Below are 57,671 nucleotides of genomic sequence, written 5' to 3' on the forward strand. Positions count from 1 at the left end.
CATTTCCTTGCTAGTTGAGTAAATCCTTTTCATGCAGGGAGGGGTGTTTAGCATTAAGGTATGGGGGTGACCTTAATAATGACTCCGATCAATCATATCAATTATTGAATTTTGTTGCAATAGTTTTTGTCAAAAATTCTTTATTAATTAAGTGAGAATCCCTTTATTATGAATTAACGATGTGAAGCTATGATGAATATGGAAATTGAAACTTTAATTGAATTGATGGCTATATCAAGTGATTTACATCGCGAAGTTGGAAAATTTTTGAATTTTCAACTCCATAATATCTTCAAATGGTTACGACCTAGGCTAGGAACCAAATAAGCAATGTGACAAAAAAATCTCAGACTTTAATAGGCATTATGCCTAATTTTTTTTATCATAAAACTACTTTATTTTAAAATATCAGGAACACAAATGAATATCATTCTTTTAGGACCTCCAGGAGCGGGAAAAGGCACGCAAGCAAAACGCATAGAAGCCCAGTTTCACATTCCACAAATTTCAACTGGAGACATGTTAAGAGCTGCAATTAAATCTGGCTCTGACATAGGTGTAAAACTTAAGAAAATTCTAGATATAGGCGAGCTAGTCTCGGATGATTTTATCATGCAAATTGTTAAAGAGCGACTAATTCAAAACGACTGTAAAAATGGTTTCATGCTTGATGGTGTTCCACGCACAATTGGTCAAGCAGAAGCGTTTAAAAAACTTGGCATCAACATCGATTACATCATTGAAATCAGTTTGGATGACGAATTGATTATCAAACGGATCTCAGGACGTAGAATTCATGAACCATCTGGACGCACTTATCACATTGAGAACAATCCACCAAAAACTAAAGGCAAAGATGACGTGACAGGTGAATGCTTGATTCAACGCGAAGATGATAAAGCAGAGACAGTGAAAAAACGCTTAAACGTTTATCATGCACAAACTGCACCATTGGTTGCATATTATCAAAATTTTAAGCCTGATGACATAAACACTAAAAAAACTACTTACGTAAAAATTGATGGCAAACAACCAGCAGACATCATCACAGATAAAATTTTTGCCATTTTGACTGAAAAGAAGAATAAATAACTACAAAAAAGCCGCAAAATTGCGGCTTAAATAATAAAAGCGTTTTATATATCTTTTTTATTCAGCTTTAATAATTAACTGAATATCCGCATCTACATCTGTATGCAAATGAACCAATAAACTATACTCACCCAACGAACGAATAATACCTTCTGGCATGCGCACATGGCGTTTCTCAACTTCAACACCAACGGTTTTGGCGATCACTTCAGCTACTTCTTTCGTACCCACCGAACCAAATAGCTTACCACCATCTCCGGCAGGAGCAACAATTGTGAACACTTGACCTATAATTTTTTCTGCTTTTGCTTTAGCATCTGCCAAACGGACAGCTTCTGCTTGTTGCAATTCTGCTTTTTGCTTCTCAAATGTAGCAATGTTTTGCTCAGTTGCTTGAACCGCTTTACCATAAGGTACTAAATAGTTACGCGCATAGCCAGGCTTAACATTTACCACATCACCCAAAGCACCTAGGTTTTCTACTTTTTCCTTTAAAATAACTTGCATTGTGAAAGACCTCTTAGCTGGTATTAATTAAAGTGACGATCACAGTATGGAATTAACGCCAAGAATCTTGCTCTTTTAATTGCAGTAGCAAGTTGGCGCTGATACTTAGTTGAAGTACCTGTAATACGACTTGGAACGATTTTACCGGTTTCCGTAATATATCCTTTTAAAGTGTTTAAATCTTTGTAATCGATTTCTTTTACGCCTTCAACACTAAAACGACACACTTTACGACGACGATTTACACGCATAGTTCTCTCCTTACTCAGTATCAACTGTTTCTTTAACTTCTTTTTTCTCATCTTTAGCCATCATCACTGAGGGTTCAATTATTGAACCTTTAGTACTCAAAACTAAACGACGAAGAATTGCATCATTATATCTAAATGAATCATTTAGCTCATTCAATGCTTCAGTATTACATTCAATATTCATCAAGATGTAATGTGCTTTATGAAGTTTTGCAATTGGATAAGCAAGTTGACGACGCCCCCAATCTTCTAGACGATGAATCTTACCGCCAGTTGACTCAATGATTTCACGATATTTTTGCAACATCTGTTGTAACTGATCGCTTTGATCAGGATGAACCATAAACACAATTTCATAATGTTTCATATTTTTACTCCTTTCGGTTTATCGTACTTACTCTCGATAAGCTAGTGCTTTATTAAATATAAAACAATAGCAAAGAGTCGCGTTATTGTTACAAACAAGTGCCCAAAACACAAGCAAATACACTTTATAACGCAAACAAAAAAGGCTTCCACTTAGAAGCCTTTTAAAATCTCTGGTGGGTGCTGAGGGGTTCGAACCCCCGACCCTCGCCTTGTAAGGGCGATGCTCTCCCAGCTGAGCTAAGCACCCGAGAACGAAACCAAATTATAGAGCCAAAAAAAACAAAGTCAATCACTAAAATTATTATTTTTGAACTTTCTAATATTCTTGCTGTGCTCGTAATTCTGACTTAGATATCTTGCCACCAGCAATTTCACGTAAAGCAACAACTGTTGCTTTATCATTGTCCCATTCGACACGCGGTTCTTGACCACTTAACATTAAATTACGTGCCCTTTTTGCTGCTAATACAATCAACTCAAAACGGCTATCTATTTTTTCTAAACAATCTTCTACTGTTACACGAGCCATAGCATTCTCCAAGGTTTTAAAGCTGGTCAATTCTATAAAAGTTTTGTTATTTTGCCAAGGTTTTTAACAACTCCATATGTTCATCACTATCATTTAAGCATGGCATAACTGCATAATGCGTACCCCCTGCCTGAAGAAAAGTTTTACGCTCGGTTTCATTAAGCTCCTCTAATGTTTCTAAACAATCTGCCGCAAACCCTGGAGTAACAAGTAAAATTTTATTTTTATTTTCAGTTGGAAGGATCTTTAAAACATCTGTTGTATAAGGGCTTAACCATTTTTTAGGTCCAAAACGCGACTGAAAAGACATCCTAAGCTCAATATTAAGATTAGAAAGCGCATTTTTAACTAAACGATAAGTTTCTTGACACTGCCAATAGTAGGGGTCACCCTTATCCACGCATTGTTTAGGTATGCCATGAAAAGAGAATAAAATAATATCTGGGGCAAAATTAAGCTTAGGTATATAGGTTAAAACACTCTTTTTTAATGCCTCAATATACTGTGGATGAGCGTAATATGGTTTAACTCCAATAATGTTAGGCTGATTACGCATTTTTTTGAGCACACGAAACACTTCGTCATAAACAGAAGCTGTCGTTGTAGCAGAATACTGTGGGTATAAAGGAAATACTTTAATTGTTGTTACGCCTTGTGCTTGTAAGCTATGGATTTTTGCTTCTATTGAAGGCTCACCATAACGCATGGCGAAGTCAACGATGACATCGTTATCTATTGCTTGTGCTAGCCTCTTAGTTTGCATTTGAGTGTAATACATAAGCGGTGAAAGGTTTTTTTCTTTCAACCAAACTTTTTGATAAAGCTTTGCAGTTTTAGGAGAACGAAATGGCAGAACTAATAATCTTAAAATCAATTGCCAAATTAAAGGGGTTAATTCAATAACTCGTCTATCCGATAAGAATTGTTTTAAATACTGTTTTACGTCTTTTACTGTGTACGAGTCTGGAGTGCCTAGATTAACTAATAAGACTGCGTGTTTATCATATTCTCTATATTGTGACGTTACTGTTTTCACATATCACCTACTTACTTCTCTTTCTCCTGTATCAATTAATAATGCAAATTTTACAGGATAACTAATTAAGTCAATTTGAACCAATTCTCGAGTTTAAGTTTGGGTCTCTTTTACAATACTTTCTAATGCTAATTCAATGGTTGGATATATAAACTTAAATTCTAAATTTTGTAACCGTTTAGGTTCGATACAATGCGAAGCTAATAGCAACTCATTTCCCATTTGTCCAAACATGAGTTTGACCATAAATTTTGGGATAACAAACCATTGACGCTTATTCATTTTTTGGCAAAGTATTCGCATAAATTTAGCTTGTGTACAGGCATTAGGTGCGACGATATTAAAAGTTGTATTAACAGCATCTATCGTTAGTAAAAATAGCAGCGCACGGCATAAGTCATTGATATGCACCCAAGACATCAACTGCTGACCATCACCAATTCTTGCACCCATGCCCATTTTAACACTAGATAATAACTGATTAAGCATACCACCTTTCCCCAAGACTATTCCAAAGCGCAAGATAGTCTTGCGTCTTAGTCTTGAACCTATAACTACTGCCTCCCATTGCTTTGCAATATATTGACAGAAGCCTGTATTATGCTTTGATAATACCTCAATATTATCTTCATTTTGGAGCTTAAAAGAAAAAGGGTAAAAGCCAATTGCACTGGCATTAATAAGCCATATATCATTATCCCCAATCAGTTTAATTAAGTATTCTGTCGTCTCAACTCGACTATTAACAATCTTATTTTTAATTTGTGGTGACCACCTTTTTTCACTGATGCCGTAACCACACAAATTAATCACAACATCAAATGTCGCTATTTGTTCAGGTATAATTTCGTCCCAAGTTATCACTTGATCATACCCATTAATCAACCTTGGTGTACGACTTAAAAGTATTACAGAATAACCCTCTTTTTTTAGATGATGTACTAAATTTCTACCAATAAAACCTGAACCACCAGCAATTAATATTCTCTTCATCCAGTTATCTTCATGATTACACCTAAATAATTTGAATAAGCCTGAGACTGAACTTAGTCAATGTCAAGAGAATTAGAAATAAAAAAGCCCACTTAAGTGGGCTTAATATTTTAGTAAGCTTATATTGATTATGCTTCTACAAAATTTTCAATTTCTGATTGAGGACGATCAACAAGCTCAATAAATGCCATTGGCGCCTTATCACCAAAACGATAACCACACTTAAGCACACGTGTATAACCACCTGGACGTGCTTCATAACGCTGAGCGATTTCTTCAAACAACTTTTTGACTGCCTCTTTGTTACGCAAAAAGCTAAACGCTTGACGTCTTAAAGCAACAACTTGTGCTTTAAACTCATTGCTGTCCAGGTCAATATCGCTCTTGCGCAATTCAACTTCACGCTTAGCTAGAGTAATTAAAGGCTCAACAAAACCCCTTAGCTCTTTTGCTTTAGGAAGCGTAGTTTTAATCAGCTCGTGCTTTAATAGAGACGCTGACATGTTTCTAAACATCGCTTTGCGATGGCTGCTTGTTCTATTAAACTTACGACCACTCTTACGATGACGCATAGTAATTTCCTTCTAGTTAAAATTATATTACTTATTACTCAATTGTTCTGGCGGCCAGTTGTCAATTCTAACACCCAAAGAAAGGCCACGTTCTGCCAGCACAGATTTAATTTCATTCAAAGACTTACGCCCTAAATTAGGGATACGCATTAAGTCAGATTCAGGGAATTGCACTAAATCACCCAAATAGCGGATATTTTGTGCTTTTAAGCAATTAGCTGATCTAACCGTTAACTCCAAATCTTCAACCGGTCTAAGTAGTAAAGGGTCGATTTCAGGCGTATCCTGAGTCATCTTACGACCCAAAGGTGCTTTTAAATCTACAAAAACAGCAATTTGCTCATAGAAATAAGTCATCGCCGTCTCGATTGCCACCTCTGGCTTAATCGTACCTTTAGTACGCATAAAAATTTCGAGCTTTTCACTACTGTTATCTAAAGCCTTAACAGTAAAAGAAACATCTAACACTGGATTAAAAGAAGCGTCTAATGGGATGTGACCAACCAAAAGTTCTTCTTCAGGTGATTGACTATATACCGTTGAAGGTACAAATCCACGACCTTGCGCTACTTTGACCAACATATTGATATGTCCACCTTCGTTTAAATGCGCAATCACATAATCAGGATCAGCCACATCCACATTACCGCTTGCTCCTAAATCTGCAGCAGTAACTTTTGCAGATCCTTTTTTCTCCAGAGTTAAATAGGCTTCTTCAACGTCATTTTCCAAACTAACAGCAAGCTTTTTTAAATTAAGTAGAATCTCAACAACGTCTTCTTGAACACCTTCCAGTGTGCAGTACTCATGTAAAGCCCTTTCAATTTGAACTTCAGTAATAGCAGCACCTGGAATGGAAGATAGTAAAATTCTTCTGAGAGCATTCCCCATTACATGACCAAAACCAACAGCAAATGGTTCAAGCACAATGCTAAAGCAGTTGCGCTTAACTTCAGTAATACTGCTAATTTGTGGTTTGTAAACTTCAGTTGGACAAGTATGCATTAACTGCTCTCCGTTTATCTATTATTTAGAATATAGCTCGACGATAAGTTGCTCGTTGATGTCTGCAGGTAATTCAGCACGTTCAGGTTTAGATTTAAATACACCTTCAAGCTTGGCTTCATTTACTTCAATCCAAGAAACAGATCCACGTTGCTTAGATAACTCTAACGCACTTTGAATGCGCAGTTGCTTCTTAGATTTTTCACGCACAGCAATCGTATCACCTGCGCTTAAATTAAAAGAAGGAATGTTACAAGTCTTACCATTTACTAAAACACCTTTGTGAGTCACCAACTGACGTGCCTCTGCACGCGTTGATCCAAAGCCCATTCTATAAACAACGTTATCCAAACGACCTTCTAAAAGCTCTAACAAGTTAGCACCTGTATTACCTTTACGCCTTGCTGCTTCTGTATAATATTTTTTAAATTGGTTCTCAAGTATGCCATAAATACGACGCACTTTTTGTTTCTCACGCAATTGCAAACCATAATCAGAAAGACGCGCTCTTTTTGCACCATGCTGACCAGGTTGCGTATTAATTTTGCATTTCTCTTCAATTGATCTCACACCGCTTTTTAGCTGAAGATCCGTGCCTTCTCGACGAGAAAGCTTACACTTAGGTCCTAAGTATCTAGCCATTTTACTTACCTTAAATCTTACACACGACGTTTTTTCGGAGGACGACAACCATTATGTGGTAATGGTGTTACGTCTGTAATACTTGTTACCTTAAAGCCTTTCGCGTTTAAAGCACGTACTGCAGATTCACGTCCAGGACCCGGACCCTTCACCAATACATCAACATTTTTTACACCATATTCAAGCGCTAGTTCACCTGCACGCTCAGCAGCAACCTGTGCTGCAAAAGGTGTACTTTTACGAGAACCTCTAAAACCACTACCGCCAGAAGTTGCCCAAGATAAGGCATTACCTTGACGATCTGTAATAGTAATAATCGTGTTGTTAAAAGAAGCATGAATGTGTGCAATTGCATCAGGCACGCTCTTTTTGACTTTTTTCTTAGGCTTTACAGCTTTTGCCATAAGTTCGATTCCTATTTGTTTTGTTATAATTGTACTTATGCCTTAATTGGCTTTCTTGGTCCCTTGCGTGTACGAGCATTTGTCTTCGTACGTTGACCTCTTACAGGCAGATTGCGACGATGTCTACGACCACGATATGTACCTAAGTCCATTAAACGCTTAATGTTCATTGATACTTCACGACGTAGATCACCTTCTACTGTAAACTTAGCAATCTCAGTTCTCAATAACTCGATCTGCTCTTCTGTCAAGTCTTTGACTTTTTTGCTTGGTTCAATGTTGCATGCTGCACAAATTTTAAGTGCACGCGGACGTCCAATACCATAGATTGCTGTTAAGGCAATATCAGCATGTTTATGATCAGGAACGTTAATCCCAGCTATACGAGCCATTCACAATACTCCGTTTTACTTTATTAATATCTTAAAATTGTTAGTAAAATTCTCACGGCGGACAAAGATACCTTTTTTCAGTTGAAAAAGCAAGTCGCCATGTTTAATTATTAACCTTGACGCTGTTTATGTCTTGGATCAGTACAAATCACACGAACCACACGATTGCGCTTTATCACTTTACAGTTTCTGCACATCTTCTTTACGGAAGCTCTGACTTTCATTGTATTACCTCATTTTTGTTAAAACTATAATTTACCGTAATTACTTAAATTTGCCTTTTTCAATAATGAATCATATTGCGTTGACATCATATGAGATTGAACTTGTGCCATAAAATCCATGATTACCACAACCACGATCAATAATGAAGTTCCACCAAATGTAAATGACAACCCATGACCAAAAAAATTCATAATGAAAATTGGTAGCAAACAAATTGCAGTAATATAAATTGAACCAATCAAAGTCAATTTACTCATCACTGAATCAATGTATTTTGCTGTTTGCTCACCTGGACGCACGCCAGTAATAAAGGCACCGGATCTTTTAAGGTTATCTGCCGTTTCTTTTGGATTAAAAACAAGCGCTGTATAAAAAAAGCAGAAAAATATAATCGCTGCTGCAAAAATTAAAGTATACAGCAAGCTACCTGGTTGTAGTGCTTCGCCTATTTCTGCTAACCATCCCAATGATGGTGAAGAAGCAAACCAATTAGAAAGCATGCCAGGAACCATCAAAATAGATGAAGCAAAAATTGGTGGGATCACACCTGCCATATTTAGTTTTAATGGTAAATGACTTGTTTGTGGCGCCATCATTTTACGACCTTGCTGACGTTTAGCATAATTTACCGTAATACGACGCTGCGCACGTTCCACAAACACGACAAAAGCAACAACAGCCAACAAAATAATTAACAACACCCAAACAGTCAGGTACGAAATCATTCCTTGGTTTGCTTGTGAAATTGTTGTACTCACCTCAAATGGTAAATTGGCAACGATCCCTGAGAAAATCAGTAATGAAATACCATTACCAATTCCTCGCTCAGTCATCTGTTCACCCAACCACATCAAGAACATACTACCTGTAGTCATTGAGACAATAGCAGCAAAATAGAACAAAAATCTTGAATCAATATCCACTAATCCAGGCTGATTAAAAGTATACACTGCAATACCAAATGACTGTATTAGCGCCAAAACAAAAGTTGCATATCTGGTATATTGCGTTATTTTCTTTTGTCCCGACTCGCCTTCCTTTTTAAGCTCCATCAACTTTGGCGATACAGCACTCATCATTTGGAAGATAATCGATGCAGAAATATAGGGCATTACACCCAACGCGAATATACTCAACTTTTCAAGCGCACCACCTGAGAACATATTAAACATACTCAGTAAGCCATTACCACCTGCTGATTGTGCTGACATAAGCTTAGCCAGCTGATCTGCATCAATGTACGGAATAGGGATATAGACACCTAGTCTAAAGACAATAATGCCTAATAAGACAAAAAGAAGGCGTTGTCTTAATTCGCGAAGACCACCACCTCTTTTAAGATTTTTTGTTGCCATAGCAATATTACTCTACCTTTCCACCAGCTGTTTCAATAGCAGCCTTCGCACCTTTAGTACAGTGTAGACCATTAATGGTTACTGCCTTGTTGATTTCACCACTTGCAATAATACGTGCTGCAAGCATATCCTTACGAACTATACCTGCGTCTTTTAACGCATCCAAATTAATTACATCTGCTTCAATTGCATTTAATTCATGTAACCTAATTTCAGCAACGTATTTTGCCTTACGTGAAGTAAAACCAAACTTAGGCAATCGTCTTTGAAGTGGCATCTGACCACCTTCAAAACCAACTTTATGGTAGCCACCAGCGCGTGCTTTTTGACCTTTGTGACCACGACCAGCAGTCTTACCAAAACCACTGCCAATTCCACGACCAAGGCGTTTAGCTGCAGATTTTGAACCTTCAGCTGGAGAAATCGTATTTAATCTCATTGAAATCACCCCTCTATTTTCACCATGTAGTAGATTTTATTCGCCATGCCACGATTAGCAAGTGTATCAATCACTTCTACAGATTGGTGAACTTTACGTAAACCCAAGCCGTTTGCACATGCCTTGTGCTTTTCGTGACGACCTATTAAGCTTTTAATAAGGGTTACTTTAAATGTTTTGTTATCAGTCATAGTCCTTACCCTTGAATTTCTTCAATAGACAAACCACGCTTTTCAGCAATCTCTTCTGGAGATTTAAGCTTAGTCATACCATTGATTGTTGCACGAACAACGTTAATTGGGTTGGTTGAACCATAGGTTTTAGCTAAAACGTTATGAACACCCACTACTTCAAATACTGCACGCATAGCTCCTCCTGCAATGATACCTGTACCAGGGGAAGCTGGCTGCATAAATACTTTAGAAGCACCATGACTTGCAGTTGTTGGATACCATAGTGTATCACCATTTAAGTTCACTGTTACCATATTACGACGCGCATTTTCCATCGCTTTTTGAATAGCAACCGGTACTTCACGGGACTTACCACGCCCAATACCCACTCGACCACTTCCATCACCAACAACAACTAAGGCAGCAAAGCTCATGATTCTACCACCTTTTACTGTTTTGGCATGTCTTTTAACACTGACTAACTTTTCAATCAAGCCGTCAGTTTTTTGCATATTATCTGCCATTATCAGTCGCCTTTAATTAAAATTTCAAACCATTTTCTCTAGCTGAATCAGCCAATGCTTTAACACGCCCATGATATCTAAAACCTGAACGGTCAAAAGCAATTTGCTCAATACCTTTTTCAATAGCGCGCTGTGCAATGAATTTACCAACAACCGTTGCAGAAGCAACGTTACCAGTATAAGCACAATCTTTTTTCACAGCTTCCTCAAGTGTTGACGCCTGCACCAAAACCTGTGAACCATCACCAGAAATAATTTGTGCATACATATGTCTTGGAGTCCTATGTATACATAGACGAACTTGATTTAGTTCTTTTAGTTTGATTCGCGTACGCTTCGCACGACGTAAACGAGCATTTTTTTTATCCATAGCTCTCTACTCACTTATTTTTTCTTAGCTTCTTTGGTTATGACTTTTTCATTCGCATAACGAACACCTTTGCCTTTATAAACCTCAGGTTCACGATATGAACGAATGTCTGCTGCAACTTTACCAAGTAGCTCTTTATTTGCACTCTTCAAAACAATTTCAGTTTGAGAAGGCGTCTCAACTGTTACACCTTTAGGTAATTCGTGATCAACCGGATGGGAAAAGCCAAGCGTTAAGTTGACACTATTACCTTGGGCTTTAGCACGGTATCCCACACCAACCAATTGTAATTTCCTCTCGAAGCCTTGGCTCACACCAACAATCATATTGTTAATCAAGGCGCGCGCTGTACCTGATTGCATGTTTGCACTTTTAGAGTCGTCATTCGCTTTAACGTTAACCACCTTATCTGCAACTTCAATTGTTACCGCATTATTAATTTTTTTAACTAACTCGCCTTTAGCACCTTTTACAGTCACAAAATTATCTCTTGCCACTGCAACCGTTACACCACTAGGAATAGCAACAGGCTTTTTACCAATTCTAGACATCGAATATCTCCTGCTTTATGCTACGTAGCAAATCACTTCACCGCCAACACCTTGAGCGCGTGCTTGTCTATCGCTCATTAAGCCACGAGAAGTAGAAATCACTGCCACACCGAAACCACCATATATTTTTGGAAGTTCAGCAGCCGTTTTGTATATACGAAGGCCAGGGCGACTTATACGTTTTAGCATTTCAATCACAGGTTGACCTTGATGATACTTAAGTTCAATATTTAGTGTGCCATTATTCTCTTCTGACACATTAACATTTTCGATATAACCTTCACTTACAAGAAGATCAGCAATAGCCTTCTTCTTATTAGACAAAGGCATAGAAACCGTTGTCTTATGTGCAGACAAACCATTTCTAATTCTTGTTAACATATCTGCAATAGGATCTTGCATACTCATAAAAATTAATCCTTCTATTACCAACTAGCTTTTTTCAAGCCAGGAACATCACCAACCATTGCGTGTTCACGCAATTTATTACGACATAGCCCAAATTTCTTGTATACAGCATGTGCTCTGCCTGTAATACGACAACGTGTCTGAAGGCGTGAAGGCGATGAGTTAACTGGAAGTTTTTGCAATTTAATTTGTGCATCCCATTTTTGATCATCAGAGGCAGTTGAGCTTAAAATAATTGCTTTAAGCTCAACTCTTTTTTGAGCATACTTTTCAACCAACCTCTGTCTTTTCAATTCTCTTTGGATCATTCCAAGTTTTGCCATTGTCTAGTAACTCCTTAAGATTTCAATGGGAAGTTAAATGCGTTTAACAATGCTTTGCCTTGCTCGTCATTTTTTGCAGTTGTTGTAATAGTGATATCTAAACCACGAATACTATCAACTTTATCATATTCGATTTCAGGAAAAGCAATTTGCTCACGCATACCCATGCTATAGTTACCACGACCATCAAACGATTTAGGATTCAAACCACGAAAGTCACGGATACGAGGGATTGCAATTGTAATCAAACGATCTAAAAATTCATACATACGGTTACCACGTAAAGTCACTTTGCAACCAATTGGCCAACCATCACGAATCTTAAAGCCTGCAATCGATTTTCTAGTTTTAGTAATCACTGCTTTTTGACCTGCGATTGCTTCTAGATCCTTAACTGCATTCTCGATCGCTTTTTTATCTTTTGCAGCTTCACCAACACCCATATTTAGCGTGATTTTGGTAATGCGTGGAATCTCCATCACATTAGCAATACCAAGCTCATTCTTAAGCTGTGCAACTACTTTTTCTTGATAGAAAGCTTTTAGCCTTGCCATATTTTACTACCTATAGATCTACTAATTCGCCATTTGACTTGAAATAGCGAACCTTTTTCTTACCATCTTCCACAAATTTAATACCAACACGGTCAGCTTTCTTTGTAGCAGGGTTATATAAAGCAACATTAGATGCGTGGATAGATGCTTCTTTCTCAACGATGCCACCCTCAACCCCTCTATTTGGATTAGGCTTCACATGACGTTTTACTAGATTCACACCTTCCACTACTACGCGATCTTCATCAGAAAGCACAGTAACTATCGTTCCTCTACGACCTTTGTCTTTACCAGCAATAATGATTACATCATCGCCTTTCTTCAGTCTATTCATTACTGTTATACTCCAACTTATAACACTTCTGGGGCAAGTGAAACAATTTTCATAAACTTTTCACTACGTAGCTCGCGTGTCACAGGACCAAATATACGTGTGCCAATCGGTTGGTTTTGGTTATTCAAAAGAACAACTGCATTACCATCAAAGCGCAAAACAGATCCATCACGGCGACGAACACCTTTAGCTGTTCTAACCACTACTGCACTGTAAACACTACCCTTTTTCACCTTACCGCGTGGGTTAGCTTCTTTAACAGAAACTTTAATCACATCACCTATACTTGCGTATCTACGATGGGAGCCACCCAACACTTTGATACATTCTACCCGACGAGCGCCACTATTATCAGCAACTTGAAGTTCAGTTTGCATCTGAATCATTTTATACCTCACTTACGTCAATTTCTAAGTAGTGGCGTCAAAAAGACGCACTATTATAACAACAAAAATCAAAAATGCAATTTAAGCAGTTTCTAACTTTGCTTTAACACACATTTCGCGCTTTTCACAACGAAAGAAATCTGCACATAAAATGCAAATTTCCTTATTTTGCACGCTCTACGATTGAAACCAAACGCCACTTTTTAGTCTTTGAGTAAGGTCTTGTTTCAGTAATTTCTACTGTATCGCCTTCTTTACACTCATTACCTTCATCATGCGCATGATACTTAGTCGTCTTAGTGACAAACTTACCATATAATGGATGCTTAACTTTACGATCAACTACAACCGTGATAGTTTTGTCCATTTTGTCGCTGGTTACTCTTCCAAGTAACGTTCTAATTTTATCACTCATTTCTAAGCACCTACTTTTTGTTTTTCAGACAAAATTGTATTAATACGAGCAATATCACGACGAATGTTTTTGAATATATGATTTTTCGTTAACTGCCCAGCGCCCTTTTGCATACGCAAATTAAACTGTTCTTTTAACAAATCAATTTTTTGCGCTTTTAGCTCTTGAGCAGACTTTGCTTTCAATTCTTTAATTTTTTCACTTGCCTTCATTACATCACCGTCTTTTCTGTGAATGTGGTTGCAATTGGAAGTTTAGCAGCAGCACGCGCAAACGCAGCTCTTGCGATTTCTTCACTCACACCTTGGATTTCATAAAGCATTTTTCCTGGCTGAATTTGGGCCACCCAGTACTCAACGTTACCTTTACCTTTACCCATACGAACTTCTAATGGTTTTTCAGTAATTGGTTTATCTGGGAATACACGGATCCAAACCTTACCACCACGGCGTACGTGGCGATTAATTGCACGACGACCGGCTTCAATTTGGCGAGCAGTTAAGCGACCACGACCAATCGCTTGTAAACCGAAATCACCAAAACTTACTTTATTACCACGCAGAGCAAGACCACGATTACGTAACTTTTGCTGTTTACGGAATTTAGTACGCTTAGGCTGTAACATTATTTAGCCCCTCTTCTTTTTGCTTTTTTAGGCGCTTTATCTTCTGCTTCAGGCTTACGCTCTTGACCAGGAAGAATTTCGCCTTTGAATATCCACACTTTAACACCTAGAATACCATAAGTTGTTAAAGCCTCAGATGTTGCATAATCAATATCAGCACGGAAAGTATGAAGTGGAATACGACCTTCTTTTGCCCACTCAGTGCGTGCAATCTCAGCACCACCCAAGCGACCAGCAATCGATACCTTAATCCCCTCAGCACCCATTTTCATCGCTGTTTGAATCGCACGCTTCATCGCACGACGAAACATTACACGCTTCTCAAGCTGTTGTGAAATGCCATCTGCAACTAACTGCGCATCTAGTTCAGGCTTACGAACTTCTTCAATATTGATTTGAACGGGAATACCCATTTTTTTAGTTAATTCATTACGCAATATTTCTACATCTTCACCTTTTTTACCAATCACGATACCAGGACGCGCAGTGAAAATAGTGACCTTAGCATTTTGCGCTGGTCTTTCGATCTTAATACGACTAACGGAAGCATTTTCCAATTTCTTATGAAGATAAGTACGCACTTCGATATCTGTGTTTAACTTATCTGCATAGTCCTTGGAACCTGCATACCATACTGAACGCCAGTCTTTGATAAAACCTAAGCGTATACCGGTAGGATGTACCTTCTGACCCATTTAGTGCCCCTTAATTTTTTTCTGCTACTTTCACGGTTACGTGAGAAGTGCGTTTTAAAATACGATTACCACGACCTTTAGCGCGAGCTTCAAAACGTTTCATAGTTGGACCTTCATCGACATGAACTGTAGAAACATACAATTCGTCAATATCCAACCCATCATTATGCTCAGCGTTAGCGATAGCAGACGTTAAGACACCTTTGATCAGACTAGCAGCTTTTTTATTGCTAAAAGAAAGAAGATTTAACGCTTTTTCAACTGGCAAACCGCGAATTTGATCAGCAACCAAACGCGCTTTTTGAGCTGAAATTCGCGCATGTTTTAATTTAGCTTGAACTTCCATTGAAAACCTCAATTATTTTTTCTTAGCTTTTTTATCTGCTGCGTGACCTCGGTAATTACGAGTCACAGCAAATTCGCCTAACTTGTGTCCAATCATGTTTTCAGTGACAAGCACTGGCACATGTTGATGCCCATTATGCACAGCAATTGTTAAACCAATCATATCCGGCACAATCATGGATCTTCTCGACCAAGTTTTAATTGGCTTTTTTGAATTAGCCTCTTGCGCATCAAACACTTTCTTTAATAAGTGATGATCAACAAAAGGTCCTTTCTTTAATGAACGAGCCACAATATTCTCCCTTTAATTATTTACGTCTTTGTACAATCAGCTTATTGGAGCGCTTGTTTGTACGTGTCTTTTTACCCTTAGTCTTCACACCCCACGGCGTCACAGGATGACGCCCAGCAGATGTACGACCCTCACCACCACCATGTGGGTGATCAACAGGGTTCATTGCAACACCACGTACGGTCGGGCGAATACCACGCCAACGATTTGCTCCAGCTTTACCGATTGATCTTAAGTTGTGCTCAGAATTAGACACTGTACCAATTACTGCACGACAACTTAACAACACTTTGCGCATCTCACCTGAACGCAAGCGCACGATCGCATAAGCATTGTCTTTACCAACGATTTGCATTGAAGCTCCCGCTGAACGTGCTAATTGAGCACCTTTACCTGGCTTCAACTCAACGTTGTGAACAACCGCACCCAAAGGAATGTTACGAATTGGCATACAGTTACCTGGTTTGATCGAGACATGCTCACCAGATATTACCTCCATACCTTCAACCAAACCCTTTGGTGCAATCATGTATCTTCTTTCTCCGTCTTTATACAACACCAAGGCAATGTATGCTGTACGGTTAGGATCATATTCGATACGCTCAACTTTAGCAGGAATATCATCTTTGACTCGTTTAAAGTCAATAACGCGGTAATTTTGCTTGTGACCACCACCTTGGTGACGAACTGTAATACGACCCTGGTTATTACGACCTGAGTTTTTAGATTTTTTCTCAACTAATCCAGCAAAAGGTTTACCTTTGTATAAGTCAGGGTTTTTAACCTGAATAACAAAGCGACGACCAGGAGAGGTTGGTTTTGCTTTAACTACTTTCATTTATTTATCCTCACCTCTAACTTATTCAGCACCAATAAAATTGATGTCATGACCTTCAGCAAGTCTAATATAAGCTTTCTTCCAGTCCTTAGTTCTACCTTCAATACGACCAAAACGGCGCGCTTTACCTTTCACGTTGACAGTTTTCACATCTTCAACTTTTACTTCAAAAAGCATTTCAACCGCTTTTTTAATTTCTATTTTAGTTGCATTAGTTGCGACTTTAAATACAACATAAGAAGAGCGCTCAGCTACCTCATATGCCTTATTAGTCACATGCGGACTTAGCAACACTTTAAGCAATCTTTCTTGATTCATACTAAACGCTCCTCAACTTGCTTAACTGCTTCTTGAGTCATAATTACTTTATCAAAACACATTAAAGCAACTGGATTGATTTCTTGTGAATCAACAACGGCTACGTTTTTAATGTTTCTTGAAGCTAGATAAAGCTCTTCGGTAAACTCTTCAGGACTTACAACGATTAATGCTTCTTTTATATCTAATTGTTTTAAAGCTTGAACAAATTCTTTTGTTTTTGGCGTCTCAACTTTAAAGCCTTCAATCACTAACAAACGCTCCGCTCTTAACAGCTCAGATAAAATAGATTGAATGGCAGCTCGATACATCTTACGGTTGACTTTTTGCTCATAATTTCTTGGTTTAGCAGCGAATATCACACCGCCCTTACGCCATAAAGGTGAACGAATTGTCCCCGCACGAGCACGCCCTGTACCTTTTTGTCTCCAAGGCTTAGAGCCACCACCTGAAACCTCGGCACGTGTTTTTTGCGCTTTTGTACCTTGACGACTACCTGCCATATAGGCAACAACAACTTGATGAATGAGCGCTTCGTTATAGTCTCTAGAGAACACGCTATCTGCAACATTCAATACCGAATGATTGTCGCCCGCTAATGTTTTAATATTTAAATCCACGTAACTTCTCCCTCTTAAGCTTTAACTTTAATAGCAGGTGTTACAATAACATCACCGCCTGTTGCGCCTGGGATGCCACCTTTTAGCAGCAATAAACCATTTTCAACATCTACTTTAACGACTTCAAGAGTTTGAATAGTGGTTTTAACATTACCTAAGTGACCAGCCATTTTCTTGTTCTTGAAAACACGGCCTGGTGTTTGGTTTTGACCTGTTGAACCAGGTACACGATGCGAAAGAGAGTTACCATGAGTTGCATCTTGCGTTCTGAAATTATGACGCTTAACACCACCTTGGAAACCTTTACCTTTTGATGTGCCTGTCACATCTACTTTTTGACCAGCCTCAAACATTGAAACGTCAATTGTTTTACCAGCTTCAAATTCGATAACTTGCTCAGCACCTAGACAAAACTCCCACAAACCACGACCTGGCTCAACATTTGCCTTAGCAAAATGACCCGCTTCTGGTTTAGTTACGCGAGAGCGCTTTTTAACACCTGTTGTCACCTGAATAGAACTATATCCATCTGTTTTAGTAGTTTTTACTTGCGTTACCGTATTTGGCTCCACATGAATAACTGTTACAGGGATAGATGTGCCATCTTCAGTGAATACACGAGTCATGCCGCATTTGCGACCTACGATACCTAAAGACATCTTTTATCCTCACTTTATTATTATTTACTTTCACGATTACAATTGACCGTGAAACGCTTTTAATCTGCACAAAACTCATGCAGCTCAACTAAAGCAATTACTTTTAACAAAAAATATGCTTTAGCAAGTTCTTTGCAATTTAGGCAAATGCAAAGACACAACTCACAAAAAAGTGAACTGTTTTATATGACATTTATTACAAACGCCATATAAAACAGCTCAAAATTTACCTTAAAACATGCGCCAATAAAAGAGTAACCTCCTAATTAACAAGGAGCCACCCACATTACAACAACATCTTTAAGGCTTTGACACAGTTAAATGGTAGCGCATTCTAACGCAAACTGATTCAAACATCAACAGTTGTACACAAATTTGCTCTGTACACGAAGATTTCTTCATTTGACTAGCACCTTAGAATGGATCTTGTAGAGTTTTCAAACGTAACTTAAAGTCCTTAACTGTAATAACCGATTGAAATGCTTTTTTATATATTGCAAATCTACAAATCAAGAAAAAATAATGCTTGTCGGTATTTTGTAATTTTTTCTTCGTGTACAGAAATAAATTTGAATTGGAGTGAAGCTATGCCTCATTTTTTAATCAAACTTGAAGGCAGAATTTAGAATTATGAAAAATTTACACAGTTAGATGAACAGACTCTCAAGCACACCTGTCAACACTGCTAAATTTACTCCAAATTAGTGTTACTCAACACCATTTGTGTCTGTTGTTTACGATAGGTCTTTATCGCCTTATTGTATTTTTCATGCTGATTAGCCAATATACTACAAGCAAAGAGTGCGGCATTAATTGCGCCTGCTTTTCCAATTGCAAAAGTTGCCACAGGCACCCCTGCTGGCATTTGCACAATTGACAACAATGAATCTTGACCTGATAAAGCTTTGGATTGCACAGGCACACCCAACACCGGAATATGTGTTTTAGCAGCAAGCATCCCAGGTAGATGTGCAGCTCCTCCAGCACCGGCAATAATGACTTTTAAGCCTTTTACTTCGGCCGATTCAGCATATTCAAATAAAAGATCAGGCGTTCTATGAGCAGACACTACTTGCGCTTCATAAGGAATACCTAAAACTCTCAGCGTTTCTGTTGCATTTCTCATTGTTTCCCAATCAGACTTGGAACCCATTACAACACCAACAAGAGCATTCTCCATCACTTCCTCTCCTTTTGAATTAAACGCACGACCTGAGCACAAATCCATTCATAAACAAAATTAAGACTATGTTTGCCTTTATTACTAAAACGCACATGTAACTCTTGCTCAAATTCACGCTTATCGACATGATCCTCAACTTTAACAAGTAGTGACAGATCATCCACTGGAGCATCCGTTTTCTGCCAAAATATTGTCATACCATTCGTTTGCAATTGAATAGATAACCTAGGTTGCGATTCACAGACAGGCATCATTTCTGCTAAATGACTATAGACGTATCCCTTGGTGACGTCTTTTTGCATAGTCAATACAACCTCTCCTGAACGTAAATAGCTCTTTAATAACTTGCTGGCAGACTGTTTGTTTCTACTTACCACAAATGGTTCAATAAGCGCATCTATTTCGTTTACCAATTGTATTGTACCTTCACTTGTACTTGCTAAATGTAGCTTAACTTCAAGGTAAGGATAAGCTGCTCTATATCCAAGCTCAACTTGATACTTATCTGCCAAGGGCTTTAATTGATATGCAATATGCGCTTCAGAAACTCCTATCAACTGCCAATTAAAATGTGCTGGCTTTTGTTTGTTTTGTAATTGACTCAAAATGAGTAATACTAGTTTTTCAAACATTGGCAAACATTCATGAGGTGGTCCTGGCAGCATAAATAGGTGCTTATCCCCCTGATGAATATAACAACCATCTGCTGTACCGACTTCATTGATCAAAACTTGAGCACCTTGCGGGAAATAAGCTTGTTTTTTATTATTTTCAGGAACACTACCAAAACGCTTTGCCACACGTTCATATATTCGCTGCCACGATGCTTCATTAAACACCAACTGCTGTTCAAAAACTTCTGCAATTGCTTCTACTGTCTTATCATCCTCTGTTGGTCCTAAGCCACCTACTGTGATCACAATAGCATGCTCGTTAAGCAAGAATTTCAAACTAGTTTTTAGCTTATCTTTATTATCAAAACAAGCCAAATGTATGCCTACTTCAAATCCTTCTGAATATAACCTTTGGGCAAGCTCAGGAGTGTTAGTATTAAGTACATCGCCAGTTGTAATTTCATCTCCTGTTGCTAAAAAACCTATATTTTTTGTAATATTGTATGTTTTTTCTACTAGGTTTAAGTCATCAATAAAAACACCATCTATACCTTCTTTTAGCATTTGTAAAACAACCTCATCTGTAAGTTTGCTATTTGAGTAAGTCAATAACTTGCCAAAGCTTGCTTTAAGCTCCACTATCCGCTCTAGAGTTAAAACAGCATTATTAATGCCAAGCGCAACACAATTCCAAAGACCATATAATTGTTTGATGCGGTCAAACACATCACGATGAGCAACCTGCCAATCTTCTATTTCTAATAAAAACTCACGTGCTATTCCTAATTTACTACCTGCTAACAGTCCCAATACGTATTCTGAAAAACTCGACAATAAAATCCTATCATGTAGTTGAGGATATTCTGCTAATAGTTTTAACAATGCTTGAACCAAACGCACTTCATAAACTTCATCAAAACTCTGCCTTACTTTCACTTCAATATTAGTATGCAAATCAGTGATTTCAGCCATCCAATCAAGATATGTCTTAAGCATTGGAATACGATTTAATCCTTGAACATGTATGTCATAAAATGTATCGCTTAACACCGATAAACTTTCAATCTTATGCCACTGCCAAGTAGTAATATCTGCATCTATGCCTGTTAATTTTTTGGCATTGTTGTCATGAAAAATAAATAAAACGTCATCTGCACTTAGCTGTACATCTAACTCAATCCATTTACATCCCGCATCATAAGCTTTTTTAAATGCAAGCATCGTATTTTCAGGTGCAATCTGATTAGCACCTCGATGTGCAATAAAGCTATTTATCTTCATTATTAGGTTCTACTTCTGCTTGATCCAATATATCTTGAGGCAACGTTTTTCTCATTTGAACACCCATGTTTTCTAGTTGTAGTGCCTGAGAAATCAAATTTCCTCGTCCTTTGCTGAGTTTATTGAGTGCACCCTCATAACATTCCTTTGACTTATCAATTTGCTTACCTAAAGACTCAATATCCTCAACAAATCCTCTAAATTTATCAAGCATCTTAGTAGCACGTTCTGTAATTTCACTTGCATTTTTATTTAATCTTTCATAGTTCCAAGTATTCCTAATCGTACCTAATGTCGCAAGCAAAGTTGTGGGTGTCACAATGATAATCCGTTTTTTAAATGCTTCGTGGAAAAGCGCATCATCATGCTGAAATGCAACAACAAAAGCTGCTTCAATTGGCATAAACATCAAAATAAAATCAAGAGAGTTAACCCCTGACAATGCTTCATAACCTTTACCTGACAATAGATTAATATGCTGTCGAATCGCCTCAATATGTTTTTTCAAACACTCTAAACGCGTTGCTTCTGACTCTGAACGCGTGTACGCTTCATAACTAACAAGTGATACTTTAGCATCAACAATTACATCTTTGCCATCTGGTAAATGAACAATGACGTCAGGTCGCAAACGCACATCTTTATCCTCTTCATCTTGTGCTTTATAGCTATTTTGGACTTCATATTCGTAACCTTTACGTAAACCTGATGATTCAAGTACACGTTCCAATATCACCTCACCCCAATCACCTTGCAGTTTTTTATCTCCCTTTAAAGCTTTGGTGAGGTTCTTCGCTTCTTTGTTCATTTCTTGATTAAGTTCAAATAGTTTATTGACTTCTTTTTGCAGTGAAGCACGCTCTTTTGCTTCATGCACATATACATCATCAACTTTCTTTTTAAAGTCAGTTATATCGTTTTTGAAAGGTTGTAGTATCTCCGCAAGGTTAAGCTTATTCTGATTGACAAACTTCTCTCCTTTTTCTTCAAAAATGCGATTAGCTAAATTTTCAAACTGCTCGGTTAAGCTTATCTTAGCATTTTCCAATAGTGCTATTTTCTCTTGTGCACTTTGGCTTTGTGCTTCTATATGTTTACCAAGCTTAGATACTTCTGCTTGCAAATTTGACTTTTCTGCCCCGAGTGCTTCTAGTTTATTATTTGCACGTTCAATCGTTTCTTGATATTGTTTTTTAAGCTCAACTAATTCTTGTTTTAAACGTAAAACTTCTGAATTTAAAGCATCTGCCTTAGCATCATCAGTGGCTGATTTATTTTGTAGTTTTATGACTTCATCATTTCTAATTTCAAATTTTTGCTTAAATAAGCTTAACTCTTGAATGAGTTTTTGTTGGTATTCTTGATAATGCTTATGCTCGGTATTTAGTATTAAGTTTTGTTCTTTTTTTTGCTGAAGCTCTACTGCTGTTTCCAGATTTGTTCTGGTTAAATCATCAATTGAAACTTCAAGTATTTTAAGTTTGTTCTTAAGCTCTTTTGAACTTAGTCTTATGACAATGATCCCGACTGTCAAACCGATTATAAATGCAAGAATTAAGAAGATACTGAACATAATTGTCCCTTTTAGCGAATTTGCTCGCTATGATGCCATAAAAGACGATATATGGGGATAAGATTTAAATATTTTGTAAAACAGGAAACCCTAATTCTTCACGTGATCTATAATACACTTCGGCTACAGCTCTTGATAAAGCACGCACACGCAAGATATAGCGCTGTCGCTCAGTAGCTGAAATGGCATGGCGAGCATCAAGCATATTAAATGCATGTGAGGCCTTTAACATCATCTCATAGGCAGGTAATGCTAAACCTTTTTCCAAAAGACGCGCACTTTCCTTTTCCAAAAACTCAAACTCATTAAACAAATGTTCTACATCTGCTTCTTCGAAGTTATATTGTGACATTTCTCGCTCATTTTGCTGGAATACATCACGATAATAAACCGGTTCCATTGCAGTGTTTGCCCATAATAAATCATACATGCTATCAACGTTTTGCAAATACATTGCCAAACGCTCAAGACCATAAGTGATCTCGCCGGTTATGGGTTTACACTCCAACCCCCCAACTTGCTGAAAATAAGTAAATTGCGTCACTTCCATACCGTTTGCCCATACCTCCCAACCTAAACCCCAAGCACCGAGAGTTGGAGACTCCCAATTGTCTTCTACAAAACGAATATCATGTTCTAGAGGATCAATTCCCAACACACACAACGACCCCAAATACAACTCCTGAAAATCTTTTGGTGAAGGCTTCATTACTACTTGAAATTGATAATAATGCTGCCCACGATTTGGATTGTCACCATAACGACCATCTGTTGGTCTGCGTGATGGCTGAACATAAGCTGCATTCCAGCTCTCAGGACCAATTGCACGCAAAAAAGTCGACGGGTGAAAGGTGCCTGCACCGACCTCCATATCTAAAGGCTGAACAATCATACAACCTTTTGCAGCCCAATATTGTTGAAGTTTAAATATAATTTCTTGAAACGTAAGCACAGCTTATAAATCCATATAAACGAATGTAGCAAGAGTATATCAGTTATGAATGATTTGACAATGTCGGCTACAATGAGTTTTGTACACGATGATAAACAAACTACCTTGTTAGCTGTGGCTATGAGTGTCCCGTTCTCGTGAACACAGTAAGCTTATCTGGCAGAAGCACGAAATATGTAAAAGCAGTTAAGATGATGCTTTCACATGTTTAAACCAACGCATCGCTTTTGGTTGGTATAAGATATAAAACGCAGCAATGATCAAGATGATTTCTATAAACGCCAACCAAAAATTAAGCGGATGACCATAATGTTCAGGCAAGTAGAAGATAAGAGCTAAATACCACATCAGAGCGAGAATAATATAAACGACTTTAGCAGCTTTTACTCCTAAACTAATCACAAAAGCGGCTCCCATCATTACAAGATAAGCGATGACATCAAGCCAGATCAAATTCTCAGGCTGAATAATTAAAGTTGATGAAGTCAACAAATCTAAAAGCCCAAGAATACTTGCTGCATAGAGCATCCAAATGGCTGCATACACTCGTTTTGGTCTTATCACTGTGGTCATATAAACTCCTTTTTGCTTCTCCTGTTATTTACAGAAGGCTTCATTAAACTTTTCCAACTAAAAGTTTAATGCAAAAATAAGGGGGCTGACTAGTGTGTTATCACAAAAAATATTACTCAAAGCTCATTTCAAGGATTTTACGACTATCTTCGAGCGTAATATCTTGACGTTCACCAAGTTGAAATCTGCCATTTTGCCTTAAATTTTCTATAATGGCATCAAATTTACCTTTACTTAAGCTGTATGCACTGATCGTAGTAGGATTGCCCATCTTCTCAAAAAAAGCTCGCGTTTTCTCTATTCCCAAATTGATTTTTTGTTCACTTGATAATGCTTTATCAACACCCCAAACACGCTCAGCATATTGGACAAGTTTATCAGCTTTCTTATCACGCTTATACTTCATTACACTCGGCAAAATAATGGCTAAGGTTTGTGCGTGATCCAAACCATAAATCGCTGTTAATTCATGACCAATCATATGCGTTGCCCAATCTGTTTTAACACCCTTTTCAATAAGTGTGTTTAAGGCCAGAGCTGCTGCCCACATAATGTTAGCGCGCACATCGTAATTATGTGGGTTAATAAGTACTTTTTGCCCTTCTTCAATTAACGTTTGCAAGATTCCTTCAGCAAATCTATCTTGCAAAGGTGCATTCTGTGGGTAGGTTAAATATTGTTCCATTACATGAACAAAAGCATCGACTATTCCATTTGCTACTTGTCTTGATGGCAAGGTATATGTTGTCTCTGGATCAAGGATTGAGAATACGGGATAAACTTTATCATGTGAGAAAAAAAGTTTTTTATTGAACGCACGACGAGAAATGACTGAATTATTATTCATCTCAGAACCAGTTGCAGGTAAGGTTAATACTGAACCAAAAGGCAAGGCTTCAGTGATATCTGCATTTTTAGCTAAAATATCCCAAGGATCTCCTTTAAATTTTGCAGCTGCAACGATAAATTTGACTGCGTCAATTACCGAACCACCGCCAACAGCCAAAATAAAATCAACGTTATTGACATGAATATATTCCACTACCTTCATACAAGTTTCGTATTCAGGATTTGGTTCAATCCCTGAAAACTCGAAAACTTGATGTGCTTTTAACGCATTCATGACTTGGTCATAAACGCGATTAACTTTAATGCTGCCACCACCATAGACAAGCAACACCTTAAGTTTTCGATCAATTGCTGTTGCCAGTTGTTTAATTTCACCCTTTCCAAAAAAAATGCACGTTGGATTGTAATAAATAAAGTTATCCATGTTATTTCCTCCTTTTTGTCAAACTTTAGTAAGCAAGTATATACCTATGCACTGCTATTTCAAAGCCTCGGTAAACTATTATTCTTTGTTAAAAACAATTATTTCAATCATTCCAAAATGCTACACTGGAAAATGCGAAATCCAGCTTGCGTTTAAACTTTATAAGGAATATTCATGTTCATATACAATCCGTTAAAAAATAAAAAAACTTATATTCAATCTCGAATTTAACCTCAATAATTCCGATCTTCAACGAGCTCTTAAACTTCAAATTTTTTATGTTTTTTTTGAAACTCACCTGTTGACTTATATTCTGAAATCTATAGAATGCCATCTTGTTGCCGACATGGCTCAACTGGTAGAGCAGCCGACTTGTAATCGGCAGGTTCCGGGTTCAAGTCCTGGTGTCGGCACCATAAAATCGCGGAGTGGTAGTTCAGTTGGTTAGAATACCTGCCTGTCACGCAGGGGGTCGCGGGTTCGAGTCCCGTCCATTCCGCCATATATTAAAGAAAAAATATCCCCATATACAGCATTACAACTATTAACCAACTTTTTTAAGCTCTCTTCGTAGAAGTGAATCACTCCAATCCCTTCCATCAATTGAAATATCGACCTCATTGTTAGATTTTGAATAGCCCTCTTAACCTGATTTGGAATATAGATTCTACGCTTTTGATAACTTATTTTGAAAAGTTCTTGTAAGCGAATAAGTAAAGGCTGTAAAGTATCAAACGCTGAACTAAACCTGATTTTTTTAGCAACCCTACAATGCCGGGATAATCTACGCATCGATAGCAAATTTCTATACAATTGGAGTAAGGGTGATTTTATGAAAGTTGACATCGTTGTGGTAGGTGGAGGGCATCTATCCCTTTTGAAAGGGCAAAAGAGATTATTCGTTACGTAAGAAGGACAAAGCAAGCACCTATGCTTGGCAAACAGGAGTTCCTTCTGTCGCATTACAACAATAGGAAAATTGCATTAAGCCATACTACGCAAGATAGCCCTCATAAAGAATCTTTATTTTTAAGAGATTCTGTAGCATTTACGGAGTAGAAAGAAATAACAAAAATTACGCATGGAACATAAAAAGTACCTTATCAGATAATGTTCTGTGATCGGCATTAAAACAGATATTTTAAAATTAACATTAGGAGGCGCTATGTTGCAGAATATTTATGTGGGATTTGATCGTGATGGAACACTTGAAATGCCTGGATACCCAATTCCAGAAAAATTAATGCAACAATTTGTGGCATTAGAAGAAATGGGCGTGAAATTATTTCTTGCCTCTGGAAAGGATTATCCCTTGCTAAAGGAAATTGCTGCTGATATTCAACTTAATACGTGGATGATTTGTGCGGAAAATGGCGGACATATTGTTATACCCTCTGACGAAGTTGATTACGTACAGCCTGCCAACGCAGATTTATCAGCTTTTCAAGCAAAAATTGGTCAATTAAATTTACCTCCCTACAGAGAAGAACCAAAGCGATCTATTTGGTCTAAAAAATTCGGTTCTCAAGTCTTGATAGCTGAAAAAAAAATCAAAGACTTCATTAGTGAAGAAGGATGGGACCTTTGTGTTTATTCCTACCCAGATGGCGATGGTGGTTTAGATATCGTGCCACCAAGAATAGATAAAGTTAACTTGCTCCAATATTTGCCGCAAGATGCTGAAATCTACTATGTGGGGGATGGTGAAAATGATATAGGACTCCTCGCTGACAGTCGAATTATACCTTGTACCGTTTCAAATGCGAAAACTGACGTACAAAAAGTAGTGTACGATAGAAAGGGGCACGTCTCTTCAAAACCCGCAGGGTACGGGGTGTCTGAGATTCTTTATCAATTATTCTCGGTATAAAAAATGCTAATTTTAAACTTACTTATTCCTGTATTGGCTGGTCTTCTGGGATTTTTATCTTGCAGGCGTTCATGGGCTTCTGAACGATTTTTGAAATGGATTAGTCAAAGTATTTCTTTCCTACTATTGCCATGTATGATTATATCAGCAATGGCAAACATTAAAATCTCACCGTCTTTAATATTACTACCTCTTGCTACTGTTTGCGTTGTATTGGGTTTATTTGTGGTATCAATAGTCTATATTAGGATTAGAAAAATTCAGCCTATAGAAGCTGGTTCTTTTGTGGCAGCTTTCTCGTCTTTAGAGGGAGGGAGTATTGGTTTGGCATTGGTGTTATTGTTGTATGGATCTCCAGCGCTACCGACTTTCTTCGTTTTTGATATCACACATGCAATTATTCTTTTTACCTTCAATTATTTTATTACTTGTTATTATGGCACGAAGCAGCACATGTCCTTTAAATTTATTCGAAGCTTCTTTTTAGGTCCAATACCCCTTTCAGTAGTTTGTGGTCTGCTTATACATTTTATCTTTGGAGGTATGAATTATTACCTGAGCGAAGGACTAAATGGCGTTGGTTATCTAATTTTACCTGCGGTTATGTTTGTCCTAGGATATCGTTTCATATATTTCCCTAAACATGTGCTTCCGTCTATAGTGACACTATTTGTAAAAATGCTAGTGGGGTATGGAATTGCTTTTGCTTTTGTTTCACTTTTTGATGTTTCCGGTTATGCAAAAATGGTAATTTTGATTAGTGCATGCTTACCACCAAGTTTTTTGGTAATTATTTTTGCAGAAGAGCAAGGCTTGGATAAAGATTTTCTGGTCACGTTTCTGCCAATTGCTGGCTTTGTGAGTTTTTTCGCACTCTATTTCATTTTTTCTTTGTTTGGTTCCTACATTCCGAACTCTGTAAGCATATAAAAATTTGATATTACTTCAATATCTGGGGCAGAGTTTCTTGACATAAACTTATATCTTCCAGTGGAAATTGATATGTTGCCACGTTACAGCTGAGATTCAATTCATCATTTGCTTTGCTCTTTCCTCTTTATATTTTTCCCCCATTTTAAGATATACGTTTGGTAGCAAAATAGCATTACAAGCGATAACACAATTGGCAATCGATCTTGATAGAGTGATCCTTTAAAGGATCGCGATGGGGAAATTTATAAGCCTGCGTTTGCAGGCTTATAAATTTAAGTTAAGGGAATTAAAAAAGATTTATTAGATTAGAAATACACAGAAATATCTAGCGTATAGGCATTAGCATGCTGATTGTTGTACATGTGCATGTAAGCGTACTCCAAACCAAGCAATACATTTTCAGTAAAGAATGGACGTTGCGCAGATGCTACAACCATTTTATTTACACCCGTGCCTGCTACAACATTAGTTGGCTTATACCCGTTAATCGCACTACCGCTTAGCGTGACTGGAATATCGTTTGTGTTATAAGAACCGTTATAAGAGATATTAAAGTTAGTTGAGCGACCATAGATCTCTGGAGAAAACCCTGCCTGCACATACCATGCACCAGCATAACCGTTGTTTGTTATACTAGATTTATTCGTCGTTTGAGCCCAACCAGCCCCCACACCATAGACATCATAACTTAGACTTGCATCAAAGTTTACTGCACCGATGCGTGTTTTAGTTGTTCCAGGGTTTGTAGCGCCTGTAAATGAACTATTGCCTGTACCATTTACATTATAAACATAACCACCATTGATACCATAGCCCCATTCACCTGCCGTACCACCATAGAAGGCAGAATAGGAAACATCACTAGTGTGATCATCGGTTTGGAAGAATGTTACATTAGTGCTTAAACCATATTGATAGTATGCTAATGACGCATTAGCGACACGACCTGGTCTAAACAACATTTGTGTTAATGAACCTGTCCATGGACCCCCACCTGAGAAAGACCCTAATGGAATGCGGTTCTTACCAACAGTGGCATAGAGTGGGTAGTCATCTAAATTACCAAATATTACAAGTGCATCGTTAACACTTGGTGAACTATCCTGATCACCACTTAAAGTCAACTCGGTAGTCACATAACGACCAAGGTTTGCAGCAGTATAAAGGTTTGCAGTTGTCATATAGATACCTTTTCCCGACTGATAATCAGTAACAGTAGGAGTTTTAGTATTTTTAGCAGGTATTGTACTACCATTCCAAGTTTGAGCATCAATTTCCAAATATCCACCAAAGATCAAGCCATAGTCACTGTACTTGTTACGCTGTTTCAGAAGTCCTAGTGCAAATTGAGAAGAGCTTAACATTCCCATAGGAACAACACCTTGTTTCACATCTGAGAATAAGAAGTTCTGAATCTGCCCCTGATTTGTAGGGACAGTTACATGTTCACTATCCTCGCCAACACTTGTCACAGATGAGCCCGTTTGCTTACCGCTTGACAAAGCTTCTTGGTTAGCCTGTAATGCGGCGATTTCTTTTTTGAGTTCAGCAATTTGTGCTTGTACCGATTGATTATCGGTTGATTGACTGCTACTAACATCTTGAGCATAAACAACCGTCGATCCAGAAGCAGCAAGCACAGCTAAAGTTAGTTTTTTCAACATAGTTCTCTCATCCCTTACTGTTTTTTTATTAAATTGGGTATTATTTTCGATACAAGCAAGAGCCTGCAAGAAGCAAGATAACTGATGACAAAAAAAAAGAAAAGTATAAAAGTATTCTTTTTACGAAATAATTATAGATCAATACTTTCTTATCCGTTACATTAACTTCACTTATCCAAAATGCTCTTAACATATGCACTTAACTTTCTATGATGTAATTATTATTGGCGCAGGTCCCTCAGGTACGGTTGCTGCATCTATTTTAGCGCAAAAAGGCTATCGTGTAGCCATTATCGAATCCTCACAATTTCCACGCTTTTCAATTGGTGAAAGCCTATTACCACAAGCAATGGAATTCCTACAAAGTGCTAATCTCCTAGGCGTGGTTGAAAATGCTGGGTTCCAGTTTAAAAATGGTGCAGCATTTTGTCATAAAGATACATATACTGATTTTGATTTTAGTCAAAAATCATGCCCTGGATTTAATACTACATTTCAAGTTGAGCGGGCTACTTTTGATAAACTATTGGCTGACGAAGCTCAAAATTATGGTGTAGAAATTCACTACCAACAACGTGTAACTGAAGTTGCTTTTGGTGACAATATTCATCAACTTAAAGCTGTTGATACCAATTATAACAGCCATACCTATCAAACAAGGTTTATCCTTGACGCTAGCGGCTTTTCGCGCATTCTTCCTAACCTTTTAAATCTTAATCGACCAAGTGAATTTCCACCGCGCAAATCTATTTTTACACATATCCACACCTCTGTTGATCAATCACTGTTCGATCAAAATAAAATTTTAATCACCACCCACCCACAACAGCAAGACATCTGGTTTTGGTTAATTCCTTTATCCAATAAAAAATATTCCATCGGCGTGGTTGGGGAACCTGGTTTACTTGGAAATGAAAGTTTATCAAATGAACAACAATTACTTGCTTTACTTCAGCTAGCACCCAACCTTAAGCGTATATTAAGTAATGTTCAGTTTACAACACCCGTGCGCAACATTACTGGTTATGCTCAAGATGTAACATCACTGTATGGGCATGGCTATGCCTTACTTGGCAACGCAGGAGAGTTTTTGGATCCCATTTTTTCATCAGGTGTTACGATTGCTTTAAAATCAGCTGTTCTTGCTGCAAATGCATTAGATAAAACATTAAGTAATCAAACTGTTGATTGGCAAACTGAATTTGCAGAACCATTACAGCAATGGGTGAACACCTTTAAATGTTATGTTCGTGCGTGGTATAACGGGAATCTGCAAAAAATCATTTATAGCAAAACTCAACCACCTGAAATAAAAGCAAAGATTTGTTCAATTTTGGCAGGCTATGCGTGGGATAAAAGCAATGACTATGCCGTTGATGCCAAACATAAACTCAACATATTAGCTAAAGTTTGCGAGAGTCTTAACGTCAGTTAGTGCCACATTCTTTAAATGCATCATGATGAATAACCCATCATAGCCATTGATATGATTAGTGGTTATTTTTAATATTTAAGAGCAAGTTAAGGAATCTAGAAATAGAGCTTATTGCTGCAATATTTCTGATTTTTGATTATTCTAAAATTAAGCACAAAGATACTTATTCACAAGCCCAACAAAACTTGCTGGATCTTCAAGCTGAGCACCTTCTACAAGAAGTGCTTGTTGATATAAAAGGTTTGTCCAATCTGCAAACTGAGCATCGTCTTGTTCATCTTGTAAATGCTTAACCAACTGATGTTCAGAGTTGATTTCTAAAATTGGTTTGCCCCCCATACCTGGCATCATCGTTTGTCCTGCATCTGCCATCATTTTTTGTAAATGCATGCTCATGCCATAATCATTAACGACGATACAACTTGGTGAGTTTGTTAAGCGCTTAGAAATGCGAACGTCTTCTACTTTGTCTTTGAGCACTTCTTTCATCTGTTTAATTATGCTTTCAAACGCTTTTTGTGTATCTTGTTGATGCTTTTTGTCTTCTTCTGAATCTAACTCACCCAAGTCTAAATCGCCTTTGGCAACAGATTTAAGCGTCTTACCATCAAATTCACTTAAATGCGAAGTCATCCACTCATCAACACGATCACTTAATAACAACACTTCAATGCCTTTCTTACGAAAAACCTCTAATTGCGGGTTATTTTTTGCAGCATTAAAGCTTTCTGCCGTGACATAATAGATATACTTTTGGTTTTCTTGCATACGTGAGACATAATCTGCCAATGACACATCTTGCTCAGATGTATCTTTATGTGTTGATGCAAAACGCAATAAACTTGCTATTTTTTCTCTATTTTCATAGTCTTCAGCAGGTCCTTCTTTCAACACTTGACCAAATGCTTTCCAGAATTTTGCATATTTTTCTTTATCTTCTTCTACCATTTTCGATAGCATATCAAGCACTTTCTTTGTCGTTGCTTTTTTAATCTTATCAATCACTTTATTATGCTGTAAAATTTCACGAGAAATATTTAATGGTAAGTCATTGGAGTCAATTACACCTTTCACAAAACGTAAATAAGACGGTAGTAACTGTTCATTTTCCATGATAAATACACGCTGAACATAAAGGTGCAAACCTGATTTACGCTCACGATCCCATAAATCAAATGGCACGCGCTCTGGCAAGTACAATAAGCTAATATATTCAAGATTTCCTTCTACTTTATTATGTGACCAAATCAGTGGGTCAGTAAAGTCATGCGAAATATGCTTATAAAACTCTTTGTAATCTTCATCGGAAATATCCGCTTTTGAGCGTATCCACAATGCTTTTGCTTTGTTAATGGTTTCCCATTCTTCTGTCTCTTTAGCTTTACCTTCTTCATCATATTCTGTTTTTAGCATTTGGATAGGTAAAGAAATATGATCAGAATACTTCTTGACGATTTGGCGTAATTTCCAATCATCTAATAAATCATCTTCACCTTCTTTTAAATGAAGGATGATTTCCGTACCTCTTTTATCTTTAGTAATATCCTCAACTGTAAATGAACCATCCGCTTTAGATTCCCAGCAGACTGCTTGATTTGCATTTAAGCCTGCTTTACGAGAATTTACAGTAACTTTGTCAGCAACGATATAAGCAGAATAAAAGCCCACACCAAATTGACCAATCAATTGAGAATCTTTACTTTGATCTCCCGTTAAAGCTTCTAAAAATTTTTTCGTCCCAGACTTAGCAATCGTACCCAAATGTTCAATAGCCTCTTCACGCGATAACCCAATTCCATTATCTGTGATTTTGATTGTTTTAGCCTCTTTATTGAAAGCTATTCTGACTTTAAGATCAATGTCATTTTCAAAAATATCAGCATTGTGTAATGCTTCAAAGCGCAATTTTTCTGCTGCATCTGAGGCATTTGAGATAAGCTCTCTTAAGAAGATTTCACGATTTGAATAAAGTGAATGAATCACTAACTGTAATAATTGTTTGACTTCGGTTTGAAAATCATAAACTTGCTTTTCAGACATATAAACTCCTCTTTGGGTTTGTTTTATTTCAAATTTCAACCGCAAACAAGTGGGTATTTAAATCATTATTTCAAGGATAAAGTTTTGAATAATGTTTAAACCCCTCTATTATATAGTTAAAACCTAAAAACCACATTTAAACTTGTAAAGTTGCTAATGTGCTTCATCCCAATTGCTACCAACGCCAACGTCAACGATTAATGGCACACGTAACAGTGCAGCTGATTCCATACATTGTTTAATTTCTTTTGTCACATCTGCTATTTTTTCTTCTTTGACCTCAAAAACAAGCTCATCATGCACTTGCATTAGCATTTTAGTGTCTATTTTGTTTGTTACTATCCACTTATCAATTAAAATCATTGCTCGCTTAATAATATCTGCCGCTGATCCCTGCATTGGTGCATTAATTGCCACACGTTCTGCCCCACGTTTTTTTGCCATATTCCTAGAATGAATGTCTGGTAAATATAAGCGTCTACCAAATATGGTTTCAACAAAACCATGTTGTAAAGCATACTCCTTGGTCTCATCCATATAGCGTTTCACTCCAGGATAACGTGAGAAATACACGTCAATATACGCTTGTGCCTCTCCTCTTGGAATACCCAATTGTTTGGCTAAACCAAATGATCCCATACCATAAATTAGACCAAAGTTTATGGCTTTTGCTTGACGACGTTGTTCAGCAGTGACTTGTTCAGGCTTAATCCCCAGCGTTTCTGCAGCCGTTGCTTGGTGAATATCCAAGCCTTGTTGAAAAGCTTTTAATAAGTTTAGATCTTGTGAGAGATGTGCCATGATTCTAAGCTCAACTTGAGAGTAATCAGCTGCGACAATTTTATAACCTTTTTCTGCAATAAAAGCTTGGCGAATCTCACGTCCTACTTGTGAACGAATTGGAATATTTTGTAAGTTAGGATCAGTTGACGATAGCCTTCCTGTACTAGTTATTGCTTGCTGGTACGAAGTGTGTACTCGTCCAGTTTTAGAATTAACCATTAAAGGCAGCTTATCGGTATAAGTCGTTTTGAGTTTAGTTAAATGGCGATGCTCAATGATGAGCTTTGGAAACTCATAAATCTGAGCTAATTCTTGCAGTGCATCTTCAGCCGTTGAGGCTTCTCCTGTTGGCGTTTTTTTCAGTACAGGTAGATCCATTTTATCATATAGAATTTCTCGTAACTGTTTAGGCGAAGATAAATTAAACTGAGTACCCGCATATGCTATACACGCCTCTTCAAGCTGAGCAATCTTGACACTTAATAACTGACTTTGATCATGCAAAAGCTTGATATCTATTTTAACTCCCGTGCGTTCCATATGATCGATAACAAAGCTTACAGGAAGCTCTTCTTCTAAATACAGTTTTTTCAAGCTTTCAGTTTGTTGTAATAAGGGCCATAATACTTCATGTAAACGATATGTAATATCAGCGTCTTCAGCAGCATAAAAACCAGCCTTAGCAATATCAATTTGATTAAAGGTAAACTGCTTCTTCCCTTTTCCCGCTACATCCTCAAAACTCATGGTCGTATAGTGTAAATAATGTTTTGCTAATGAATCCATATCATGACGCGTTGCTAAACTATTTAATACATAAGACTCAAGCATTGTGTCATATTTCACACCTTTAACCGTTATTCCAACATTGGCTAACACCTTAAGGTCAAACTTTGCATTCTGGGCAATCTTTTCAATTTTATCGCTTTCTAAAATTGGCTTTAATCTCGCTATAACATCATTAAAGTCTAGTTGTTTTGGCACCCCTTCATAATCATGCAAAAGTGGAATATAAACGCCATGATACGACTTTAATGAAAAAGAAATTCCAACAAGACGGGCATTAAAAGTATCAAGTGAATCTGTTTCTGTATCAAAAGCAAATAAGTTTGCCTTTTCAAGATTTTCACACAATACATCAAATTGAGTCAGGTCCAGAATAATTTTATAATCTAATTTTGATGGCTTTTCTATACTTGTGTTGTGTTGGATGTTATCATCTGCCTCATACTTATCTAACTCACGCAACCACCCCTTAAATTCATAGTGCTGAAAAGCTGTTCTAAGGTAATGAATATCAGGTGCTTTACGCTGTATATCATAAGCTGTATAAGGTAAATCAAGGTCACATTTAATCGTCGCAAGCTTATAAGATAATGGTAATAAATTTAAGTTCGCACGCAAATTTTCACCGACTTTTCCCACCAATTTATCAGCATTAGCAATCACGCCACCAATATCATGGTATTCCTGCAACCATTTAACTGCTGTTTTAGGACCGACTTTGGGGATACCTGGAATATTATCAGAAACGTCACCCACTAGCGCCAGATAGTCAATGATTTGATTGGGTTTGACACCAAACTTTTCAACGACTTTATTTATATCAGTCGTTTCATTTTTCATCGTATCCATAAGCGTAATATGTAGATCGACAAGTTGTGCCATATCCTTATCACCAGTTGAGATAATAACCTCGTAACTTTCTTGTGCAAATCGCTTCGCAAGTGTGCCAATTACATCATCCGCCTCAACACCCTCCACAATAATAAGTGGAAAGCCCAATTTTTCGACTAATTCATATACGGGCGAAATTTGAGCACGTAACTCATCTGCCATTGCTTTACGATTAGCTTTATATTCTGGATATAAACCATGGCGAAAGTTTTTACCTTTAGCATCAAATACAACTGCAATATAATCTGTTTGTAATTGCTCAGGTAATTTTTTAAGCATATTGATTACACCAAATATCGCACCTGTGGGCTCGCCTAGGCTATTGGTGAGTTGTGGTAAGGCATGAAAAGCACGAAAGAGGTAAGACGAGCCATCAACAAGGACAATTTTTTTATCTGACATAATGTTTACTTTTTTGAAAAAAGATCACTTATGATAACGTATCCTTTCTATGTGGACGATGCTTTTTCATAAGAAAGTTCTGTACATGGGGAAGAATATGTTAGTCAGTTTTGACAAAAACCAATTCAGGAACTACTTAAATTAAAAAATCATCGTGCACAGAGGTAAGAAAGTAGTTAGTAGCTTTCAAACTAAAACCATAAAAGTAGAACGTAATGACAAATCTAACATTGGGTACTTTAAAAACTTAATCCGCTTTGCGACGCAAAAAGGTTGGAATATCTAAATATTCGTTATCTGAATCAGCTGAAAGCTTTTGCTCTTTTTCTGATGTTGGTGTTGCTTCTGCCGATGGAGCTTGACGTCTTAATGTATTTGAACTTGTTACAACATTATCAACGTGTCCTTTAGATGCTTGTGAGAATGACACACTTTGACGTGAATACGGACTTGCTGATCTATGCATCCCGGATGCTCCACTACTGACAAAAGATGTTTTATCACTTGTTTCAAGACCAGTTACTACGATTGTGACGCGCAACTCATCTGACATCTCAGTGTCGATTACTGTACCAACAACAACTGTTGCCTGATCTGAAGTAAATGCCTTAATCACATCTCCAACTTCCTCAAACTCACCAATCGACATATCCATACCAGCTGTGATATTAACAAGCACACCTTTTGCCCCCGCCAAATTTACATCTTCCAACAATGGACTTGCTACCGCTGCTTCTGCTGCTTCACGAGCACGATTTTCACCAATTGCCGTTGCTGTTCCCATCATTGCAACGCCCATTGCTGACATCACGGTTCTAACATCTGCAAAGTCAACGTTGATGAGTCCTGGGCGCGTGATAAGCTCGGCTATACCTTGTACTGCTCCTTGCAACACGCCATTTGCGGCTTTAAAAGCATCTAATAAACTAATATTTTTCCCTAATACACTTAGTAATTTTGAATTGGGAATAGTAATTAATGAATCAACACTTTGAGATAATTCACTGATACCATATTCTGCTAATTGCATCCTGCGGCGCCCCTCAAATGGGAAAGGCTTAGTCACAACTGCAACAGTTAGAATACCCATTTCTTTAGCTACTTCTGCTATAACAGGAGCCGCACCAGTTCCCGTGCCACCACCCATTCCGGCTGTAATAAATACCATATCTGCACCGTCTAATGCTTGCTGAATACGTGCACGATCTTCTTGCGCTGCACGCTTACCTACCTCTGGGTTTGCACCAGCTCCTAAACCTTTCGTAAGCTCACTGCCTATTTGGATCACATTGCGTGCACTTGAATTCTTCAAAGCCTGTGAATCAGTGTTAGCACAGATAAATTCGACACCTTCTATGTTTTGCGATAACATATGCTCAACTGCGTTACCACCGCCGCCGCCAACGCCAATCACTTTAATCACTGCGTTATCTGTTAGCGACTCTGAAATTTTAAACATTATTTGCTCCTTTAAATTATAACAATATTCAATATCTAAAAATTAAAAATGTTTACCAAACCAACCTTTCATTTTATGCCATACACCGCCATTTTCTGAGCTGTCATCATACGCAACTTGCCCTTCCTCTGCTTGGATATGACTATACATAAGTAAACCAACGCCAGTCGAATGCACAGGATTATGTAACACATCCTGCACTCCTGTTATATTTGTGGGACCACCTATACGCACTGGCACTTTAAAAATTTCTTCTGCCAATTGCGCAATGCCTTTCATCTTGGCAGCCCCCCCTGTTAACACAAGCCCTGCTGAGATCAATTCTAATAAATTATTCTTATCGAGGGATTCATAAATCAAACCAAATAGCTCTTCCGTACGCGCTTCAATTACACCGGCTAATGTTTGCAATGGCACACGCCTAGCCAAACGATCTGCTAACCCTGGAATTTCAATTGCATCATCTGATTTAACGAGATTACTCATCGCCGAACCATATTGCACTTTAATACGCTCGGCCGTATCTGTTGCAACCCTTAAAGCATGTGCAATATCACTGGTAATTTGACTACCTGCAATTGGAATGACTGATGTATGTTTAATGGCACCTTCAACAAAAACGGCGACATCCGTGGTACCTGCACCAATATCGACTAAACACACACCTAACTCTTTTTCATCGTCAGTTAATACCGAATAGCTAGAAGCTAGTTGCTCAAGCACAATATCTTGCACTTTGATACCACAACGATTGACACATTTTTTAATATTTTGCACTGCACTAGAGGATGCCGTTACCATATGTACTTTCGCTTCTAAGCGTACACCAGACATACCAAGTGGTTCTTTAATTCCATTATGATTATCAATCATGAAGTCCTGATACAAAATATGTAGTATTTCTTGATCTGCTGGCATGGGTACTGCTTTTGCGGATTCAATTACACGATCTAAATCACGTTGTGATACTTCAGCGTTTTCAATAGCAACAACACCATGTGAATCAAAACTACGAATATGGCTACCTGCGATACCAATATACGCTGATTTTATGCTAAATCCGCATACATCTTCAGCTTCTTGCACTGCTTTTTGAATAGCTTTAACCGTTGCATCAATATTAACGATAACACCTTTCTTAAGCCCTTTTGAAGGCTGAGTTCCAATACCAATGATATTAAGCTCTACATCTTCATTTACCTCAGCCACCAAAGCAACAACTTTCGATGTTCCGATATCAATGGCACACAATATTTTCTTTTCCACGACCTCAGACATAATCTAAATACTCATTTTCATTTTGGCATTTTGCAAGATTCAAAAATAAACTGCCGTATAATGTAACATAAATTCGGTAAAACTGAATCTTGCTTATATGGTAATCGTGTATTTTTTTAATCTATTTTTTTATTTTCAATTGGTTTTACAAACCTAACCGCAAACCCGTTTTGATAACGCATATCAATTGATTCAATTTTTTGTGACTCAGGTATGGCTATATTTTGATAATTTTCCAACAACTGTTTAAATTTATTTTCTATATTTTTACTGCCCAACCAAACATTTACCTCATTGTCTAAAACAACTTTCCATTGATTACCCTGATAAAGTATTTGCTTAATCACACGTTGATGCGCTTTTGAGATGTCTTGCAACTTTTGATACCTATCTACAATCAGCGGGATATCCCCTGAATCACCATTAAAAGTCGGCAAACTGAGTGTTTCTGACAAGTATTTAGGCGTAATTATCTCATTATTTTCTAATAAAATTTGTTTTGACGTGTTCCAATAAGCTTGCGCTTTATACTCTGTTAATTCAATCAACAGCTCATTTGGCCACTTTTTTTGTACCTTAATATTTTTTATCCCAGGATAAGATCGCAGGGTTGTCTCAATCTCCTTAACACTCAACATCCACCAAGTATCCTTTTGAAAAGGCTTTATTAAGTCGATGATCTGTACTTTAGATATATAACCTAGCTCACCTTTAGCAAGAACATTGACTTGCTGTAAATGTGCACCATATTGTTTAAACACGAAATCAAAGCCTAACACGACTCCAACTATGATGACAATAAAACAGAAAAGCTTAAAATATAAGCGTAACCTCATAACGAGCTCTCAAGGATCTTCAATACCAACATTTCAAAGCTCCAACCATACTGTTTTGCGGCTTGTGGCACTAAGCTTAAGTTAGTCATTCCTGGTACAGTATTGGCTTCAATCAAATAAAGCTGATTATCAGGTGATAGCATGAAATCAACTCGCCCCCAGCCACTACAACCCAAGGCAACAAAAGCTTTTAATGCGAGCACTTTGATTTCATCTTCTAGGATTTTAGAAATACCACTTGGGCAATGGTAGCGGGTCCCCGCAGATTTTGTATATTTTGCTTCGTAGTTATAGAACTCAAGCTTAGGTTCAATCCAAATAGAAGGTAAAGCGATATTATCGACAATTGATACTGTCAGCTCTTTGCCGATAATCCATTCCTCTGCCATAACCTCACCATATTGAGCAGCATCTAGATAAGCTGCTTTAAGCTCACTTTGTTGATTTACACGATGTGTTCCAACGCTTGAACCTTGTGCCACTGGTTTGATCGCCAAAGGATAATTTAACCCATTCACGTTAATCTTATGATCAATAATCTTTGCCTTGGGAGTGGGGAATCCTTCTGCCTGCCATAGCTTTTTGGCTCGCATTTTGTCCATTGCTAGAGCGCAACCCAAGGTGTTTGACCCAGTATAAGGGATATCAAGCTCATGCAACAAAGCTTGAACATGCCCATCTTCACCATCACCCCCATGCAGCATAATCAAGCAACGATCAACGTTTTGTTCGGTCAATATGTTGACTAATTTATGCCCTGTTGCATCAATTGCTACCACATCAACACCTTGATTTTGCAAAGCTTCTATTACTGCTATGCCTGAACGCAAAGACACTTCACGCTCCGCTGAGTCCCCGCCATACAAAACAGCAACTTTACCAAATTTTGCTTTTACGTTAGCCAAGCTTATCTCCTTATCACGTCATTTGGCTACGTATGTTAGTAAGATTAAAGCAATTTATCTAGATATATCTCTCTTCAGTTATAAACGCCGTTTATTATATTCAAAAGATTTTACGACCAATACAGGGACTGTCTTTTACTCTATTTAATGACATAATGGTAAAACTTCACTGATAAAAACAATAAATAAATGCCTTACTTGAAACAAAAGCACGAGCAACCTCATTTTTTATATCGACTTTGGCTATGGCTAATTTTAAGTATTTCTGGTCTTATTGGCTTCATTGTTTTAGTTGCATGCGGGCTACCGATTAATACCAATATACTTTCCCTTCTACCTGGGACTGATCAATCTGGTACGACTCAACAGGCAGCAGAAGGCTTTGCTAATAACATGGGAAAACAAATTATTGTTTTAATCGGCAATCCAGATCAACAAAAATCGCTTGCGGCTTCCGATCTATTTACCTTACAACTCAAACACTCTGGCTATTTTGAAAGTATTATTAATGGGGTAAATAATGATGAACAACAAGCTTGGGCAAGCTTTTACTTTCCTTATCGATTATCGCTTTTATCCGCCAGTGAACTTAGACTCATTAAAGATCAAGGCTTTGATGAGATTGAAAATAAAGCCTTATTTAACCTATACAATCCGATTGGTATTACAAGTTCCAAACTCTTAGAAAACGATCCTTTCTCACTATTTCAAAACTATATTTTTTCATTACCCAAACCATCTAATCTCCTTGATTTACATGATAATCATTTAATGAGTAAAAACGATGGTATTTGGTACACTATGATCAATGCCACGCTCAAAGATGATAGTTTTTCACTAACAAATCAAAGCAACATCACTGCCCTGTTGACTCAAATAAAACAAGAAATCAGCGCTCAATTACCTAATACAAGTTATCTGATGACGGGTATGATTTTTTATGCCAAAGCAGGCACAGATAGTGCCAGACATGATGTATCAATTATTGGTATTGGCTCATTAATTGGCATTATACTTCTTGTACTTGTGAGTTTTCGCTCTTTATCGCCCTTGCTTTTAACACTTTTCTCAAGTGCAATGGGATTTGTTTTTGCCTTTGTTATTACTTATTTAGTTTTTGGTAAAGTATTTTTATTCACTTTGGTTTTTGGAGCAAGCCTTATTGGTATCTCTGTTGACTATGCCTTTTTCTACTACGCTGATCAACTTTACGGCGGCAAAGCCTGGCGGCCAAAACAAGGTTTAAAACGTATCTTTTCAGGAATTACGCTTGGTCTTATCAACATTGTCATCGCTTATCTTATTATTGCTGTTGCCCCTTTCCCAGGATTACGACAACTGGCTGTTTTTGCTATTAGCGGTTTATTTATGTCGTATTTAACGGTTGTGGCATTATTCCCATACTTGTTGAAACCTAAAAAGCACAGCACGATTCCCATTATTAGCACAGTTGCCAATTACTACCTTAAGTTTTGGCAAAGCCTTTCAATTCAAAAAATCATGCTTATCTATACTGCAATCATTATAATTGCTGTGATTGGCATCATACGTCTTCAAATAAATGACGATATTCGCATTTTAGAATCAACACCCATTTCATTAAAACAAAATGAACAACAAATAAAATCAATTATTGGCAGTGACGTAGGAACCAATTTCATTATTGTTACGGGTCGTTCCTCCAATGAGGTAATTCAGCATGAGCATGCTTTAATTGAAGTCATCAAACGTAAAAATACTACTATAAGCGAACCTGTTATTGCCATTAGTGAATATCTGCCAGATATAGAAATACAAAAAGAGAATTACGATCTAGTGAGAAAATATTTCATTCAATATCGGCTATTAAACTTCTTTGCTCAAATTGGCGTAGACGAGATAAAAGCACATGCTATCCAGAAGTCACTTTTAGATATTCAATTTAAACCATTAACCATTGATGATTGGTTACACTCTACCGTGTCGCAAAAGTTACGATTTTTATGGTTAGGTCAGCAAGCACCAGGCAATCCACCTGAATATGCCTCTGTTGTGTTATTATCACAAAAACTTGATGTGAAAATGATAAAAAATATTTGTCAAGCATTTCCATTTGCAACTTTCGTCAACAAAGCAGATGATATCTCCAATGTATTTAAAACCTATAGGCAATATATTAGTGTTTTATTTTTCAGTGTATTTATCGCCTTATTTTTACTGCTATTGATACGCTATAAAAGCTTTAAAAAAGCTTTTTGTTATTTCTTACCGCCCACCACAGCAGTGCTATTGAGCATTGCCACACTTGGATTGTTTTATATCCCCATGACTTTATTTAACGTTTTAGCATTAATTCTCGTACTTGGCATTGCTGTAGACTACGTATTATTTTTTGCCGAAACAAAATCAACAATAAATAGCACCATGCTTGCTGTTACCCTATCTGCCATTACCACTATTTTGTCATTTGGCTTATTAGCCTTTAGCCAAACGCCCGCCATTCATTACTTTGGACTATCAGTTTTTATTGGCATCACCACTGCGTTTTTACTTTCACCATTAGCGGCAAAGAAAGTTAAGTAAGTCAAAACGTGCCAGTCGTGAATTATTTTGCAGTATTTAATCACCAATGTTTTCTAGTGCATGAACAACCCTCATACTCATAACAGTATTCATCGCATCAGACCATTGCATCCATAGCAATTGTTTGCTTTAATGCAGCTTCACGTTACAATTAGGAGAAATCACATGGCTAAATATTATATTAATAAAAGCAGAATACTAATTACAACAGGTGTGCTTTTAGCAGGCTTGGGGTTTCAACTAGCGCATGCCTGTGTCTCTAAAGCATATAATGATGCTTATGCACTATTTAAACACGGGGAGTATGCTAAATCAGTACCTGCATTTACAAAACTGTATAATAACGGTTGCCCAACCTCACCGTTTTTCCTTGGCACCTATTACACCTATGGCATTGCTGTTAAGCAAAATTATGACACTGCAATTAAATATTTTGATAAATTCTTAGATGAAAAAAACCTTGTTCAACCAAGAGACTATCGAGCAAGCGTTTATCGTTCACTAGCACTGATTTATAAAGAAAAGAATCAGCCTCAAAAAGCTTTTGATTATTTAGTTGAGTCCGCTAAACTTGGAAACACAGAGTCAATGTTTCTTTTAGGTCGCTCTTATTTATCAGAAGATCAGCCATACCATACAAAAACAAACTTAAAAGAGGCCTTCTATTGGTTAAACAAAGTTGCTGTTTTAGGTAATATTGAAGCGATGAAACTGATATATCAACACTCATTGCAAAACTATGCTTAAGTGGTACAAAATCATTTGCCTTTAAAGACACCACATCTTCCCATCTAGAACCAACTAAAATACAATATCATCTCATAGCTGACATACTTAAATAAATGAGAAGAAGGTCACATCGATGTCTAAAATCCAAGCTGTTCGCGGCATGAACGATATTTTGCCAAGCGAAATTCACAAATGGCACTACTTTGAAAATATAGTTAAGAACTCATTACAACAATATGGCTATCAAGAAATTCGCTTACCTATTGTGGAAAAAAGTGAATTGTTTCACCGGGGGATAGGTTCTGGAACAGATATTGTTGAAAAAGAAACCTATGACTTTACTGATAGAAATGATGAAGCACTTACCTTACGTCCTGAAGGTACTGCTGGTTGTGTGAGAGCCATGATTGAACATGGACTTTTACGTAATCAAATACAAAAGGTATGGTACAATGGTCCCATGTTTCGCTATGAGCGTCCACAAAAAGGTCGTTATCGTCAATTTTATCAACTGGGTGTTGAAGTCTATGGAGCTGAAAGCATCTCTCAAGATGCAGAGCTTTTAAGTTTAATCTGGCAACTATGGCAGGCTTTAGGCTTAAATCGACACGTTACACTGGAACTTAACAATCTTGGAACTACCGAAAATCGAATACAATACGTTAACGCACTTGTTGATTATTTAACACCATTAAAAGAGCAACTAGATCAAGATAGTCAACGTAGACTTACTAAAAATCCACTAAGAATACTCGATAGCAAAAATGAACATACTCAAAAGCTGTTAAACAATGCACCTAATTTAAACGATTTTATCGATAAGGATATCCAAGCTGAGTTTATCCACCTTGTTCATTATTTAAAAAACCTTGGTATCCCCATTAAAGTCACTTCTCGTTTAGTACGTGGCATTGACTATTACTCGCACACAGTGTTTGAATGGATCACCGATAAGCTTGGCGCACAAGGTACAATTTGCGCAGGTGGGCGCTATAATACGCTTGTTAGTGATTTAAATGGACCACAAACCCCCGCGGTTGGTTTTGCAATGGGAATTGAACGAATTATTCTTTTACTTGAAACATTAAACTTATTTCCACCCTCACCTGACGTCACAGATATTTATGTAATCTCTGATGAGCAATCCATTTTTGGTGCAATGCTCATAGTTGAGCAATTACGTAAAGCACACTCGGACCTTATTATCGAGTTAAATACTACATTCGGTAGTTTTAAATCACAATTTAAAAAAGCAGATAAATCCAACGCTACACTAGCGCTTATCATCGCCGAAGATGAAATCAAAAGTAATAACTGCACCATAAAATTTTTGCGTAAGGAGCAAAATCAAGTAAGTATTCCATTATCGGAATTACATACCTCCATCATAGCGCTCCTAAATTGAAAGTATGATTTAATTTAACCTTTCATGAACATTTATATTGATGCAGATGCCTGCCCAAAAGCGATAAAAGAAATTCTATATAAAGCCGCACATAAACGTAAAGTCACCTGTATTTTTGTTGCCAATCAACCACTAATACATCAAAGTTCTCCCTTTATTAAATCACGATGTGTAGATAAAGGATTTGACGTTGCTGATAAATATATTAGCAACCATGTTCAACAAAATGACTTAGTTATCACCGCTGACATTCCGCTTGCAAAATCTGTTATTGATAAAGGAGCAATTGTAATTACTCCGCATGGAAAAAAATATACCACCTCTAATATCAGTCAAGCACTATCGATGCGTAACTTCTTCACTGAACTCCGAGATGCAGGTCTTATTGAAACCAAGACCAAAGCGTTTTCACAACACAATAATCACGCTTTTGCAGCTGAATTAGATCGCTATTTAACACAAAAAGGACGATTGCCACAATGAACCTATTTACCATTCCCAAAAGATCAAAGGACGAAATATTTGAAATCATTACCAAAACGCCCAATTTAAAAGTTGAACGCATTGTTTCATATGGTCAAACCACACCTCATAATCAACCTTATCTCCAAAGTAACAATGAATTGGTATTTGTATTGCAAGGTCAAGCACAGATCATAATGCATGATATGACTTATCAATTGAATACAGGAGATTCATTACTTATTCCTCAAAATACTAAACACTGGGTAAGTTATACTTCTAACAATCCACCCGTTATTTGGCTTGCCATTCATTTTGTAGATTAGTACTTGACTGTTCAATAGGCTAAATTGCTCATATATTAACACGCTTAATCCTTGTATTTACAACATTTGCGCGATTTTTTAAAGAAAGCATTTTTTTGAAAAAAAGCTATTGACTCTAAAACACATCACCTATAGAATTTCCTTCTGTTAAGGCAATCCCCGATAGCTCAGTCGGTAGAGCAAGTGACTGTTAATCACTGGGTCGGCGGTTCAAGTCCGTCTCGGGGAGCCATAAAAATTTCAATTACCGCAAATCATGAAAAATATCGAAGCAAATAACAGCTACAAATTTTCAACGATTGTTTACCTACTTAAACATCCTTAGCGTTTTATTATTCAAGGTGATTTTTATCTCGAGTTGTTGACATGTTCTGTAACCACTCGACTGAAACTTACACTTAACCACTAAAATTGCTCATTATTTAAATTGATAAAACATTTTAGGTAAACAACATGCCTACGTCTTATAACAAACAACAAATTGAAGCAAAAACGCTCCAAGTTAACTTTATCCTATCTATTGGTTATGTACTATTTAGCATTATTATTGTCTATTTTGCACAGTCTTTGACAGTCTTACTCGATGTCGGCTACTCGGTTATCACGCTTTTGATTTATGCCGCCTCGCTCTATATTGTCAAAAAAATTAATCAACCTGCCAATAAACGCTATCCTTATGGCTACTATCGATTGGAGCCAGTCTTTGTTCTATTACAAGCAGGTTTTATTTTAATGGTTGCCTCAAGCGTCATTATTATGGCTATTATCAATCTCTTAATCCATGCTGTTACCCCGAACTACGTATTTGCTTTTGCTTCATCTATTACTGGCACAATTATATGTACGATCATGTACTTTTTCGTACGTAGTTCTGCAAGAAAAACGGGTTCTAAAATTCTTCATGTTGATGCCGAACTATGGAAAGCAGATGCCTTACTTAGTGCATCAGTTGATATTTCATTAGCTTTAGCTATTATACTCATCTTCTTTGGACTAAGTGATATCGCCATTTATATTGATCCCATTATCGCCATTGCAATGGGAGTTATTATTACCATTAAACCCTTTAAACTCATCAAAGAAGCTGGATTGAATCTACTAGATGCTTCGCCTGAACCTGTACTTAAGGCACAAATTATTGAAGTTGTCGAAACTGCTTGTAACTCACAAAACTTCAATATCCACGATATAAAAATCACACAATCTGGACGTTTTTTGTTTGTGGATTTACGTCTTAAAATGCCGCCAACCATTCAAACACAAGAGATACGTCACTTTAAGGCTTTGCTTTTAAAACAATATAAAGAGCAGTTTAGTAGCAATATTGTTTATGTCTATATCTGTATTTGACCTTAGATAACGCTTTCAGCAATAAAGTTCGTTGATTGTGCACCTATAATTTTAACGTGATCCGCTTTTTTGCCTTTGAGAACGTAACAATCACAATAGAAATTAAGGTATGCAAACCCATTTTTAGTCTCCTTTTTATACCGGCTTGCTACAGACAACTTTTGATTAAATGATAATAACGATTTCTCATACCTAATTATGTCTATATTTACATCTAAGAAAAACTCACTACACTTAAGACATAATTACACATTCTACTCTTGATTATGGATAAAATTGCTATTATTGACGATGAAAAAGATATTCGTGAAGGCTTAGCAAGTTATCTTGCTCAAAATCATTTTGAAATAATTACCTTTGAAGATGGTCATGTACTTTTGGATGAGTTTAATAAGCATGATTTCTCCTTAGTGATTCTGGATGTTATGATGCCTAAAATTGATGGTTTGGAACTTTGTCGCGCATTACGCAAAAAGTCTAACGTCCCTGTTATTTTTCTCTCGGCAGCAGGAGAGGCATTTGATCGTATTTTAGGGTTGGAGGTAGGTGCTGATGACTATATTAGTAAACCGTTTAATCCACGTGAAGTATTGGTTCGCGTCAAAACGGTACTAAGGCGACGTGGAGGATGCACAAGTGGGACCAATCATGGCACAATTGAAAGCAAAGACTGGAAGATCTCACCCAACAAACGCACCATCACTTATAAGGACGGAGAGGAAGTCAAATTTACACCGGCAGTATACGAGTTGTTTGAGTATCTATATCAGCATCATGGTGAAGTGGTTTCTCGTGAGCAAACCTTCGAGGCTTTATTAAAACGTCCTTTTGAGGAGTTTGACCGTACTATTGATATTCGTATCAGCCGTTTAAGGAAGATGTTAGATGTAGATAAATCCAATTTTAGTTATATTCAAACGGTAAAAGGTTCAGGTTATTTATTTGATGTGAGCTGCCATGAATATTGACCTACGCAAAGTCATTCGCAGCCAGAAAAAAGCATTTCATATTGGACTTACCTGTGCCATGTTTCTTATCAGCATACAGTTTCTTGCTACTTCTTACTATGTATATACTGGTGCACAATACCAGCGGTCAGCAAAAATTAAAAACTATGATCCTACTCAAAGCAATGAAATGTCAACTTTAAGCTTTTTTGACTTATCTAATTTACAAAATATTGACGATGCCCATATTCATGATCGTTTTGCTTTTTACTCTAAGACACCTTCTTGTACAGAGGTTGGCATTGCATCACTTTTACTTAAAGTAGAAAAACCCATTCATCGCTGTGAAAGCTATCTTAATGCAAATGGAACTTGGCTTAATATCATTTATTATTCGAAATTCCAGCTCAATACACCAGTTAGTATGGTGTTTGGCATAGTTGTCGTTGTATTGTTTTTATTTATCTTTATATTTTTTATCCAAATTAAATGGAGTATTCCATTTTTTGAGTTCCAACGCTTTGCGCAAGATATGGGCTTAAGGTTACATGCCGCTCCATTGCAAATGAAAAATAATATTTTCACTCAAGAAGTAGCAGATACATTTAACTTTATGCAAAATCGTATCAACCATGTACTGACCTATCAAAACAAACTGTTAGCAATGACCTGTCATGATATTCGTACACCTTTAACACGCATTCAAGCTAGACGACTGCAAGAGCACAATGAGCTTTCCACAAAAGATCAAAAAGATATTCAAGAAATTAATAATATGTTGGATGATCTTGTTTTATTCTCTAAAGAAAATTGGCTTTCTGGGATTCAGTTTGAATTAACGAATATTTGTGATTTTTTTGATGAACTTGTTTGTGAATACCTTGATAGCCAAAAAAACGTACGTTTGATTAATAAAACAAATGATGATATTGAGCTTGAGCTAAAAAAACCCGCATTCAAACGCGCGATTAACAACATTGTGAACAATGGTTTAAAACATGGAAGTGAAGTCATAATTACTTTACAGCTACAATCCTTATCCAATCTAATAAATCAAAAAAAAACATTGCTTATCATTGATATATTGGACAATGGGCCAGGCATTCCAGAAACTGAAATTAAAAAGGTTTTTGCTCCTTTTTATACAGGCTCCTCAGCTAAAAAAGGAAATGGACTTGGTCTTGCTATTACAAAGGAGATCATTGATATTCATCAAGGGAAAATTGAAATAACTAATGCGTCACACGGGGGATTAAATGTCCGCATCATTCTCTAAATATTTGTGGTTAAACTTGATTTTACTGATGACTTGTTTGGCAAGCTTGGTTATTGCCTTCATACTTTATTCATCTTACATTATTCAAAACATTGCTTTACATGATGTGTATTACAATTTAAGCCTCTATATTTCTACTTATCATTTTTTACTGATTAGTTTGTTTTCGGTGGGTTTTTTCCTATTGCCTTTTTTAAATATTTTTTCACGAACATTTAATCATAAGCGTTTGGTTTTTATCTGTATTGTATTGCAGTTTGCATCGATTGTGGTGTTATATTTCAAGTTTAACTTTATTAGCCTCACTGCTTCTATCATTGCTATGTCATTAACTAATATTATTTTTATTATTATCTCCCTTAATCTTTGGAGTTTAGCACCACACAGGTATCGTTTTTTAGTGATTACAACAACATACGCACTCAATACCACATTACTTACCTCATTTTTAAAATGGACATATAACAATCACTATTATACTATTGAGCAATATTTTCTTTTATTGTGCTTAGGTTTTATCACATTAGCTGCTGTGCTACTTTTCTTAAGCAAAATGCAAGCACAAAAACGAAGTTCGTTTCACAGTTTTACTGATCATCTTTTTATTAATGTTTTTCACCTCATGCGCCATGCTAAAATGCTTTTAGTGTTGATTATTATTAGTATAACAATCACGCTTACTTCAATACTACTTGATAAGATCAAACTTTTATATTTCTTAAATCATATTGAATATTTCAACTTCATGTTATTGATTAAGATTACACCGATTAATTTAGTCTTAACAATTGCGATATGTTATATCGCAAGAAGTAAAAACACTAAAATCCAGATATCTATTGTGTTACTTATTTTTCTTTTTTTAAGCTCTGCTTGCCTTTTAATTATTCACCACGACTCAACAGGCATTGAAATAAATTTCACTTACCAAGTATTATTAATAATAGATCGCACAGTAACCTTCGTAACATATTCATTTATTTTAGGTGCTTGTATTGACCACTTACTATGTAAGTTTAAAAAAAGTCAGGTTTTTGTTTCTAGTGTGTTTTACATTTCGACAGGTATTTCTGTATGGATCATTCTCCAGGCTCTAAATGCGATTTTTTAAAAACTTACCCGTATATGAGTTTTCTATTTTAGTAACTTCTTTTGGTGGACCTTCGGCAATAATTTGACCTCCACCGTCACCCCCTTCTGGCCCTAAATCAATAATCCAATCTGCTACTTTAATAACATCCAAATTATGTTCAATAATCACAATCGTATTACCTTGCTCTTTTAAACGCATGATCACTGTTAAGAGTTGCTGAATATCATGAAAATGTAGCCCTGTTGTGGGTTCATCTAATATATATAAGGTTTGTCCTGTTGCTGTTTTTGATAACTCTTTTGCAAGTTTCACTCGCTGTGCTTCACCACCTGAAAGTGTTGTTGCATTTTGACCAAGCGTAACATAGGACAAACCAACATCCATCAGTGTTTGCAATCTACGTTTAATCTGTGGCACGGCACTAAAAAACTCCAATGCCTCTTCAATACTCATATTCAGCACTTCACTAATATTTTTGCCCTTATATTGAATCTCTAATGTTTCACGATTATAACGTTTTCCTTGACATACATCACACGGCACATAAACATCAGGTAAAAAGTGCATTTCAACCTTAATTACACCGTCACCCTGACAAGCTTCACAGCGTCCACCTCTAACATTAAAGCTAAAGCGTCCCACCTGATAACCACGTGAGCGTGATTCAGTAGTCGCAGTAAAGAGCTCACGTATTGGAGTAAATACACCAGTGTAAGTTGCAGGATTTGAACGTGGGGTGCGACCAATTGGACTTTGGTCAATATCAATCACCTTATCCAACTGATTAAAGCCTTTGTGACTATCATAGCTCTGAGGGGTAATTGTGTTATTACGATTTAACAACTTTGCAGCTAATGGATAAAGTGTGCGGTTAATCAAAGTTGACTTCCCCGAGCCTGACACTCCAGTTACACACGTTAACAGCCCAATAGGAATCTTTAAATGCACGTTTTGCAAATTGTTTCCTCTGGCACCTATGATTTCAATGTAATGATTTTTTTTAGGCTTAAGTGGCTGACTATTGGACATAATTTTTTTACGCCCAGATAAATAATCTCCCGTTAAAGAGGCTTTATTATTCACAATATCAGTAAGTCTACCTTCAGCAACGATCTGACCACCATGAATGCCTGCACCAGGTCCTATATCAATAATATGATCAGCTTGCTTAATTGCATCCTCATCATGCTCCACAACAATTACGGTATTGCCTAAATCACGCAGGTGATGGAGCGTATCCAAAAGCTTTTGGTTATCACGCTGATGTAGCCCAATTGAAGGCTCATCAAGAATATACATCACTCCAACTAAACCTGCACCAATCTGACTTGCCAATCGAATACGCTGTGCCTCCCCTCCCGATAAAGTGTCCGCTTGACGAGATAAACTTAAATAATCCAAACCGACATTAGCTAAAAAACCTAAGCGTGCCAATATCTCTTTTAATAGATGCTCTGCAATGAGTTGCTTTTGTCCAGACAACTCAAGGTTATTTAACCATCTTACTCCATCTTTTATTGAAAGTGCGGTTAAATCCGCTATGTTTTTATTGTTGATAAATACATTTCTGGCACCTTCATTAAGGCGTGTTTCATGACAGGAAGGACAAGCTAAATTACTCATAAGTTTACTTAACTCTTCACGGATCATACTTGAATCGGTTTCTTTATAACGACGTTCAAAGTGGGCTAAAACACCTTCAAATGGTTTTTGTGCATGGTATTCTCGCCCACCTGTACTTTTAAAATAAATATAGATACTCGTTTTACCCGAGCCATGCAATATCAGTGCTTTTTGTTCTGCTGTAAACTGCTGATAAGGAGTATCCATCGAAAACCCAAAATGCTCAGCTAGAGACTTTAATTGGGCGAAATAGTAACCATTCCGCTTATCCCAACCGTAAATTGCACCATTGCTCAAACTAAGAGCATCGTCAACAATAATTTTCTCGACATCAAAATAGGCCTTTGTCCCCAAACCATCACAGTCTGGGCAGGCACCTATAGGGCTATTAAATGAAAAAATGCGAGGAGCCAACTCTTTTAAGGAATAATTACAATATGGACATGCATGTTTAGAAGAAAAAATGACATCTTGTTGCTTACCCTCTAAAAAAACAAGCTTAGCAATGCCCCCAGATAAATCTAAAGCCGTTTCAAATGACTCTGCTAAGCGCTGCTGATGTTTAGCTTGTGGTTTAAATCGATCGATCACAACTTCAATCGTATGCTTTTTATAACGATCAAGTTGAGGTGGATCACTTAGTTCATAGACTTCACCATTGATTCTGGCACGCAAATAACCTTCAGCATAAAGCTTTTCCATTAATTGAATGTGTTCCCCCTTTTTATCCACAATAACAGGTGAAACAATCATAAGCTTAGTTTCATCATCTAATGCTAAAGTATGATCCACCATCTGGCTAATCGTTTGTGCCTTTAGTTCAACCTTATGATTGGGACATCTTGGCTCACCAATACGTGCAAACAAAACTCTTAAATAATCATAAATTTCCGTTACCGTTCCAACAGTTGAACGCGGATTATGTGAAGTTGTTTTCTGCTCTATTGAAATTGCAGGTGATAAACCTTCTATATGCTCAACTTCAGGCTTATCCATTAAAGATAGAAATTGTCTGGCATAACTTGAAAGAGACTCAACATAACGGCGCTGCCCCTCAGCATATAAAGTATCAAACGCCAAAGAAGACTTTCCCGAGCCGCTTAGACCTGTAATCACTGTTAATTTATCACGTGGAATTTCTAAATCTATATTTTTAAGGTTATGCGTTTTTGCACCTTTAATAATAATTCTGTCCATTGATGGATTCACAAAACGATAGCGTGAAATGATTGTAACATATTATCTTGGCTAATACATTTTTAGATGGGACAGCCGTGTTTCCTATATGGGTTCAACCCGTTTTTTTGGTGATTAACTTTATTTCTCAGTGCACGGTCCTTAGTCCCAGGTTGATGTTATCTAAATACTGTGCCCAAAGTTTACTTGATAGACTCTGATACCAATCGGAATACAACATATTATCAGTCCGCATTTTAAATACATCTATTTTGTTTGTGTTTAACTCACAGGCATGACCTATTAGCCATTTCTCTATCTCATTACCACCTTGGTACTCTGGGTGAAATTGTAACCCTAATATATTTTTCCCTATAATAAAAGCCTGAATATATAATTTAGACTTAGCAATGACTTCCATTTTATCATTAGCATCGAAAGTATCTCCGTGCCAATGAAACGCCATTTCATTGTTAAAATGTGAGAGAATAGTATTCTCATTGGAATATATCTCATGCCATCCTATTTCCTTTACATCGCCAGAGTAAATTTTTGACCCAGTAACTTCAGCTAGTAGTTGGGCGCCAAGACAAATCCCTATTGTTGGTAAATCGTTAAGCACTCTGTGTTTGAGTATCTGCTTTTCTTCCATGAGGTAAGGATATATTTTGTCATCATTAACTGATACTGGAGCACCTAGAATGATTAATAGATCACAGTCTGAAACATTAGATAAATCATCTGTTGGCGCGTAATAATTAAATATAGTGAAACCACGTTGCAGTAATGCGATTTCAATATTACCTATCCCTTCGAATAAGATATGCTGGATAACATTTGCTTTTTTCATAATAGTATTCCTAAACAAGTAACTCTTCTTTTAAATCATAATTTGGGTTTAAACTAAGGCATAAGTTTTCTATGTTTGAGTAATCTATATTACCATAAATAATGCCTCGACAATCATTAATCATTTCCTTGTAACTAGGAACACCTAGTTGATTTAAATAGAACACACCAATTTAACTAATTTTTTTTGCCATACCTCACTGTACTTTCCTTCATCAAGGATCATATGTTTCTCTTCCAGAATGTCTTATAACTTGGGTCCCCCTGTGCCAGTTCTTAGATACATTTTTGTTAAAGTTAATAGAATTATCCATATTTGTTTTATTATGCTTGATTATCTTTGTTGTTATATTTTTTGTATGATATAGATAGCCTGAAAGGAGTATATATGGCATTGTAATCATACATGTCTATTCGCTCATATTTTTTCACAAATACACATAACTTTATGATGACGGGTAACATTAGAAATTCTGCAATAATAGTTCCAATATATATTTTCAGAGGAGTAACGCATTATGACAACAACGATCATCATTGTTCCAGGATATACGAATTCAGGACCTGAGCATTGGCAATCGATCATAGAGAAAAAATACAAAAACGTAGTCCGCATCGAGCAAGAAAACTGGGAAAGTCCAGTGCGCGATAAATGGATTGATGGTCTACAAAAAACGATTGAATCAGTCTCCAGTGAGATGTTTCTTGTTGGTCATAGTTGTGGCGCGATCACTATTGCTCAATGGGCAGCGAAGTATACCAATTCACGGGTGACTGGGGCACTACTGGTTGCTCCAGCTGACGTTGAATCAAGTCATGCTCCAAATGAAATTAAAATTCAAGGACCAATTCCCTTGAAGGGGTTATCATTCAATTCGACTGTTGTTTATAGCAATAATGATGAATATCTGTCTGTAGATAGAGCCTTGGTTTTTTCAAAGGCATGGGGTTCTGATTCTGTGATGATTGAAAATGCAGGGCACATTAATACTGCAGCAGGATATGGAGAATGGCTGATGGGAGAGCAGCTGATTGTCACACTCTCAGGTAACAATCTTGAGGCAAAAAATGGATACAAAATCTGACACTTATAAATGTAAATAATTAGGAATTGCTGCGATGGTTAAATTATTTTTTACCTTTGATAGACCGGTACAATTGTTTTTGCTAGCAACAGGGGTTATGGGATTCAGTAATGGTCTGTTTGATGCAGTTTATAATTTCTATTTAGAGGCAAACAACATTGACAAAGTAGGTACTGGACAAATTTACGCTTTTTCTATGTTTATGATGTCTGCGGCGGTAGTCCCTCTAATGCTCGCGAGTAGAAAGATTTCAGTAAAAAAATTATTATTGATATCGTCAATTGTATATGCCATTTCATTTCTGGCTTTGCCATTTTGTACCACTGTTAATTCAAACTCTATAGCCCTAGGATTGATATTATCAGGAATGATAGCAGTCTTATCAACGGGTAATTCATTGTTTGGCGCACATGCAGGTGATAATAAAACAAAAATGTTCAGCTACTTTTTTGTTTTTTACCTGGGCGCTGCAATGCTAGCCTCATTTATTTTCGTTAGATGTGACCGAGGCTTCTGCAGTGCTTGGTTTAGATAAAATAGTTAGTATATTCGGTGCTTTGTGTGCACCTGTTCTCGTCAAAAAATACAACCTTAAAAGAATATTGTTGCTAATTGGGGTGATAACCTTTTCAGTGTTACTTTTACAGTCATTATTATTACCATTTGCTGTGTTCATCTCTCTTTATTTTGGGCGTTTGATACTTAATTACGCATTGATGCCATTGCTCGACACATTAACAATCTCTGGCTTTGATAATAATCGTATATTAATCTCTTCCAGTATTAGGCAATTGTCATTCTATCTTGGTGGGGCTTTTGCTGCGATGATTTACGGTGAGTTATTTCAAAACCAAGATTGGGCAAAAGCGCTAATCTATTCTGCAATTATGACATTGTGTGGTGCGATAGCATTGTATTTTGTCAAAGAGAAAGAACAAACAAATCAAGTTGAGAGGTAATGCCATGTCTTCTATCAGACCAACAGTACTCATAGTAGACCCATTTTCAAGTGGGGCACAATTTTCCGAAAGAATCAAACAGAAATATGGCTACAATTGTTTGGCGTTAATCACAAATACAAAATTACCACAGCTTCTTTTATCAGGTCTTAGGAAGACTGATTTTACAGAGATTTTTACGCTAAATGACTCTATTGATGAAATGATAATTGAAATTGAACGTGTGCTTGGAGGTCCGCCAGAATACATTGTCTGTGGCTCAGAGCCTGGTGTACTTGTATTTGACGTATTATCCAATTGCTGGAATCTGTCACCTAATGATGTGAAAAAGAGTCGTGCAAGAAGAGATAAATATCTGATGATGGAACAGCTACGGAATGACGGTATTTGCCATATTCCATCTTTTAAATCATCATCTATTGATCAAATACTTGAGTGGATAAAAACTCAAAAGTTAACAGACATTGTTGTCAAACCAATAATGTCATTTGGCACGGAAGGTGTTCATTTTTGTCATAATGAAAATGAAATTAGAACTGCCTGTGAGAACTTATTAGGTAAAGTTGATTATTCTGGCAACATAAATCAAGAAGTTTTGGTTCAAAAGCTTATTTATGGTGACGAATATGTAGTCGATGTAGTGAGTAGCAATGGTCTGCATCATGTGGTCAATATGTTTAAATATACAAAACAGGAAATTGAGGGAGTCCCACTGTATCAATCTATGATCTCGGTCAATGTGGATGATCATCCTGAGCTGGAGAATTATATCATTTCTGTACTTGATTCACTTGGGATACAACATGGTCCTTCTCATAATGAAATCATATTGACTGATTCTGGACCAGTACTTGTAG

65 protein-coding genes and 4 tRNA genes (1 of these 69 running past the window's edge) are annotated in these 57,671 nt (G+C 37.1%); 20 read left to right on the top strand and 49 right to left on the bottom strand.

All coding sequences use genetic code 11. The features are described 5' to 3' along the window. The first annotated feature begins 420 nt into the window (after positions 1–420). Positions 421–1,092, top strand: a complete 672-nt coding sequence (gene adk, locus M1V25_RS05905) for an adenylate kinase (RefSeq protein ID WP_498842710.1) — start codon at positions 421–423, stop codon at positions 1,090–1,092. Positions 1,093–1,149: 57 nt separating this feature from the next. Here adk and rplI read toward each other — a convergent pair whose 3' ends face one another. The 40 genes from rplI to M1V25_RS06105 all read right to left on the bottom strand — a co-directional run bounded on the left by rplI (position 1,150) and on the right by M1V25_RS06105 (position 25,690). After that, positions 1,150–1,599, bottom strand: a complete 450-nt coding sequence (rplI, locus tag M1V25_RS05910) for a 50S ribosomal protein L9 (RefSeq protein ID WP_116963827.1) — start codon at positions 1,597–1,599, stop codon at positions 1,150–1,152. A gap of 23 nt (positions 1,600–1,622) precedes the next feature. Then, the gene (gene rpsR / locus M1V25_RS05915) at positions 1,623–1,850 is read right to left on the bottom strand and encodes a 30S ribosomal protein S18 (protein WP_116963826.1); all 228 of its coding nucleotides are present in this window, start codon (positions 1,848–1,850) and stop codon (positions 1,623–1,625) included. Between the two features lie 10 nt (positions 1,851–1,860). Beyond that, positions 1,861–2,217, bottom strand: a complete 357-nt coding sequence (rpsF, locus tag M1V25_RS05920; protein ID WP_116963825.1) for a 30S ribosomal protein S6 — start codon at positions 2,215–2,217, stop codon at positions 1,861–1,863. A 173-nt stretch (positions 2,218–2,390) separates the two neighbouring features. Continuing rightward, positions 2,391–2,466 (bottom strand) — tRNA-Val (locus tag M1V25_RS05925). Between the two features lie 69 nt (positions 2,467–2,535). Further along, a complete protein-coding gene (gene rpoZ, locus M1V25_RS05930; RefSeq protein ID WP_116963824.1) occupies positions 2,536–2,748 on the bottom strand; it encodes a DNA-directed RNA polymerase subunit omega in 213 nt (70 codons plus the stop codon). Positions 2,749–2,794: 46 nt separating this feature from the next. Continuing rightward, the gene (gene hemH / locus M1V25_RS05935) at positions 2,795–3,784 is read right to left on the bottom strand and encodes a ferrochelatase (RefSeq protein WP_498842711.1); all 990 of its coding nucleotides are present in this window, start codon (positions 3,782–3,784) and stop codon (positions 2,795–2,797) included. 93 nt (positions 3,785–3,877) lie between these two features. Continuing rightward, positions 3,878–4,777 carry a TIGR01777 family oxidoreductase gene (locus M1V25_RS05940; RefSeq protein ID WP_498842712.1) on the bottom strand — a complete coding sequence of 300 codons (900 nt, stop codon included), beginning with the start codon at positions 4,775–4,777 and terminating at the stop codon, positions 3,878–3,880. Positions 4,778–4,905: 128 nt separating this feature from the next. Next, a complete protein-coding gene (gene rplQ / locus M1V25_RS05945) occupies positions 4,906–5,349 on the bottom strand; it encodes a 50S ribosomal protein L17 (protein WP_498842713.1) in 444 nt (147 codons plus the stop codon). A 27-nt stretch (positions 5,350–5,376) separates the two neighbouring features. Next, positions 5,377–6,354, bottom strand: coding sequence for a DNA-directed RNA polymerase subunit alpha (locus M1V25_RS05950; RefSeq protein WP_116963820.1), 978 nt, complete (start codon positions 6,352–6,354; stop codon positions 5,377–5,379). 21 nt (positions 6,355–6,375) lie between these two features. Further along, entirely contained in the window at positions 6,376–6,996 is a 621-nt protein-coding gene (rpsD, locus tag M1V25_RS05955; protein WP_116963819.1) for a 30S ribosomal protein S4, read from the bottom strand. Positions 6,997–7,013: 17 nt separating this feature from the next. Then, positions 7,014–7,400, bottom strand: a complete 387-nt coding sequence (rpsK, locus tag M1V25_RS05960) for a 30S ribosomal protein S11 (RefSeq protein ID WP_116963818.1) — start codon at positions 7,398–7,400, stop codon at positions 7,014–7,016. 35 nt (positions 7,401–7,435) lie between these two features. Next, positions 7,436–7,792 (bottom strand): 30S ribosomal protein S13, encoded by a 357-nt coding sequence (gene rpsM / locus M1V25_RS05965; protein ID WP_116963817.1) that lies wholly within the window; start codon positions 7,790–7,792, stop codon positions 7,436–7,438. A gap of 110 nt (positions 7,793–7,902) precedes the next feature. Further along, the gene (gene rpmJ / locus M1V25_RS05970) at positions 7,903–8,016 is read right to left on the bottom strand and encodes a 50S ribosomal protein L36 (protein ID WP_003017816.1); all 114 of its coding nucleotides are present in this window, start codon (positions 8,014–8,016) and stop codon (positions 7,903–7,905) included. Positions 8,017–8,040: 24 nt separating this feature from the next. Further along, on the bottom strand, positions 8,041–9,372 hold the full coding sequence (secY, locus tag M1V25_RS05975) for a preprotein translocase subunit SecY (RefSeq protein ID WP_116963816.1): 1,332 nt from the start codon (positions 9,370–9,372) through the stop codon (positions 8,041–8,043). Between the two features lie 7 nt (positions 9,373–9,379). After that, positions 9,380–9,811, bottom strand: a complete 432-nt coding sequence (rplO, locus tag M1V25_RS05980; RefSeq protein ID WP_116963815.1) for a 50S ribosomal protein L15 — start codon at positions 9,809–9,811, stop codon at positions 9,380–9,382. 5 nt (positions 9,812–9,816) lie between these two features. Next, positions 9,817–10,002: a 50S ribosomal protein L30 gene (gene rpmD / locus M1V25_RS05985; protein ID WP_116963814.1), complete on the bottom strand. Its 186-nt coding sequence runs from the start codon at positions 10,000–10,002 to the stop codon at positions 9,817–9,819. Between the two features lie 5 nt (positions 10,003–10,007). Continuing rightward, positions 10,008–10,508: a 30S ribosomal protein S5 gene (gene rpsE, locus M1V25_RS05990; RefSeq protein WP_116963813.1), complete on the bottom strand. Its 501-nt coding sequence runs from the start codon at positions 10,506–10,508 to the stop codon at positions 10,008–10,010. A gap of 16 nt (positions 10,509–10,524) precedes the next feature. After that, positions 10,525–10,878: a 50S ribosomal protein L18 gene (gene rplR / locus M1V25_RS05995; RefSeq protein ID WP_116963812.1), complete on the bottom strand. Its 354-nt coding sequence runs from the start codon at positions 10,876–10,878 to the stop codon at positions 10,525–10,527. A gap of 14 nt (positions 10,879–10,892) precedes the next feature. Next, the gene (gene rplF, locus M1V25_RS06000) at positions 10,893–11,429 is read right to left on the bottom strand and encodes a 50S ribosomal protein L6 (protein WP_116963811.1); all 537 of its coding nucleotides are present in this window, start codon (positions 11,427–11,429) and stop codon (positions 10,893–10,895) included. Positions 11,430–11,444: 15 nt separating this feature from the next. Next, complete coding sequence (rpsH, locus tag M1V25_RS06005) at positions 11,445–11,837, bottom strand: 30S ribosomal protein S8 (protein ID WP_116963810.1); 393 nt, start codon at positions 11,835–11,837, stop codon at positions 11,445–11,447. 17 nt (positions 11,838–11,854) lie between these two features. Next, positions 11,855–12,160, bottom strand: coding sequence for a 30S ribosomal protein S14 (rpsN, locus tag M1V25_RS06010; RefSeq protein WP_116963809.1), 306 nt, complete (start codon positions 12,158–12,160; stop codon positions 11,855–11,857). Positions 12,161–12,174: 14 nt separating this feature from the next. Then, on the bottom strand, positions 12,175–12,714 hold the full coding sequence (gene rplE, locus M1V25_RS06015) for a 50S ribosomal protein L5 (RefSeq protein ID WP_116963808.1): 540 nt from the start codon (positions 12,712–12,714) through the stop codon (positions 12,175–12,177). Between the two features lie 10 nt (positions 12,715–12,724). Next, entirely contained in the window at positions 12,725–13,048 is a 324-nt protein-coding gene (rplX, locus tag M1V25_RS06020; RefSeq protein ID WP_116963807.1) for a 50S ribosomal protein L24, read from the bottom strand. Positions 13,049–13,065: 17 nt separating this feature from the next. After that, entirely contained in the window at positions 13,066–13,434 is a 369-nt protein-coding gene (rplN, locus tag M1V25_RS06025) for a 50S ribosomal protein L14 (protein ID WP_116963806.1), read from the bottom strand. A 163-nt stretch (positions 13,435–13,597) separates the two neighbouring features. Then, the gene (gene rpsQ / locus M1V25_RS06030) at positions 13,598–13,849 is read right to left on the bottom strand and encodes a 30S ribosomal protein S17 (protein WP_116963805.1); all 252 of its coding nucleotides are present in this window, start codon (positions 13,847–13,849) and stop codon (positions 13,598–13,600) included. A 2-nt stretch (positions 13,850–13,851) separates the two neighbouring features. Then, positions 13,852–14,061 (bottom strand): 50S ribosomal protein L29, encoded by a 210-nt coding sequence (rpmC, locus tag M1V25_RS06035; RefSeq protein WP_116963804.1) that lies wholly within the window; start codon positions 14,059–14,061, stop codon positions 13,852–13,854. Beyond that, positions 14,061–14,474: a 50S ribosomal protein L16 gene (gene rplP, locus M1V25_RS06040; RefSeq protein WP_116963803.1), complete on the bottom strand. Its 414-nt coding sequence runs from the start codon at positions 14,472–14,474 to the stop codon at positions 14,061–14,063. The genes rpmC and rplP overlap by 1 nt, the downstream gene beginning before the upstream one ends. Then, positions 14,474–15,169, bottom strand: coding sequence for a 30S ribosomal protein S3 (gene rpsC, locus M1V25_RS06045; protein ID WP_116963802.1), 696 nt, complete (start codon positions 15,167–15,169; stop codon positions 14,474–14,476). Before rpsC ends, rplP begins: the two co-directional genes overlap by 1 nt. Positions 15,170–15,179: 10 nt before the next feature. Further along, on the bottom strand, positions 15,180–15,515 hold the full coding sequence (gene rplV / locus M1V25_RS06050) for a 50S ribosomal protein L22 (protein WP_116963801.1): 336 nt from the start codon (positions 15,513–15,515) through the stop codon (positions 15,180–15,182). A gap of 12 nt (positions 15,516–15,527) precedes the next feature. Then, entirely contained in the window at positions 15,528–15,806 is a 279-nt protein-coding gene (gene rpsS, locus M1V25_RS06055; RefSeq protein ID WP_116963800.1) for a 30S ribosomal protein S19, read from the bottom strand. A 16-nt stretch (positions 15,807–15,822) separates the two neighbouring features. Beyond that, complete coding sequence (rplB, locus tag M1V25_RS06060; RefSeq protein WP_116963799.1) at positions 15,823–16,644, bottom strand: 50S ribosomal protein L2; 822 nt, start codon at positions 16,642–16,644, stop codon at positions 15,823–15,825. A gap of 21 nt (positions 16,645–16,665) precedes the next feature. Further along, entirely contained in the window at positions 16,666–16,962 is a 297-nt protein-coding gene (gene rplW / locus M1V25_RS06065; RefSeq protein WP_116963798.1) for a 50S ribosomal protein L23, read from the bottom strand. Then, entirely contained in the window at positions 16,959–17,582 is a 624-nt protein-coding gene (rplD, locus tag M1V25_RS06070; protein ID WP_116963797.1) for a 50S ribosomal protein L4, read from the bottom strand. Before rplD ends, rplW begins: the two co-directional genes overlap by 4 nt. Positions 17,583–17,596: 14 nt before the next feature. Next, positions 17,597–18,241, bottom strand: a complete 645-nt coding sequence (rplC, locus tag M1V25_RS06075) for a 50S ribosomal protein L3 (protein WP_116963796.1) — start codon at positions 18,239–18,241, stop codon at positions 17,597–17,599. Positions 18,242–18,932: 691 nt separating this feature from the next. Then, a complete protein-coding gene (gene purE / locus M1V25_RS06080) occupies positions 18,933–19,421 on the bottom strand; it encodes a 5-(carboxyamino)imidazole ribonucleotide mutase (protein WP_116963795.1) in 489 nt (162 codons plus the stop codon). Further along, on the bottom strand, positions 19,421–21,319 hold the full coding sequence (locus tag M1V25_RS06085; RefSeq protein ID WP_498842714.1) for a glycerophosphodiester phosphodiesterase family protein: 1,899 nt from the start codon (positions 21,317–21,319) through the stop codon (positions 19,421–19,423). The genes purE and M1V25_RS06085 overlap by 1 nt, the downstream gene beginning before the upstream one ends. Then, entirely contained in the window at positions 21,306–22,892 is a 1,587-nt protein-coding gene (locus tag M1V25_RS06090; protein WP_498842715.1) for a DNA recombination protein RmuC, read from the bottom strand. Before M1V25_RS06090 ends, M1V25_RS06085 begins: the two co-directional genes overlap by 14 nt. A gap of 64 nt (positions 22,893–22,956) precedes the next feature. Then, positions 22,957–23,844, bottom strand: a complete 888-nt coding sequence (gene glyQ / locus M1V25_RS06095; protein WP_498842716.1) for a glycine--tRNA ligase subunit alpha — start codon at positions 23,842–23,844, stop codon at positions 22,957–22,959. Between the two features lie 186 nt (positions 23,845–24,030). Then, positions 24,031–24,417 (bottom strand): hypothetical protein, encoded by a 387-nt coding sequence (locus tag M1V25_RS06100; RefSeq protein ID WP_498842717.1) that lies wholly within the window; start codon positions 24,415–24,417, stop codon positions 24,031–24,033. 112 nt (positions 24,418–24,529) lie between these two features. After that, complete coding sequence (locus M1V25_RS06105) at positions 24,530–25,690, bottom strand: iron-containing alcohol dehydrogenase (protein ID WP_498842718.1); 1,161 nt, start codon at positions 25,688–25,690, stop codon at positions 24,530–24,532. Between the two features lie 340 nt (positions 25,691–26,030). On the opposite strand from M1V25_RS06105, the gene M1V25_RS06110 reads away from it, so the two are divergent. From M1V25_RS06110 to M1V25_RS06125, 4 genes are all read left to right on the top strand, one after another. Further along, a tRNA-Thr gene (locus tag M1V25_RS06110) sits at positions 26,031–26,106 on the top strand. Between the two features lie 9 nt (positions 26,107–26,115). Then, positions 26,116–26,192 (top strand) — tRNA-Asp (locus M1V25_RS06115). 663 nt (positions 26,193–26,855) lie between these two features. Further along, positions 26,856–27,560, top strand: a complete 705-nt coding sequence (locus M1V25_RS06120) for an HAD family hydrolase (RefSeq protein WP_498842719.1) — start codon at positions 26,856–26,858, stop codon at positions 27,558–27,560. Between the two features lie 3 nt (positions 27,561–27,563). After that, complete coding sequence (locus M1V25_RS06125; RefSeq protein WP_498842720.1) at positions 27,564–28,490, top strand: AEC family transporter; 927 nt, start codon at positions 27,564–27,566, stop codon at positions 28,488–28,490. Between the two features lie 308 nt (positions 28,491–28,798). Here the strand turns inward: M1V25_RS06125 and M1V25_RS06130 are convergent, their stop codons facing one another. Beyond that, positions 28,799–30,157: an LbtU family siderophore porin gene (locus M1V25_RS06130; protein ID WP_498842721.1), complete on the bottom strand. Its 1,359-nt coding sequence runs from the start codon at positions 30,155–30,157 to the stop codon at positions 28,799–28,801. Between the two features lie 193 nt (positions 30,158–30,350). Between M1V25_RS06130 and M1V25_RS06135 the strand changes: the two genes are divergently transcribed. After that, positions 30,351–31,592, top strand: coding sequence for an NAD(P)/FAD-dependent oxidoreductase (locus tag M1V25_RS06135; RefSeq protein WP_498842722.1), 1,242 nt, complete (start codon positions 30,351–30,353; stop codon positions 31,590–31,592). Positions 31,593–31,739: 147 nt separating this feature from the next. Here the strand turns inward: M1V25_RS06135 and htpG are convergent, their stop codons facing one another. The 6 genes from htpG to M1V25_RS06165 form a co-directional block, all read right to left on the bottom strand. Then, positions 31,740–33,632: a molecular chaperone HtpG gene (gene htpG / locus M1V25_RS06140; protein ID WP_498842723.1), complete on the bottom strand. Its 1,893-nt coding sequence runs from the start codon at positions 33,630–33,632 to the stop codon at positions 31,740–31,742. Positions 33,633–33,785: 153 nt separating this feature from the next. Next, positions 33,786–36,494, bottom strand: a complete 2,709-nt coding sequence (gene polA, locus M1V25_RS06145) for a DNA polymerase I (protein ID WP_498842724.1) — start codon at positions 36,492–36,494, stop codon at positions 33,786–33,788. Positions 36,495–36,741: 247 nt separating this feature from the next. Continuing rightward, complete coding sequence (ftsZ, locus tag M1V25_RS06150; RefSeq protein WP_116963782.1) at positions 36,742–37,953, bottom strand: cell division protein FtsZ; 1,212 nt, start codon at positions 37,951–37,953, stop codon at positions 36,742–36,744. Positions 37,954–37,995: 42 nt separating this feature from the next. Then, the gene (gene ftsA / locus M1V25_RS06155; RefSeq protein WP_116963781.1) at positions 37,996–39,231 is read right to left on the bottom strand and encodes a cell division protein FtsA; all 1,236 of its coding nucleotides are present in this window, start codon (positions 39,229–39,231) and stop codon (positions 37,996–37,998) included. A 116-nt stretch (positions 39,232–39,347) separates the two neighbouring features. Next, positions 39,348–40,067, bottom strand: coding sequence for a cell division protein FtsQ/DivIB (locus M1V25_RS06160; RefSeq protein ID WP_498842725.1), 720 nt, complete (start codon positions 40,065–40,067; stop codon positions 39,348–39,350). After that, a complete protein-coding gene (locus tag M1V25_RS06165) occupies positions 40,064–40,972 on the bottom strand; it encodes a D-alanine--D-alanine ligase (RefSeq protein WP_116963779.1) in 909 nt (302 codons plus the stop codon). Before M1V25_RS06165 ends, M1V25_RS06160 begins: the two co-directional genes overlap by 4 nt. A 189-nt stretch (positions 40,973–41,161) precedes the next feature. Between M1V25_RS06165 and M1V25_RS06170 the strand changes: the two genes are divergently transcribed. From M1V25_RS06170 to M1V25_RS06215, 10 genes are all read left to right on the top strand, one after another. Further along, a complete protein-coding gene (locus M1V25_RS06170; protein WP_116963778.1) occupies positions 41,162–43,534 on the top strand; it encodes an MMPL family transporter in 2,373 nt (790 codons plus the stop codon). A gap of 165 nt (positions 43,535–43,699) precedes the next feature. Continuing rightward, on the top strand, positions 43,700–44,281 hold the full coding sequence (locus tag M1V25_RS06175; RefSeq protein WP_116963777.1) for a tetratricopeptide repeat protein: 582 nt from the start codon (positions 43,700–43,702) through the stop codon (positions 44,279–44,281). Between the two features lie 115 nt (positions 44,282–44,396). Continuing rightward, positions 44,397–45,668 (top strand): histidine--tRNA ligase, encoded by a 1,272-nt coding sequence (gene hisS, locus M1V25_RS06180; RefSeq protein WP_498842726.1) that lies wholly within the window; start codon positions 44,397–44,399, stop codon positions 45,666–45,668. A 24-nt stretch (positions 45,669–45,692) separates the two neighbouring features. Further along, positions 45,693–46,151 (top strand): YaiI/YqxD family protein, encoded by a 459-nt coding sequence (locus tag M1V25_RS06185; protein WP_116963775.1) that lies wholly within the window; start codon positions 45,693–45,695, stop codon positions 46,149–46,151. Further along, positions 46,148–46,456 carry a cupin domain-containing protein gene (locus M1V25_RS06190; RefSeq protein ID WP_498842727.1) on the top strand — a complete coding sequence of 103 codons (309 nt, stop codon included), beginning with the start codon at positions 46,148–46,150 and terminating at the stop codon, positions 46,454–46,456. The genes M1V25_RS06185 and M1V25_RS06190 overlap by 4 nt, the downstream gene beginning before the upstream one ends. Positions 46,457–46,612: 156 nt before the next feature. After that, a tRNA-Asn gene (locus M1V25_RS06195) sits at positions 46,613–46,688 on the top strand. 221 nt (positions 46,689–46,909) lie between these two features. Continuing rightward, positions 46,910–47,806 carry a cation diffusion facilitator family transporter gene (locus tag M1V25_RS06200; RefSeq protein WP_498842728.1) on the top strand — a complete coding sequence of 299 codons (897 nt, stop codon included), beginning with the start codon at positions 46,910–46,912 and terminating at the stop codon, positions 47,804–47,806. 266 nt (positions 47,807–48,072) lie between these two features. Beyond that, positions 48,073–48,774, top strand: a complete 702-nt coding sequence (locus M1V25_RS06205) for a response regulator transcription factor (RefSeq protein ID WP_498842729.1) — start codon at positions 48,073–48,075, stop codon at positions 48,772–48,774. Then, the gene (locus tag M1V25_RS06210; protein WP_498842730.1) at positions 48,764–50,029 is read left to right on the top strand and encodes a sensor histidine kinase; all 1,266 of its coding nucleotides are present in this window, start codon (positions 48,764–48,766) and stop codon (positions 50,027–50,029) included. The genes M1V25_RS06205 and M1V25_RS06210 overlap by 11 nt, the downstream gene beginning before the upstream one ends. Continuing rightward, positions 50,010–51,140, top strand: a complete 1,131-nt coding sequence (locus tag M1V25_RS06215) for a hypothetical protein (RefSeq protein WP_498842731.1) — start codon at positions 50,010–50,012, stop codon at positions 51,138–51,140. The genes M1V25_RS06210 and M1V25_RS06215 overlap by 20 nt, the downstream gene beginning before the upstream one ends. Here the strand turns inward: M1V25_RS06215 and uvrA are convergent. Both uvrA and M1V25_RS06225 read right to left on the bottom strand, forming a co-directional pair. Further along, positions 51,123–53,942, bottom strand: a complete 2,820-nt coding sequence (uvrA, locus tag M1V25_RS06220) for an excinuclease ABC subunit UvrA (protein ID WP_498842732.1) — start codon at positions 53,940–53,942, stop codon at positions 51,123–51,125. The two genes, M1V25_RS06215 and uvrA, sit on opposite strands and share 18 nt — an antisense overlap. Before the next feature lie 127 nt (positions 53,943–54,069). Further along, positions 54,070–54,771, bottom strand: a complete 702-nt coding sequence (locus tag M1V25_RS06225; RefSeq protein ID WP_498842733.1) for a glutamine amidotransferase-related protein — start codon at positions 54,769–54,771, stop codon at positions 54,070–54,072. A gap of 517 nt (positions 54,772–55,288) precedes the next feature. Here M1V25_RS06225 and M1V25_RS06230 point away from each other — a divergent pair. The 4 genes in view from M1V25_RS06230 to M1V25_RS06245 are tightly spaced (at most 34 nt apart) and all read left to right on the top strand, a layout consistent with a single transcriptional unit that may run on beyond the window. Then, entirely contained in the window at positions 55,289–55,855 is a 567-nt protein-coding gene (locus M1V25_RS06230) for an RBBP9/YdeN family alpha/beta hydrolase (protein WP_498842734.1), read from the top strand. 34 nt (positions 55,856–55,889) lie between these two features. Further along, on the top strand, positions 55,890–56,390 hold the full coding sequence (locus M1V25_RS06235) for a hypothetical protein (protein ID WP_498842735.1): 501 nt from the start codon (positions 55,890–55,892) through the stop codon (positions 56,388–56,390). After that, complete coding sequence (locus M1V25_RS06240; protein WP_498842736.1) at positions 56,374–56,814, top strand: MFS transporter; 441 nt, start codon at positions 56,374–56,376, stop codon at positions 56,812–56,814. The genes M1V25_RS06235 and M1V25_RS06240 overlap by 17 nt, the downstream gene beginning before the upstream one ends. A gap of 4 nt (positions 56,815–56,818) precedes the next feature. Next, on the top strand, positions 56,819–57,671 hold the 5' portion of the coding sequence (locus M1V25_RS06245) for an ATP-grasp domain-containing protein (protein WP_498842737.1). The gene runs 425 nt beyond the window's last position; 853 of the gene's 1,278 nt are visible here — the first part of the coding sequence; it begins with the start codon at positions 56,819–56,821; the stop codon falls past the right edge of the window.

This window comes from Candidatus Nebulibacter yamunensis (assembly GCF_024208055.1).
GTDB lineage: Bacteria > Pseudomonadota > Gammaproteobacteria > Francisellales > Francisellaceae > Caedibacter > Caedibacter lacustris.

Excerpts from the sequence above, each read along its gene's own strand:
- adk (WP_498842710.1), top strand. The coding sequence starts at position 421 with ATGAATATCATTCTTTTAGGACCTCCAGGAGCGGGAAAAGGCACGCAA.
- rplI (WP_116963827.1), bottom strand. The coding sequence starts at position 1,599 with ATGCAAGTTATTTTAAAGGAAAAAGTAGAAAACCTAGGTGCTTTGGGT.
- rpsR (WP_116963826.1), bottom strand. The coding sequence starts at position 1,850 with ATGCGTGTAAATCGTCGTCGTAAAGTGTGTCGTTTTAGTGTTGAAGGC.
- rpsF (WP_116963825.1), bottom strand. The coding sequence starts at position 2,217 with ATGAAACATTATGAAATTGTGTTTATGGTTCATCCTGATCAAAGCGAT.
- rpoZ (WP_116963824.1), bottom strand. The coding sequence starts at position 2,748 with ATGGCTCGTGTAACAGTAGAAGATTGTTTAGAAAAAATAGATAGCCGT.
- M1V25_RS05940 (WP_498842712.1), bottom strand. The coding sequence starts at position 4,777 with ATGAAGAGAATATTAATTGCTGGTGGTTCAGGTTTTATTGGTAGAAAT.
- rplQ (WP_498842713.1), bottom strand. The coding sequence starts at position 5,349 with ATGCGTCATCGTAAGAGTGGTCGTAAGTTTAATAGAACAAGCAGCCAT.
- M1V25_RS05950 (WP_116963820.1), bottom strand. The coding sequence starts at position 6,354 with ATGCATACTTGTCCAACTGAAGTTTACAAACCACAAATTAGCAGTATT.
- rpsD (WP_116963819.1), bottom strand. The coding sequence starts at position 6,996 with ATGGCTAGATACTTAGGACCTAAGTGTAAGCTTTCTCGTCGAGAAGGC.
- rpsK (WP_116963818.1), bottom strand. The coding sequence starts at position 7,400 with ATGGCAAAAGCTGTAAAGCCTAAGAAAAAAGTCAAAAAGAGCGTGCCT.
- rpsM (WP_116963817.1), bottom strand. The coding sequence starts at position 7,792 with ATGGCTCGTATAGCTGGGATTAACGTTCCTGATCATAAACATGCTGAT.
- rpmJ (WP_003017816.1), bottom strand. The coding sequence starts at position 8,016 with ATGAAAGTCAGAGCTTCCGTAAAGAAGATGTGCAGAAACTGTAAAGTG.
- secY (WP_116963816.1), bottom strand. The coding sequence starts at position 9,372 with ATGGCAACAAAAAATCTTAAAAGAGGTGGTGGTCTTCGCGAATTAAGA.
- rplO (WP_116963815.1), bottom strand. The coding sequence starts at position 9,811 with ATGAGATTAAATACGATTTCTCCAGCTGAAGGTTCAAAATCTGCAGCT.
- rpmD (WP_116963814.1), bottom strand. The coding sequence starts at position 10,002 with ATGACTGATAACAAAACATTTAAAGTAACCCTTATTAAAAGCTTAATA.
- rpsE (WP_116963813.1), bottom strand. The coding sequence starts at position 10,508 with ATGGCAGATAATATGCAAAAAACTGACGGCTTGATTGAAAAGTTAGTC.
- rplR (WP_116963812.1), bottom strand. The coding sequence starts at position 10,878 with ATGGATAAAAAAAATGCTCGTTTACGTCGTGCGAAGCGTACGCGAATC.
- rplF (WP_116963811.1), bottom strand. The coding sequence starts at position 11,429 with ATGTCTAGAATTGGTAAAAAGCCTGTTGCTATTCCTAGTGGTGTAACG.
- rpsH (WP_116963810.1), bottom strand. The coding sequence starts at position 11,837 with ATGAGTATGCAAGATCCTATTGCAGATATGTTAACAAGAATTAGAAAT.
- rpsN (WP_116963809.1), bottom strand. The coding sequence starts at position 12,160 with ATGGCAAAACTTGGAATGATCCAAAGAGAATTGAAAAGACAGAGGTTG.
- rplE (WP_116963808.1), bottom strand. The coding sequence starts at position 12,714 with ATGGCAAGGCTAAAAGCTTTCTATCAAGAAAAAGTAGTTGCACAGCTT.
- rplX (WP_116963807.1), bottom strand. The coding sequence starts at position 13,048 with ATGAATAGACTGAAGAAAGGCGATGATGTAATCATTATTGCTGGTAAA.
- rplN (WP_116963806.1), bottom strand. The coding sequence starts at position 13,434 with ATGATTCAGATGCAAACTGAACTTCAAGTTGCTGATAATAGTGGCGCT.
- rpsQ (WP_116963805.1), bottom strand. The coding sequence starts at position 13,849 with ATGAGTGATAAAATTAGAACGTTACTTGGAAGAGTAACCAGCGACAAA.
- rpmC (WP_116963804.1), bottom strand. The coding sequence starts at position 14,061 with ATGAAGGCAAGTGAAAAAATTAAAGAATTGAAAGCAAAGTCTGCTCAA.
- rplP (WP_116963803.1), bottom strand. The coding sequence starts at position 14,474 with ATGTTACAGCCTAAGCGTACTAAATTCCGTAAACAGCAAAAGTTACGT.
- rpsC (WP_116963802.1), bottom strand. The coding sequence starts at position 15,169 with ATGGGTCAGAAGGTACATCCTACCGGTATACGCTTAGGTTTTATCAAA.
- rplV (WP_116963801.1), bottom strand. The coding sequence starts at position 15,515 with ATGGAAGTTCAAGCTAAATTAAAACATGCGCGAATTTCAGCTCAAAAA.
- rplB (WP_116963799.1), bottom strand. The coding sequence starts at position 16,644 with ATGAAAGTAGTTAAAGCAAAACCAACCTCTCCTGGTCGTCGCTTTGTT.
- rplW (WP_116963798.1), bottom strand. The coding sequence starts at position 16,962 with ATGAATCAAGAAAGATTGCTTAAAGTGTTGCTAAGTCCGCATGTGACT.
- rplC (WP_116963796.1), bottom strand. The coding sequence starts at position 18,241 with ATGTCTTTAGGTATCGTAGGTCGCAAATGCGGCATGACTCGTGTATTC.
- purE (WP_116963795.1), bottom strand. The coding sequence starts at position 19,421 with ATGGAGAATGCTCTTGTTGGTGTTGTAATGGGTTCCAAGTCTGATTGG.
- M1V25_RS06085 (WP_498842714.1), bottom strand. The coding sequence starts at position 21,319 with ATGAAGATAAATAGCTTTATTGCACATCGAGGTGCTAATCAGATTGCA.
- M1V25_RS06090 (WP_498842715.1), bottom strand. The coding sequence starts at position 22,892 with ATGTTCAGTATCTTCTTAATTCTTGCATTTATAATCGGTTTGACAGTC.
- M1V25_RS06100 (WP_498842717.1), bottom strand. The coding sequence starts at position 24,417 with ATGACCACAGTGATAAGACCAAAACGAGTGTATGCAGCCATTTGGATG.
- M1V25_RS06105 (WP_498842718.1), bottom strand. The coding sequence starts at position 25,690 with ATGGATAACTTTATTTATTACAATCCAACGTGCATTTTTTTTGGAAAG.
- M1V25_RS06120 (WP_498842719.1), top strand. The coding sequence starts at position 26,856 with ATGTTGCAGAATATTTATGTGGGATTTGATCGTGATGGAACACTTGAA.
- M1V25_RS06125 (WP_498842720.1), top strand. The coding sequence starts at position 27,564 with ATGCTAATTTTAAACTTACTTATTCCTGTATTGGCTGGTCTTCTGGGA.
- M1V25_RS06130 (WP_498842721.1), bottom strand. The coding sequence starts at position 30,157 with ATGTTGAAAAAACTAACTTTAGCTGTGCTTGCTGCTTCTGGATCGACG.
- M1V25_RS06135 (WP_498842722.1), top strand. The coding sequence starts at position 30,351 with ATGCACTTAACTTTCTATGATGTAATTATTATTGGCGCAGGTCCCTCA.
- htpG (WP_498842723.1), bottom strand. The coding sequence starts at position 33,632 with ATGTCTGAAAAGCAAGTTTATGATTTTCAAACCGAAGTCAAACAATTA.
- polA (WP_498842724.1), bottom strand. The coding sequence starts at position 36,494 with ATGTCAGATAAAAAAATTGTCCTTGTTGATGGCTCGTCTTACCTCTTT.
- ftsZ (WP_116963782.1), bottom strand. The coding sequence starts at position 37,953 with ATGTTTAAAATTTCAGAGTCGCTAACAGATAACGCAGTGATTAAAGTG.
- ftsA (WP_116963781.1), bottom strand. The coding sequence starts at position 39,231 with ATGTCTGAGGTCGTGGAAAAGAAAATATTGTGTGCCATTGATATCGGA.
- M1V25_RS06160 (WP_498842725.1), bottom strand. The coding sequence starts at position 40,067 with ATGAGGTTACGCTTATATTTTAAGCTTTTCTGTTTTATTGTCATCATA.
- M1V25_RS06170 (WP_116963778.1), top strand. The coding sequence starts at position 41,162 with ATGCCTTACTTGAAACAAAAGCACGAGCAACCTCATTTTTTATATCGA.
- M1V25_RS06175 (WP_116963777.1), top strand. The coding sequence starts at position 43,700 with ATGGCTAAATATTATATTAATAAAAGCAGAATACTAATTACAACAGGT.
- hisS (WP_498842726.1), top strand. The coding sequence starts at position 44,397 with ATGTCTAAAATCCAAGCTGTTCGCGGCATGAACGATATTTTGCCAAGC.
- M1V25_RS06185 (WP_116963775.1), top strand. The coding sequence starts at position 45,693 with ATGAACATTTATATTGATGCAGATGCCTGCCCAAAAGCGATAAAAGAA.
- M1V25_RS06190 (WP_498842727.1), top strand. The coding sequence starts at position 46,148 with ATGAACCTATTTACCATTCCCAAAAGATCAAAGGACGAAATATTTGAA.
- M1V25_RS06200 (WP_498842728.1), top strand. The coding sequence starts at position 46,910 with ATGCCTACGTCTTATAACAAACAACAAATTGAAGCAAAAACGCTCCAA.
- M1V25_RS06205 (WP_498842729.1), top strand. The coding sequence starts at position 48,073 with ATGGATAAAATTGCTATTATTGACGATGAAAAAGATATTCGTGAAGGC.
- M1V25_RS06210 (WP_498842730.1), top strand. The coding sequence starts at position 48,764 with ATGAATATTGACCTACGCAAAGTCATTCGCAGCCAGAAAAAAGCATTT.
- M1V25_RS06215 (WP_498842731.1), top strand. The coding sequence starts at position 50,010 with ATGTCCGCATCATTCTCTAAATATTTGTGGTTAAACTTGATTTTACTG.
- uvrA (WP_498842732.1), bottom strand. The coding sequence starts at position 53,942 with ATGGACAGAATTATTATTAAAGGTGCAAAAACGCATAACCTTAAAAAT.
- M1V25_RS06225 (WP_498842733.1), bottom strand. The coding sequence starts at position 54,771 with ATGAAAAAAGCAAATGTTATCCAGCATATCTTATTCGAAGGGATAGGT.
- M1V25_RS06230 (WP_498842734.1), top strand. The coding sequence starts at position 55,289 with ATGACAACAACGATCATCATTGTTCCAGGATATACGAATTCAGGACCT.
- M1V25_RS06235 (WP_498842735.1), top strand. The coding sequence starts at position 55,890 with ATGGTTAAATTATTTTTTACCTTTGATAGACCGGTACAATTGTTTTTG.